Below are 55621 nucleotides of genomic sequence, written 5' to 3'. Positions count from 1 at the left end.
CGAATAGATGTTGCCTCGCGGAGGGTGAGAGCCATTTCCGGCTGAACCGGCTGCGCCGCCGTCACTGGCAGGTCACGACGCTAACAGGCAGGTTCTCACTCGCCGTGCCGAGCCGCTCGCGCGATGCGGTGGTGATGGTACCGCCCGGCGGTATGCATGCCGATTGCCCCATTCCCCCGCCGCCTTCCGTTTGCGGCGCGCCGTTGTCGAACGACTGCCACGTGATGATGACCGATGCACCGCAGTTGTTGATCAGGTCGGTGTAGTCGAGACCCAGTTTGGCATTTTTCCCGCGATATTCGCGGTCGATGCAGTCTGTCGAAAGCTCGCTCGGCTCGAAGCCGGGTGAGGCGGCCGACACCGCACGATCGTCGGCGGCGTGGGCCGTGCCATGCACCAGAAGGATCAGGAACAGGACGGTAAGCTGGCTGTTAGCCAGATTGCGGGAAGCGCTCACTTCTTCACCTCGCTTTCGGGTGCCGATCACCGTCAGTTAGCTTCCCGCAGAGGCAGGCGTCAAGCGTCAGGCGCCTGCGTACGTGGGCAAACAAACAGTGTCGCCCACGAGCCGCAAGTTTTTTACTAAGGAATTCGAAATGACCGGGACGATGCCCGGGATCCTCACAAGGCTTGCACCTGCACTACGGGTCCGGGTGCACCGCCCACGCTCGGCGCGATCACGAGATATCGTCGGCGGTCGGACACGCCGGGCGTGCCAGGCGCGACGACTTGTCGAATCTGGCCCAGCGTGTTGACGATTGCGGAGCCGGCCGGGTTGGCCTTGAAGCTTGCGAGGACGTCGATTTTGCCACTGCCGTCGGCGTGGTCCGAAAGTCCGAGGAAATACGGCTGGCCCGCCTGCAATCCCGTCACCGCCGCCTGCAGCACCTGCAGCACTCCCTGGTCGAACAACGCTACCGAAGTCGGCGCAGCGCCATGGTCGGCTGCGGCGCCACCCACCGGGATCAGCATGACATGCGTGGCCTCCCCCGCCGCGCCGAGCGGCTCCGTGTTGGCCGTGCCGTCGCCATCCGGCACGGCGTCGGGTACATACGCCACGGCTTGCGGCGCCTGGCCGACCGCAACCGTAGCGATGACCGTGTTGGTCAGCGTGTCGATTGCCGTCATCGCATCGCCGTTTTCGAGGCCCACGTAGACACGCGTGCCGTCGCCGGACGGCCAGATGCCGTGCGGCAGGCTGCCGACCGCAATCGTCGCTACCTGCGAAAAGTCGTCGGTGCGGAACACCTTGATCTGGTTCAGGCCGCCCACCGTCACGTACGCAAACATCCCGTGGGCGTTCTGCACGATGTTCACGTGATTGGTGATCGGCCCCGTGTCCAGCGTTTTCAGCAGCGCAAACGGCGGCCGGGCGTCGAATACCTGCGTCTTGCCCGCATCCTTCAACGTGAACCAGACCTGCCGGCCATCCGGCGTCGCCGCGATGTTCGGGCAGAACGGGCTCGCCTGCGTGACGCGGGCCACGATCTTGTGATCGGCGACCGAAACGACGTCGGTTTCCGGGTTGAACGACGAACAGATATACCCGTACTTTCCATCGGGCGAGAAGATCTGCATGCCTGGCCCGGCCGGCACGACAATGCGCGTCTTCTCTTCGAAGGTCTTGGCGTCGAGCACATCGACATAGTTCTCGCCGCGCACGGTCACCCACACCTCGTTGTCGTCGGGCGTGAAAAATGCCTCGTGCGGGGAGCGGCCCACATAGGTCACGTGCTTGACCGCATTGGTTTGCGTATCGATGAAGGTCACCGAGTTCGAGCCGATGGAGACGATGGCCAATGTGCGGTGATCGGGCGAAAAGCCCATCCCGTGCACGAGCAACTGACCGTGATAGAGCGGGCTGAAATTGGCCGGGGTCGGCTCCCCGAGGCGGATGACACCGACCAGACGATTGGCCGCCGGATCGATGATCGACACGGTATTCGAAAACTGATCAGACGAATACACCCGGTCCCGATGGCTCACCGCAATATCGGCCACCGCTAGCGAGCCGGGGACCTGCCCCGCCTCGGCGAGTGTCGTGGCGGCGAGCGCAGCGGCAGTCAGGGCCGCACCAAGCATGGCGTTGTATTTCATGACATTGTCTCCTGCGTCTTGATGCGAGCGGGTCAGTGGGACATCGGCGCCGGCGGCATGTTCGGGTCATGCACCGCGAGACGCATGGCAACGATCTCCTGCTGTTGCTCGACCACGATCTCCTGGGCGATCCTGCGTAGCTGTTCGTTGTGTCCGTGCCGCAATTCCGCCATGGCCATGTCGATGGCACCCTGGTGATGGGGAATCATTGTTGCGACGAAATCTCGATCGGTATCGCCTGTCGGCCTGGCCGCCATCCCGGCCATCATCTTCGTCATGGCCGCATCGTTCTCTGAGAGAAACGAGGCTTCGCCATCGCTGCGAGACGATCCCGCGTCACTCGCCGACGCGGCGCATAGAGCGGCCAGGGAAAGCGTGGCCGCAACGCTTGCCGTTGCCCGCAAAACGAGTCGAATTGCAGCGTTCATGACGTCCCCTCCGTTTTGGTCGAATCTCATTCGACATGAAGGCAAACAACGGACTCGCCGATTTACTCCATGCCGGGCGAAATCGATTTGCAGAGCGACGAGCCGCGAAACGTTGGCAAACGCTTCGCATCTCCCCTGTCTCGCGCGGGTCGTGTGGAATAACTTCGTCGATGACGTGTTCGTCCCGTGACATTCGCGTATGCGGGCGTACCATCATTGCACAACGCACGAAGGTCGCACGCGCGGGCCCGACCCATTCATTTTTTGCCGGGCGCCGCATAGCAGGTTAGCCGCGTCGCAGCAGTAAGGAGCGTTACATGGCCACGAGCATTGGGCTTCACGATCAAGGACGGCAACTGTTGCCGTTTCGCGAGTCGGTATTGGCGATGCTCGGCGTCGCTTCGGTTTCGATGCTGATCGCGCTCGACCAGACCATCGTCGGCACCGCATTGCCGCGCATCGTCGCGGAGCTCAAAGGCTTCGAACTCTATGCATGGGTCGCGACGGCCTACATGCTGGCGTCGGTCATCACGATTCCGATCTTCGGGCGTCTGGGCGATCTGTTCGGCCGCAAGCCCTTCATGCTGGCAGCCATCCTTCTCTTTACCCTCGCCTCGGTGCTCTGCGGGATCGCGACCAACATGCTGTTTCTCGTGCTCGCGCGCGGCCTGCAAGGCATCGGCGGCGGCATCATGATGGGGACGGTATTCGCGACCGTCGCCGACCTGTTTCCCGATCCGCGGCTACGCCTGCGCTGGCTGGTATTCGTCTCCTCGGCGTTTGGCCTGGCGAACGTGGTGGGGCCTACGCTCGGGGGCATGCTGACCCAGCACGGCAGCTGGCGCCTCGTGTTCTTCGTCAACGTGCCGGTGGGCGTGGCGGCGCTCTTCTTCGTGAATGCTTTCCTGCCGCATCTGCACCATGCCCGCGAAGGCGCGCGGCTGCGTCTCGACTGGCTCGGCGCTTGCGTCGTCGCCGTCACGTTCGGCGCGCTGCAGCTCGGCATCGAGCTTCTGCCGAGGCAAGGCTGGACGACTTCGACGATCGTGCTGGCCGCGATCGTGGTGGTCTGTTCGCTGACGCTTTTCTTCTGGGAAAAGCGCATGGGCTATCCGATCATCCCCGTTGACATGCTGCTCGACCGCAAACTCGGCCCGCTCTTTGCAATGTCGGTGCTCGGCGGATTTGCATTGTTCTCGCTCGTTTTCTACGTGCCGCTGCTGTTCCAGGGCGGCTATGCGATGTCGCCGCGCGCTTCGGGCATGCTGATCACGCCGCTGCTGCTCGGCACAACTGTCGGCAGTTTCGTGAACAATCGCGTGGTCACGCGCATCCGGCGCGCCAATGCGATCCTTTACGTTGGCTTCGCGTTGGCGGCATTCGCGAGCCTCGCGGTGGTGGTGCTGCGAGGCAACGAACCGCATCTCGTGTGGATGGCGTGCATGGGCGCGAGCGGCCTGGGGCTAGGCCTCGTGGGCACGAGCCTCACGGTCTGCTCGCAGCAGATCGTCTCGCGCGACCATCTCGGCGCCGCCACGGCGATGCTGCAATCGCTGCGCACATTCGGCGGCATGCTGGGCACGGCGATGACGGGCGCGTTGCTCGGCCACGTCTACACCATGGGCGTGAATCGCTCACTCGACTCGTATCAGGCGACGCAATGGTTCAGGTCGTTTGCGAGTCCCGAATTGCTCGTCGACCGCGCCGACCAGGCCGCGCTGATCAGCCGCCTCGTGAGCGCCGGGCATGCCGGCGACGCGATGATGAACTCGGCGCGCAGCGCGCTCGTGGATTCGATCCACATGGGCCTCATCGTCGCTGCCGTGGCCGCGCTGGCCGGCCTGTGTCTTGCGTGGTTCGTGCCGCCCGTGCGGGTCGGTTATCTCGAAGCGCAGCCGTAAATGGACGCCGCGAAATACTTCTACGCACTTCATTTCCATTCCCGTTTAACATCTGCGTAATAAATTGGTAATTAGGGAGTAATCGAGGGTAAGCATAATTCGCCGCCGTCAGTAGAAATAACCACACAGCATCAATCACGACGACGGAGCCCTCAGCATGCCCGCATCACGCCACCGAATTGCACTGCCGGTCTACCTGGCAGTGCTTACCAGCGTTGCCGCGCTGACCGCCTGTGGAGGCGGCAATAGCGATCCCGCCACCACCGCTGCGATTCCCGCGCCGCCAGCCGACCCCGGCTTCGTGGACAACGCACCGATTCCCGACGTACCGGCTTTTGTCGACAACATCGCGACCAACCAGCGCGGCGACGCGCGTTACGCCACGCTCGCGACGAATGCGGGCGTGCGCGTGGTGGCGCGCTTTCTCGATCTCTGGCAGCCGCTCACGCAGTTGGTGGACGCGGGCGTCTCCGCGCCCGCCAACGGCACATTCCCCGCGGTCGTGCAGTCGACGTGGACGGGCGTCCCCACCGACGGCACGCCCAACGGCACGATCCTCAACAGCACCGTGCTGAACGCGAACATCCAGTATGTCGTGACCGCGACGACCCAGCGCAGCCAGGCGCAGGCCGACGCGGCCTATTACGACGATCGCCGCGGCAAGGGCTACAGCGTGACCGACGGCATGGGGCCGCTCACCGCCGCCTGGCGCTCGGCTGCGCAGCAGACGACGAGCATCACGTCGATTCCCGCGGACGCGACCACGACGCTCTACAACGACTCGGGCAACAACACGGGCGTGGGCAGCACGAGCAACGCAACCTTCGGCAAGGTGGTCGACCTGCTCAACACGATGGGCAACAATGCTTCCACCGAGCCCGCCAAGCGCTTCTACAAATACGCGCGGCCGTTCCGCTGGAGCACGAGCGTCGTGGTCGACCCCACGCTAGTGCCGGCCATCAGCACGACGCCGTCCACAGACGGCGGCTTCATCAGCGGCCACGAAGCCGAAGCCATGCGCGACGCGATGACCATGGCGTACCTCGTGCCCGAGCGTTACCAGGAAATGGCGAGCCGCGGCCTCGAGCTCGGCGAAAACCGCATTCTCGCGGGCATGCATTCGCCGCTCGACGTGATCGGCGGCCGCATGTTCGCGCTGGCCGCCACTGCCGCGAATCTCTACGATCCCGCGAACGCCACGCTCAAGAGCGCGGCCTATGCGCAGGCGCACAGCGCGCTCGAACAGGCCACCGGCACGAGCGCCACGACCTTCCCCGCCTTCGCGCATTCGTCCACGACCGCGACCGACCGCTTTGCCGACTATGCGACCAACAAGTCGGAGTTCGCGCGCCGCATGACGTTCGGTTTCAGCCAGATCGAATCCACCGAAGCGCCGCCCGTCGTGCCCAAGGGCGCCGAGGTACTGCTCGAAACGCGCTTCCCGTACCTGAGCGCCGACCAGCGCCGCGTCGTGCTGAAGACGACCGAAGTCGTCTCGGGCTATCCGGTCATGGACGACGCCGAGGGCTGGGGCCGTCTGAACATGTTTAGTGCTGCAGATGGTTATGGTGTGTTCAACGGCAATGTGATCGTGGCGATGGACGCGACCCAGGGCGGCTTCAACGCCGCCGACACCTGGCGCAACGACATCGCCGGCTCGGGCAAGCTCACGCTGCAGGGCAGCGGCACGCTCACGCTTGCGGGCAATAACAGCTACACGGGCGGCTCACAGGTGAGCGGCGGCATGCTCGCTGCAGCGTCGACCACGGCCTTCGGCAACGGCGACGTGTACGTCGGGTCCGGCGGCGGCGTGACCGTGGCGACGAGCGCACCGTTGACGGTGGCGGGCAAGTACACGCAGCTCGACGGCACGACGCTCGAACTCGATATCGACGGCAACGGCGGCGGACGCCTGCGTGTGGGCGGCCAGCTCACGGTGGCGGGCGGCACGCTGCATGTGAAGTTCGTGAACGGCTATACGCCGAAAGCGGGCGACACGATCGACGTGATCGACGGCAGCGGCGCATCGGTAAAATTCGCGACGGTCACGGTCGATGGCTTCAAGGCCACGCCGGTTTATTCTTCGACCGGCGTTTCGGTGAAGCTCTCGGCTTCGTGACGTAGCCACGCAGTATAAAGGCCCCGAATCGCAACGGTTCGGGGCCTTTTTTACGCATCAGAAGCGATGCCGGATGCCCGCGGCCACGAGCACCTGGTTGCGGCCGCCCGACGGGTCGCAGGTGTTGATCATCGCAAGCGCACCGGACGACGCGCGCTGATAGATCGCCTCGGTATAAACGTCCGTGCGTTTGGACAGTTGATAGCCGGCCTGCAGCGCGCCTTGATGCCAATGCGCGGAGGTCGCGCCCGTGTAGGCATACATGCCCGCGAGCGAGAACGCGGGCGTCACCTGCCATAGCGCATTCACTTCGTAATTGCTGAATGCGATCGAAGGCAAGGGCGCGCCGCCGTCGGCCTCGCTGACACGGGTATGAATGGAACGCGACCAGGCCGCGCCAAGCGTGACGTCGCCGAGCGCGTAGCTCATGCCCGCGCCGATGGTGTCTTCGCGCTGCACCGCGACCTCGGTCGGCACGAGGCCCGCACCCGGCAGCACCGATGTATCGTACGCGCCCACCGAAGAGGCGCCGCGTCCGTTGATGTGCATCCACGCCACGCCTGCGCTGAATGCGCCGCCTTCGTAATGGACGCCGAAGCCGTAAGCGCGATTTTGCGCGAAGCGCCCCGCCTCGTTCGAAAACGCGTACATCGCGCCGGCGCTGAAACCACCGTACGTTGCGCTCGCGTACTTCACGGCGTTCGAGGCGAGCCACGAATTGTTGGCGTTGTCGTTGTCGAACGGATGCGCGAATGCCGTGCCGCCCGCGCCGCCCGTTAGCGTGAACGGGGCGAAGTAGTCGTGCATCGTGTCGTACTGGCGGCCTAGCGTGATCGTGCCGAGTCGTTCGGATTGCAGACCAACGTAGAACGGATGGTCGTTGAAGGCTTCGCCAGAGGTGGCCGAGAAGCCGCGCTCGAGGCGAAAGATCGCGGCGTTGCCGCCGCCGAGGTCCTCAGTGCCCTGCAAGCCCCAGAAGCTGCCGTCGACAAGACCCGAGCCTGCACGATATTGGGTGCGGCCGCCAACGTCGCTGACATAGTCGACGCTCGCGTCCATCTCACCGTACAACGTGACCTGCTGCGCCGAGGCGCCAGCGCCGGTGAATGCCAATGCCGTCCCACCCAGGACGGCAAGAATGTTCTTGTTCATGAGTCGTCTTGTTTGTGTAGGTGGGATTGCGTGGACGAGCGCCGTCCGCCCCCGCTCGATGCGGCGAGGACGTAGCGAGGTCTGACTTCTGGCTCGATTGACAGCCGGTCACAGTGGCGCGACCGCGCCGGATTCTCACCGGCTTCCCTGCTGCGTTTCGCTTGTGCAGCGCCTACGCGCGAAAAACAGCCGCAAGGATAGCGTAAGTTGCGGGAGCAGCCAAACCGGGTGTTTTTGCCACACGACGCTCGTCAAAGGTTGACGCACCGAATGCGCGGCCCTTACCCTTGCGCCCTGATGGTTCCCGGCGACGGGATCAAAAGGGAACGCAGTGCAAGACTGCGGCTGCCCCCGCAACTGTAAGCGGCGAGTCCATGCCAGAGAAGGCCACTGGGAAACCGGGAAGGCCGGCAATGGATGTCGACCCGCGAGCCAGGAGACCTGCCATCAGCCGAGTCCAGCAGCCGCAGCGGGCGGGGATCCCCAATGCGCAAGCACCGCCCGCGTGGCGATCGCCCGTTGCACGGACAGCCCGCATTTCAGGAGCTGTTTCCAGCCACCGCATCATGAAGTTTCGCCAATTTGTATTGACTTCCGCCGCGCTCGCCTGGGCGTGGCAAACCGCGCATGCCGCCAACGCCGCCAATGCATCGTCCGCCCAGGCGCCGCAGCAAGCCGGCGGCGACACCACGCTGCCCAATATCCTCGTCGTGGGCGACGCGCAGCATCTGCCACAATCGTTCGATCAGCGCTACGCAACCACCCAGGTGCTTACGCGCCAGGACCTCGAACGCGTGTCCCCCGTCGACCCCAGCATCGCGCAGGCGCTCGCCACGCTGCCGGGTGTCACCGTCTCGCAGACCGGCGGGCCGGGGTCGTACACGGGGGTGAGCATCCGCGGGTCGTCGGCCGACCAGGTGGCCGTGTTCATCGACGGCATACGCATAGGCTCCGTCACCACGGGCACGGCAGAATGGGCCGATCTGGCGACTGCCTCGTTCGACCGCGTCGAGGTGATCTCGGGCCCCGCGGCCGCCTCGTTCGGCGCGGATGCCATGGGCGGCGTCGTGCAGCTCTTCACGCGCCATGCGTCGAACCAGCCGAACCAGACCACCGTCTCGTTCGGCGGCGGCTCGAACAAGACCTTCGACACGCAGGTGCGCACCTCGGGCACAATCCCATCGACAGGACCGCTTTCCGCACTGAGCGGCCTCACCTACTCGCTGGGCCTGCACGACTACAACACGGCGGGCATCGACGCGACGCAGCCCGGGGCCTACGGCCACGAAGACGGCCGCAACCCGTACCACGCGCAGAACCTCGACGCGCGCCTTGGCTACGCGCACGACAACTGGTCGATCTCGACCTTCGCGCTCTACCACCGCTCCGATCTCTCCTACGACAACGCGGGAGGCAACGACCGGCAGCGCGACACGCAGCTCACGACCGGTCTCGCGTTCCACCTCGACATCACGCCGACCACGCAGTTCGACCAGTCGGTGGGCTACGCGACGGACCGTCAGTTCCTCTATTCGAACGACCCGACGATCCCCTCCGACGAGATCGACTCGACGCGCTTTTCCACCTCCACGTCGATCACGCATCAGGAAAGAGGCCATACGCTCTTCGGCATGCCGCTCGACGGCGAGACCAAGCTCGCCTACGACTACACCCGCGAGCTGGCGTTCCTGCCCGTGGACGTGCCGGGCGGCCTGCCCGCGCGCAACGATTCGGCCGTATCGATGCATCAGTCGTCCACGCTCGGACCCGTCACGCTGTTTCTGGCGGGGCGGCACGAAATCGTGCAGGGGCAATCGGTGAATACGGGCAACGTCGCGCTCTCGTGGGCCATCACGCCGGTCTACACGGCGCGCGTTTCGTACGGCAATGCGTTCCGCCTGCCGACGTTCAACGACCTCTACTATCCGGGCTACTCGAATCCCAACCTGCTGCCCGAGCGCAGCGACTCGGTCGAAGCCGCGCTCGATGCCACCACGTCGATCGGCACGTTCACGGCGGCCGTGTACGACACGCGCGTGCACGATCTCATCACGTACAACTCGCAGACCTTCCTGCCCGTGAACGTGGGCCGCGCGCACATTCAGGGTCTCGACCTCTCGTACAAGGGCACGCTCGGCCAGTACACGCCGGTGAGCCTTACGGTGGGGATTCTGAATCCGCAGGACGTGACCGACCAGACCTGGCTCAATCGCCGCCCGCGCCAGACGGTGAGCCTGAGCGTGGATCACACGTGGGACGAGTTCCAGCTCCACGCGCTCAGCACCGGCGTTTCGCTGCTGTATAACGGCTCGACGTTCGACGACCAGCTCAACACGATCTACCTTCCCTCGTGGACGACGGTGAGCCTGCGCGCGTCGTACAAGGTCAATGCGCATCTCGCGCTATCGGCCACGCTGGCGAACGTGTTCAACCGGCAGTACGTGACCGCCTACGGGTACAACACGCTGGGGCGCACGGCGTTTGGCAAGGTGACCTATACGTTCTGAACGTTGCGTGCGAGCGGGTGCGTTCAAGCGTTTCGCGCGCCCGCTCGCCTAGCCCTCGCGCTTCGGACGCCGCACCGCGCGAATCTTCCCACTGTTCCCGCCGCCGCAGAAAAACTGCTCGCCGCCATCGGACTCCAGCCCCGAAACGGCGGTTCCGGGCGGCATGTCGAGCTGTTCCAGCACTTCGCCCGTGCCGGGATCGATACGCCGCAAATCGCTCTCGTCGCCTTCCCAGGTGCCGTGCCACAGTTCACCGTCCACCCACGTCACGCCCGTGACGAAGCGGCTCGATTCGAGCGTGCGCAGAATTGCGCCCGTCTGCGGATCGACCTGATGGATCTTGCGCTCGCGATACACCCCGACCCAGAGCGTGCCGTCCGCCCACGCGAGCCCCGAGTCGCCGCCGCCTCCGGGCGCGGGAATCGTCGCGAGCACGCGGCCCGTTTCAGGGTCGATCTTGTGAATGCGATCCTCGGCGATCTGAAACAGATGCCGGCCGTCGAAGGCCGTGCCCGCATGCGCCGCAATGTCGATCGAACGCTGCGTCTGGCCGCTCTGCGGATCGAGCGACGCGATGCGCTCGCCTACGGCGAACCACACCCGTTTGCCGTCGTACGTGACCCCGCCCACCTTCTCGATGCCGGGAAAAGGGCCGTACTCGCGGACGATTTCGGCAGTCGTTCGTTTCATGGTTTCCTCGTTGAATGAAGGGACACGCGTTAATCCTAATCGCCTGGCAGCGGGGCGGGGAGTAACAAGGTCGTCGCGAATCCGGGGACGGGCGGCGTGGTCCAGCGGCGCGCGCGGCCGTAGCCGAACGACTGCACCTTGTCCGCCGCCGCGAGCGAATCGAGCGCGCGCTGCACGGTGCGCTGGCTCGCGCCGAGCGCGAGCGCCAGCGCCGAACTCGACCACGATTGCCCATCGGCGAGAAAAGCCAGCACGGCGGCGTGCTTTTCTTCCACGGGCCGCGCCAGCACCACCACTTCGCTCGCGTGGCGCGGCGCCAGCGCGAAGCCCTGCTGGGTCGCGCCGATCTCGGCCACATCGCGCATCAGCGTGCGCAAGCGGCCGATTTCCACGCGCAAGCGGGCGCGGTGCGTTTCGTCGGCGTGCTTCGTGCGAAAGGCGCGGGCGATGAGCGCATCGCGCGGCACGTCGGCGGGCCACGCCTGCGCAAGCGCGCGGGCGAGCACGAACAGCACTGGCCGTCTTGCGAGTTCGATGACGGTTGGACCCTCGCGCGCGACGTAGCGGCACGCGTCCACGACGAGGGCCTTCGAGGCGAGCAGCGCCTCGACGTCTTCCAGCAGCAACACCCGCTCTTCACCGCGCGCGATGAGGCGCGCCGCCGGTGAGGTCAACAGCAGCGCTGCGCTCTCGATCTCGGCGCTCAGCGCCGCGATGCCCGCCTCACGCGCGGCGCGCGCGGCGGCGCAGAGCGCTTGCCGCGCCGCTTGCGTTTGAATGCGCCGCATGGCAATGCCGGCGGCGATCAGCTCATGCGCCGCGCGCAAAGCGGGCGGCAACGGCGCGGGATCGACTTCGGAAAGCATGCCCCCAGCCTCGTCGAGCCGGCCGATCAGCAGCAAACGGCGAATTTCCAGGTAGCGCGCGTGCGCGGCATTGAGGCGGTCGCCATGGGCTTCGAGCGTTTGCCGCGCCGCAGCGAGCGTATCGGTCGGCCAGCCGAGATCGCGCGAAGCGAGCGCGATTTCGGCCTCGGCGACGACGCAGCGCGCGCGAGCGACGGCCTCGCGCGCGCCGAAGCCGCGCGCCGCGCTGCGCAGCAGCGCTTTGGCGCGCGCGAAGTCGCCGAGCTGCGCCATGGCGATGCCGCGCAGCGCGAGCGCGGGCGCGTCGTCGCGCAACGCGACCCGGTTCAGCGCGCCGAGCGGATCACCGGCCGCGAGCGCGCGCGCGGCAGCCGTGATCAGCGAATCCATGGTCATGGGAATCCCGCCACACTTGTCACTCCCCCTCCTTCTCTGTCCGGACCTAATCTAACACGGCGATCAAATGAATCATCGATCGAACGACGCGGCAGTACCCACAGCACGCCGCCACCGTAGTCAACCCATAGGAGGACCAGGCAATGGCAACCCATACCACAGGAACACGCGAAGACTGGCGCGCGGCGCGCATCGAACTGCTCGCGGCCGAAAAGGAGCACACACGGCGCGGTGACGCATTGGCGCAGCAACGCCAGGCGCTGCCCTGGGTGCGCGTCGACAAGATGTATCGCTTCGAAACCGAAGAGGGCGGCGCCACGCTCGCCGATCTCTTCAAGGGGCGCTCGCAACTGCTCGTTTATCACTTCATGTTCGGGCCGGACTATGCGGCGGGCTGTCCGTCGTGTTCCTCGATTGCGGATGGTTTCGACGGCATCGCGGTACATCTCGCGAATCACGACGTGCGGCTCATGGCGGTGTCGCGCGCGCCGCTCGCGAAGCTGCTCGCCTACCGCAAGCGCATGGGATGGCATTTTCCGTGGGCCTCGTCGAACGGCAACGACTTCAACTTCGATTTCAACGTGGCGTTCACCACGGCGCAGCAGCGCGCGGGCGACATCGAATACAACTATGCGCGCAGCGGCCACGCCATGGACAAGAATCCACCGCCCGCGCCCGTCGCCGAGTTCGCGGCGAGTTGCGGCACCGACGCGGCGACCTATACGCGCGACCGTCCGGGCCTGAGCGCATTCGTGCTCGAGGACGGCGTGGTCTATCACACGTACTCGACCTATGCGCGCGGTCTCGATGGCGTGTGGGGCATGTACCAGTGGCTCGACCGCGCGCCGAAGGGACGTAACGAGGCCGGCATCTGGTGGCACCGGCATGACGAGTACGCACAGAGCTGAGGCGCATCATGGATAACGTCGGCATGACGGTACGGCTGCGCGGCGGTATACCGCGCGCGGTTTTCTTCGGCGTTGCGTCGCTGGTCTTCGCGGCGAGCGCGGCGGCAACGTTCGTCTGGTGCGCTTCGATGCAGGCGATGGGCGGCACGCCGATGCCCGGCGGCTGGACGATGTCCACGCTCTGGACGCCCATGTGCGGACGCACCTGGTTCGACGCCGCCGTATCGTTTGCCGGCATGTGGAATGTGATGATGGTCGCGATGATGTTGCCTGCGGTCACGCCCGCTTTGTGGCGATATTTCGAGGCGCTGGGCGACGCACGCGCGGCGCGTGCGGGTGGGATGACGGTGATGGCTGGGGCGGGTTACTTCTTTGTGTGGCTCGTGGTTGGAGTGTTCGTGTTCGCGGCGGGGGCGCAACTCACCGCGCTAGCCGTCGATGCGCCTGCATTGGCGCACACCGCGCCAGCCGTGGCCGGTGTCGTCGTCGTGATGGCGGGCGTGTTGCAGTTCTCTGCGTGGAAAGCGCGGTGGCTTGCGTGCTGCGGGAACTTGCCGTCGTGCGGGCATGCGCGGCTCGACGTGCAGGCCGCGCTGCGGCACGGTTTGAGGCTCGGCCGGCATTGCCTGTACTGCTGCGGAAATTTGATGGCGGCGCTGCTTGCGGCAGGCGTGATGGATCGGCCTGCGATGGCGCTGGTCGCGGCGGCGATCGCAGCGGAGCGGTGGATGCCGGGCGGCACAAGAGTCGCGCGCGGGATTGGCGCGGCTGCGATCGCGGCGGGCGTCGCGATGGTGGTGCGGGCGGTGGCCGCATAAAAAAATCGCCGTTCCGCATCCGCGAAACGGCGATAAAACGCTCCGACTCTAACGTCGAACTCACGCCTCCAGACTCGTGCCTGCACACGAGTCTGATCGACGCTCCGGATTGTTGTTAGCAGTCCGGAGTAGCAGCAAGAGGCCGGCCGAATTCCACCTCTGTGCTGCTGGGCGAAGCGCGGCGCGACCAGGGGGACTCCCGGCCTCGCCGCGCTCCGCGCCTCTTGTGGCGGCTTACATGCCGCCGAAAGACTTCTTGACCGTCAGCTTGTTGGTCACCGACGCCACGCCGGGAACGCCCTTCGCGATCTCCTCGACCCTGGCGATCTGCGCGGTGTCCGAAACGGTCCCGTTCAGCGTAATCGCGCCACCCCTGGCCCCGACGCTGATGTTGCCCGCGTTGATCGACTTGTCCTTCCCGATGGCCGCATACACCTTGCGGCGCATGGCACGATTCGCCTGCCTGTCCGTGGGAACTGCCGCGCCAGGAGCAGCCGTTGTCGACGCCGCCTGCGCCCCCGCAGCCGCGCTCGCGTCACCCTGCGCCCACGCACTCATGGAAGCCGCGGCGACGAGCGTCGCGATCGCCAATCCGGCTACCGTAGTTCTCTTCATGAATTGCTCCGTTCTTTCTTGAGTTTATGAGGATCAGAACGCGTGACGAATACCCACCATCGCCGCCGTCGTCGACTGGCCCGGCGCGACCGGCGCTCCGTAGATGATCGTCTGGTTCATGGTCCCCTTGTTGCTGACGTAGCCGACCTGGGCGTAGGCCCTGGTTGCCTTCGAGAGGTTGTATTCGGCGCCCACGGCGACTTCGCTCGAATGATTCGCCGAGTTGTTGCGGTCCTTCAAATAGTAGTAGCCCGAAGTGACCTTGAAGACCGGGCTGAACTGGTAACCCAGGCCGGCCGAGATCATTTCGAAGTTGTAGGTCGCTTTGGTGAACAGGCTGGACGAATTGGACGAACTGAACGAGCCGGATATCGAGAATCCGCTGATCGTGTACATCGCGCCGACATAATAGAAATTGTTGTTGTTGCGGCCCGTCGCCGGCGCGGCCGGCGTCGTCGGATAGGAGCCCGCGTACGGGTTGGTGTCGTGCCCGCTGTAGTAAACGCCAGCCAGGTTCAGGCCGTAGTTCGAGTACTTGAGCACGGCCGACTCGCGCGTGCCGCCCTGGAACTGCCCCGGCACGCCACCCGGCGCGTATTCCAGCGCGAGCGATGCGCCATAGAACTTTGGCGAGTTATAGACGATCGCGTTGCTGTCATAGAGCGCGCCGATCGGCGCATTCGTGCTTGTGCCCGGCCAGCCGGCGGCCTGATTGAGGCCCAGCCACGCGGTGAGAATACTGCCGAAGTACTGCGCGCCGCGTACGTCCGTGTCTGCCATCGCGTAGATCATCGGGATGATCTGCCGGCCTGCGTCGATCGAACCGAACCAACCCGATCCGCCGATGGTCGTGATCTGGTTGAACAGCGCCGTCACGCCCGGCGTGTCGGACAGGCCCGGCTTGCCGTTATTCGACGTGAACGACCCTTGCAGCTTGAAGTTGATCTTGTAGCCGCCGCCGATGTCCTCGGTCCCCTTCAAACCCCAGATACTCGAAAAGATGCCGCCGTCCTTGAGTTGCCAGACGCTCCCCAGATTCTTCGCAGTCCCCGAAAAGTTTGCGGCCGAAGTGCTCTGGTACAGCACACCGGTGTCGACCACGCCATAAAGCGTGACCGACGATTGCGCATGCGCCGCGCTGGCGAACAGGACCAGCGCTGCCACGCTGCCGAACTTCAATTTCATTGCCTCTCTCCGTGTGTGTGGCTGCCGGGTGGTCCCGGCGCCTTTTGTTGTTGCCTGGTGGGGATTACATGACGTCCTTGCGGCGATCCACGATCTGCATGAGGCGGCTGCTCCATCATCAGACCTTGCATGGTTTGCTATCCTAAGTGACTTCGGTACGTCTGCGGTTCTTGAGTGCGATGCCGTGGCTATGCCTGGCTCGGAGCCGGCGTTTCCATGACACTCACCAGCAGCTTTCCTTGCGCAGTCCGCACAGGAAATGTCGTGACCTTCAGCCCGCCCGCGCCCGGCATACAGCCGCTGCGCACGTCGAAGCGCAGTCCATGCGCGGGGCAGCGCACCATGCATCCTTCGAGTGGGCCGCTCGCGAGCGAGGCGCCGTTGTGGGGGCACGAATTGTCGATCGCGTGCAGCTGGCCTTCGATGTTGAACAAAACGATGCTGCGGCCGTCGACGAAAACCAGCTTGCGCTCGCCCGGCGCAAGTTCGTCGGCCGTGCCGACCGGTACTTCACGTGTCATCCCCGTTCCCCTCGACTTTCTTCAACTCGCCTCAGTGCGCGACCGCCAGCGCCATCGTGCCGGCCATCGCGACCGGCGAGTACACGCCCGAGAGCGAATACCCCGTGTTGAACACGAAATACGGCACGCCGTTCACCTGTGGATCGGCGTACGGCGCGCGCTGACCGGTCGGGTCCGCGAGGCGCTTCGATGCGGCAATGTGAGCCTCCAGGCGCTCACGCTCGAGGCCGCATTCGAGCCCCAGACGCTCGAGCACCGCGTAATCGCCGATGTTCTGGCCTTCCATGAAGTACGCCTCGAGCACGCGGTCGATCAGCACCGCGCTCTGTTCGCGCATGCCGCGACTCGCGGCAAACGTGACGAGGTCGTGCGCGGCCGCGGTGTTCGGCAGCACTTCGATGCGATCGAATGCGAATTCGACACCCGCGTCGCGCCCCGCGCGCTGCACCTGCGCGCGCCTCGCGGCCACCGCTTCGTCGCTGCCCAGGCGGTCGCGATAGAACATCTGATACGGCATGCCTTCGAGCGGCGTCCACGGCAGCAATTGGTGTGAGCGCCACTGCACACGCACACGCACGTCGGGCCGCGAATTCGCGAAACGCGCGAGCGCTTCGTCCAGATTGCGCTTGCCGATCAGGCACCACGGGCAGATGAAGTCGAAGAAGGCTTCGATCGTCAGCAGGGGCGGCTCGCCCGCGTCGCGACTCGCCTGCGCCGCCCACTTTTGATCAGACAAGTTCATGAATCAACATCTCCGCCATGGGCCATTCGCCGAAACCCGCTGCGGGATTCAGATGACCGACTTCGCCCAGGTCGACGAGGCTGCTGCCCCAGTCCTTCGCCATGGCCTCCACGCGCTCGAAGCGCGCGAGCGGATCGTTGCGGCTCGCGCCCACGATGCTCGGAAACGGCAGCGGCTTGCGCGGAATCGGGTTCCAGCCGTGCTCGGCCAGTGCTTCGAATGGCGGGTAACCCGGCGGCAGCGGCGTTTCGAGGTCGGCCGGCGCGGCCAGCAGCGCGCCGTGAATCTTGCGGCTGTGCTGCTGCGCCCAATGCACCGTGATCATCACGCCCGCGCTATGCGCCACGAGAATGACGGGACCGTCGATCTTCGCGAGCGCCGCGTCGAGCGCCGCCACACGCGCTGCACGGCTGAGCTTGTCGTGCTCGAGCGGCGGCACCGAGACCGCGTTGCGCAGCTTGTGCTGCAGCAGCGTTTGCCAGTGCTCCGCCACGTGGTCGCGCAACCCCGGGACCATCAGCATGGTCGGTGTGGTCTTCAGCGTCATTCGTCCAGGTCTCCTGCGCGCTTCAGTACGGCTTATCGCCAATAATGCCGGCGCGTTCCATCTTGCGGTGGCACGGCGGGTAGTCCATCACCGCATAGTGCTGGGTGCCGCGGTTGTCCCAGATCGCGATGCTGTTCGGCTTCCAGCGCCAGCGTACCTGGTACTCCGGAATATAGGCCTGGCTCACGAGATAGCGCAGCAGGTCGCCCGCGCCCGGATTGGCGTCCTGCCCGAAACGCACGCGCTCGGGCGTGTGATAGTTCGTGAAGTGCGTCGTGAATGCGCTCACGAACAGCACCTTCTCGCCGGTCTCCGGATGCGTGCGCACCACCGGGTGCTCCGCATCGGGAAACTGAGCCTTCAAGGCATGGCGCTTCTCGATCGGCATGGCCGCGCCGAAGCTCGCCTCGATACTATGGCGGGCATACAGCCCGGCGATCTGCGCCTTCACGTGTTCCGGCAGCTTATCGTAGGCGAGCGCCATGTTCGCCCACATCGTGTCGCCGCCCACGGGCGGGCACTCCACGCAGCGCAGCACCGCGCCGAACTGCGGCGCCTCGCGCCACGTGGCGTCCGCGTGCCACGCGTTTTCGTAGCGGTCGTTCGGCTGCTCCGGATTCTTGTAGATGCGCACGAGGCCGGGATGCTCAGGGTCGCTGCCCGCCACCGGATGATCCTCCAGCTCGCCGAAGCGGCGCGCAAATGCCACGTGTTCGGTGCGCGTGATGTTCTGGTCGCGCAGGAAGAGCACGCGGTGCTTGAGCAGCGCCGCGCGAATCTCGGCAAAGAGCGCGTCGTCGTGAACGGCATCGGCGAGATTCACGCCGGTCAGTTCCGCGCCGATGGCATAGGTCAATTGTTCGACTTGCATGCTGCGCTCCTCAGATGACGAAGACCGACGACCCCGTCGTCTTGCGTGCTTCGAGGTCGCGATGCGCCTGCACCGCGTCTTCCAGCGCGTAACGCTGGTTCAGTTCGATCTTGATGCGGCCCGCAGCGACGTGCCCGAACAGCTCGCCGGCCAGCTCGTTCTTCTCCGCGGGGTCCGCAATATAGTCCGCCAGCGCCGGGCGCGTGAGATAGAGCGAGCCCTTCATCGCGAGGATCTGCGGGTTGAACGGCGGAATCGGACCGGAAGCCGTGCCGACGCAAACCATCAGGCCGCGGCGCTTGAGCGAGTCGAGCGACGCCTCGAAGGTATCCTTGCCCACGCTGTCGAACACCACGTTCACGCCCGCGCCGTTCGTCAGTTCGCGCACGCGCTTCGCGACATCTTCGCGGCCGTAGTACACGATGTGGTCGCAGCCATGCGCGCGCGCCACTTCGCCCTTCGCCTCGTTCGACACCGTGCCGATCACCGTGAGGCCCAGCAGCTTCGCCCACTGCGAGACGATCAGACCGACACCGCCCGCCGCGGCATGCAGCAGGATCGTGTCGCCGGCCTTGAAGTCGTGAATGCGGCGCATCAGGTACGACGAGGTGAGGCCTCGCATGGTCATGCCGGCCGCCGTTTCGCATGCGATCGCGTCGGGCAGCTTGATGAGCGGGGCCGCCGGAATCAGGCGTTCGGTGCTGTACGCGCCGAGCGTGTTGATGAAGCCGGTGTAGGTCACGCGCTCGCCCACCGCCACGTTGCTCACTTCGGGGCCCACGGCCTCGACCACGCCCGCGGCTTCCACGCCCATGCCGGCAGGCAGCGGGACGGGGTACAGGCCGGAGCGGAAGTAGGTATCCGCGAAATTCAGGCCGACTGCCTCATGGCGCAGGCGGACCTGTCCGGGGCCGGGATCGCCCACTTCGACGCTCTCGTAGCGCAAGACTTCGGGACCGCCGGTTTCGTGGAAGCGCACTGCTTTCGCCATGTTCAATCTCCTATCCTTTACTCGAACGCATTGACTCGAACTCAGTCAAGCCGACTCGAACTACTTGTTCAATTTCATCGTTGTGCGTGACCACCGGCTTCTTCGCGCAGGGCATTCACACGATCCAGATCGACGGTGTAGTTGCGCTTGCCGATCAGGAAAACCACTGCCGCCACGAGCGGCGCAAACGGTACGAGTTGCAGCGCGCCAAGCAGGCCGATATGGTCGGCGGCAATGCCCGTGAGCACCGCGGCGGGCGCGAGGCCGAGCAGGTTGTTCGCCAGCGTGAGTGTGGCGAACGCCGAGGCATGGATCGAGGGCGGCGTGAGGTTCGCCACCATCGCGCCCGAGGGGCCCGCTGCGCCTGCACAGAAGAACATGGCCGCGCCGATCAGAACCAGCTGCGCCGGGCCGGCCGGCATGCGCAAGCCGACCGCGAGCAGCGCGAAACAGATCAGGCAGTACGCAATCGCGATGCTCCATTTGCGCGCGCCGTTATCCTTGCTGAAGCGGTCCGCGAGATTGCCGCACACCACCATGCCAACGCCCGTCACGAGCACGAACACTGCGGCGGTCCCGGCCGCTTTGCCGGTGGCCATGCCGTAGTAGCGGTTCAGGAAGCTCGGCAGCCAGCTCCACACGGCCGCCGGCACGAGCAGATGCACGCCGCTGCCCACATACGCGCACACCACGGAGCGCGTGGAAAACAGGCCCTTGAGCAGCGCGCGCAGGCTCATGCGCATCCCGAGGCCATTCGCCTCGCGGCTCACGCTCGCCGGCTGCAGCGAGGCAATGCGCTTCTCCGTGACGACGATGCGATAGATCACGACCAGCACGATCCCCATGGCTGCCATCGCGCCAAACGCCACGCGCCAGCCATGCTGCGCAGCCACCGCACCGCCCAGCGCCATGCCCAGCACCGAGCCGAAGGCGCCACCCGCCATGAATGCGCCCGTAATCGTGGAACGCAGGCGCACCGGAAAAATACTGAGGACAACGGCAATCCCCACGCTGCCATAAGCCGCTTCGCCGATGCCGACGAAGGCGCGTGCAAGCAGCATTTCGCCGTAGTTCGTCGAGAGCGCGCAACCAAGCGTCGCGAGAGTCCACAACGCCGCCATCAGGACGATGCTCTTCACGCGGCCCCAGCGGTCGGCGAGCACCGACAGCGGAAACGTGAGCACGCCCACCATCAGTGCGACCACGCTGCTCAGCGAGCCGAGCTGCGTGTCTGAAAGACTCCATGCGGTCTTGAGCAGCGGAAAAACCGCATTCAGGACCTGCCGCGACATGTAGTCGGAAAGCAGCAGCCCGACCGTCAAGGCGAACACCACCCACGCATATGCGCGTACGTTCGTCCCGGTCTTCGTCAATTCGCCCGCGGTGGGCTCGGCATGCGTGAGCATGGGTTGTCTCCGTGGTAGCCCGCTCTTCGTCGGGTTCCGTTGTTCTCTCAGTTTCAGCAGGTACGACGCAAGCGCCAAACCCCCGCTTCAAGGCCCGGCACAAGCCTATGCCCGCGCCGGGCCCCACTGCCATTACGCCGCGCGCAGCGGCAGGTTCTTCACGCCGGCCACGCGGTTCGGCGCCATGCCGTTGGCCGCGAGCGTTTCGTCGACCGTCTCGTAGTGCACGCCGATGCGATAGATATCACGCGCTTCCTTGCCCGTGGCAATCTCACGGCCCAGTTCGCGCGCCACGCGCACGCATTGCTCGATCTGCTGCACGGACGTGAAGCGCTTGCCGTGCTGGTCGATGATCGTATCTTCAATGCCGCAACGCGGGTGCAGGCCCATGGACATCGCCATCATGTTGAACGGCAGCACGTTCTTGAGCAGCGACTCGGCGGTAACGGTGCAGCCATCGGGCGCACGGTGCACGAAGTTGAAGAAGTTGAACGGGTTCGGGCCGTCGAAGCCGCCGCCGATGCCGATCCACGTGAGATTCAGCGGCCCCTTGTACGCGCCCTTGCGCACGAGGCGATCGAGCGTTTCGAGCGCGTGGATGCCCGTGAGCTGGAAGTGCGGCTGAATGCCCGAAGCCTGCAGACGGCGCAGATGCTCCTCCACCCATGCCGGGCCGGCCGGCACCGTCATTTCGCTATACGCGGCCATGAACGCCGGGTTGGAGAGCGAGGTGCCCGCCAGGTATTCCGGGTAGAGCAGCTCCATGATGTTCATCTGCGTGGTGTTGATCGCCACCGTCACCTGGTCCGGCTTCGGCTCGAGGTCGGCCAGCATGTGACGCGTATCGTCCGAGAGCCACTTCGCCGCTTCGCCCTCGTCTTCCGGCGCGAACGAGATCGAGCCGCCCACCTGGATGATCATGTCCGGCACCGCGGCGCGCACGCCTGCGATCAGCTCGTTGAACTTCGAGAGGCGTTTTGATCCCTTGCCGTCGAGTTCGCGCACATGCAGGTGCAGCACCGTTGCGCCCGCGTTGTAGCAATCCACGGCCTTCTGGATCTGTTCTTCCATCGTCACCGGAATGTCTTCCGGGAAGTCTTCGGGCATCCATTCCGGACCATACGGCGCGGTGGTGATGACAACCTTGTCCTGGTTCTCGGGGTGCAGCGAATCGTCGAGGAATTGCATCGTGTTCTCCAATATGGGGACGGTATTTCAACGTTTGGCAACGTGGCCAGAAGCCTGAAATATCGCTCGGAACCTGGCTGATCCGTTGAGATGCACGATACGGCAATCCTGCGCTACACTTTTCTGATTGCGCGCCATCGTTTTAGCTTTTCGCGCCACCAGGCGTTAACACCGAGATAAGCGCAAGCCCATGTTTGACGGGCTGAAAAGGCGCGGCGAGGCCGCAGCAAAGAGGAGACACGACAATGGAAACCACGCTGAGCTCGGTCTCGCTGAGCGGTTATTTCGACGTGGCAAAGCGCGTGGGATTGAACCCGGTCGAGCTTGCCCACGAGGCGGGCGTGGACGCCGCGGCGCTCGCAACTCCCGACCAACGCGTCCCCGCAGCCGCTGCGTGCCGGTTGCTGGAGCGTTCGGCGGAAAAGGCCGCGTGCCCGACGTTCGCGCTGCAAATGGCCGAGACGCGCCACAAGTTCGGCACTGGCGTGGTCAACATTCTGCTCGCGCACAAGCGCACGCTGCGCGAGGTGCTGCTCGCCACGGCGGAATACCGGCATCTGCTCAACGAAGCGCTCGCGATCTTTGTCGAAGACACGGGCGCAACCGTCACGATCCGCGAGGAACTGGTCGTCGATCCGGGCACCCCCACATACCAGGCCATCGAACTCGCAGTGGGCGTGCTCGCGCGTCACTCCAGCGCGCTGCTGGGCGAGCACTGGAAACCGCGCGCGGTGCACTTCGTTCACCAGGCGCCGCCCAGCCTCACGTTTCACCGGCGTTTTTTCGGCTGTCCGCTGGAATTCGGCAGCGACTTCAACGGCATCGTATGCGCGGCCGCCGACCTCGACTACCCGAACCCCGCCGCCGACCCGGAACTGGTGCGCTACGCGGAAAGCCTCGCCGAATCGCTCAACGCAACGGGCGTCGATTCCACGGCACTCGAGGTGCGCAAGGCGATCTACCTGCTGCTGCCGCTCGAGCAGGCCAGCGTCGAAGGGGTGGCCGCGCATCTGCGGCTGAGCGTGCGCACGATGCAACGTCAGCTCGGCGTCGCCAATACGAGCTTCACGCGGCTCGTGGAGGAAGTGCGGGGCGAACTTGCCGTGCGCTACATGAGCAACCCGCGCTATCCCATCGGACGTGTGTCCGCCCTGCTCGGCTACGCCCAGCAGGGCTCGTTCACGAACTGGTTCAGCGCGCGCTTCGGCATGACGCCGCGCGACTGGCGCAATAGCCATTTGATCTGAAGTGACGGGACGACGGCGCGCGTGCCCTGCCGTGTGGTCCTTTAGTCCCTTAATCCCCTGGTCCCTCAGCCCGTATGCGGAAGCGGGTGCAAGTCAGGCGCGTCGGCATCGAACGTGGTCATGAGGCGCACCAGATCGGCAAGCGAGTTCGCCTTCATCTTCTCCATGACGCGCGCCCGGTGAATCTTGATCGTTTTCTCCGCCGCGCCCAGTTCGTCGGCCACGAGCTTGTTCGGCCGGCCCGTCACCACGAGCGCCATGACCTCGCGCTCGCGCGGCGTGAGTTTTTCCACCCGGCGCTGGATCTCCGCGCGCTGCTCGCGTTGTTCGTATAGCTGGCCTGCGCGTTCGAGCGCGCGCGACGTGGCTTCGAATAGCACCTGCGCGTCGATCGGCTTCGTCAGGAAATCCGATGCGCCCGCCTTCATCGCGCGCACCGCCGTATCCATGTCGCCATGGCCCGAAACGAAGACGATCGGCACCCTGCCCTCGAGCCGCTGCTGCAATTCAATGCCGCTCAGGTCGGGCAACTGGAGATCGAGCAGCAGGCAGGCAGGCGCGCTCGTCAGGTCCGCGCCGTTGAGGAAGGCGCTGGCGCTGCCGTACGCCTGTGCCGTGTAGCCGCCGGATCGCAACAAGCGGCATAGTGCGTTGCGAACGTGCTCGTCGTCGTCCACAACGAACACGATGGAAACTGGCGAGTTCATGGTGAAAAACGCGTGGTCGTCTGCACGCACGCGCCCTCCGCGGGAAGTTCGATATGGAACGTCAGGCCGCGATCGGCGTTGCGCTCGGCCCATAGCTGGCCGCCGTGCGCCATGACGATGGTGCGGCTGATGGAGAGGCCAAGACCCAGCCCGTGGGGCTTGGACGTCATGAACGGCTTGAACAGCGTGACGAGCCGATCGGCATCGACACCCGGCCCATGATCGCGGATCGCGAGGCGCACCTTGCCGCGATCCTCGCTTGCCGTCACGAAGATGCACACCCTGCGATCTTCCGCGTGGCAGTCGTGCACCGCATCGAGCGCATTGAGGAGCAAATTGACGAGCACCTGCTGCAGTTGAACCGCATCGCCGTGCACTTGCGGCAGCCCGTCTTCGATGCGCGCGCCCACTGCCGCGCCACAGGTTTCCGTCTCGCGGCGCAGCAGGCGCACCACGTCGCGCACGAGGCTGCCGACATCGACGGGGCACAGCTCGGGCGGCTCGCAGCGCGCGGACTGGCGCATCTTGCGGATGATCGCGTGCGCACGCGTGCTGTCGGACACGACCTCGCCAAGCAGCTCCCGCAAGTCGCTCATGGCCGGCGGGCTCTGGGCGAGAAACCGTTGCGCGGCCTGTGCGTTGCTGAGAATGGCCGTGAGCGGCTGATCGACTTCGTGCGCGAGCGCGGCGGCCATGTCGCCCACCTCGGACGCCCGTTCCCGACGCAACCGGCGCGGTTCGCTGCCGGACTCCGCGAGCGTCGTGTCGCGCCTTTCCGGTTCGATGACGACCACCATGCGCGCCGCGGGTCCGGCGGCGAGCGATGCCGAAGCGCTCACATGCACGTCGATATCGGCGCCGTTCTTCGCGCGCGCGATGGCCACGCGCGTCACGCTATGCGGCAACCCTTGCGCGGACTTCAGTGCGCCGAACGATACGGGGCGTGCGTCTCTTCGCCAGGCGAGGAGCACGTTTTCGATGCGCATGCCGATCAATTCGCCCAGGGCATAGCCGAGCACGTGGGTGGCCATGCCATTGGCCCATGCGACGCTGCCCGCTTCGTCGATCAAGAGCGCCGCCGCGGGCACGACTTCGAGAACGCTGTGCAGACTTTGCGCAATGGCCTGTGTGGCCTGCGCCGACGCGTGGCCGGTGTTGCGCGCGGCCAGTGCGTTGCCGTTCGGCAGAGTGCGCGGCTTGATTCTGTCGAGCCACGCCAGCAGGCCGGCCGCTGCGTGTTCGGCTCTCGGTCTGTTCAGTTTTAGTTTTTCGTTCCCCATGTCTGCCCTGATCACGGTGTCCTCCGGCTACGCTGCCCTGCTCCGGCAGCCTGCGAATCGTTTCAAACGCTTCAGCGCCCAGGCGGGGCGGATTTGACGAGCACCGGCATTCCGGCCGTTTTGCGGTGCAAACTGCGCCCCAATGATGACTGCAGCTTACTTTTGATTATCGAAGAACGCTCCGGCATGGGCGGAGAATGAGTCAGTCATTGAAGAAAAGAACGGATGGGATCATGATTGCGGAACCGCTTCGCTGTACGCTTTCACCGCGCGTTAATTATATGAAAGAAATTGCCGATGATTCGTTCCGCGCGCAATTGTTTTCGATAACTTTTTCCGCATATAACGCTAATCAGGCGCTAAGGCCTTGAATGCGCTTGCACCGGACTATATACACTGACTATTTACCGGGAATATTTGCGAACGTTTTCTTTGATTTGGTAATTGGCTCGCGAAATCATCTCTATTCAATACGAATGGCGATCGTGCAGTTTGTCGCGTGGCATTATCTATTCTGTTTTTATGAAATAGTCGCCACCATTATTTCGATCTGGAAACGCGCGAAATGGCCTGCAGAATCCATCACACGTCCGGCGCGTGACAGCTCGGTAGACGCCGTTGTCGATCAAGGCGCCGAAGCTGGCGCGGCTGCACTCGCCGCATGATGTTGCGTCGTATTTTGCTGACCATGTTGCCGGGACTGGTTCGAGCGGGCCTTGTGCTCCGCTTTGCGCTGCACGTCCCGCATCTGCCTGGTACCCATCGTTCCCGCTTGCGCAAATACTTCAGACATGAAGGCGGGCGCACAAAGCAGGAGCACCGTCGCATACGGCACAGCAAGACGCATTTTCATTTGGGATCTCCGGGTGTCGGCGCTGCCAGCCTCGACGAGTGAATAGCATCATTGCGCCGCCATTGCGGTGTCAATAGGACTCTGGTCCGATTGCCAGCACAGCGTGGCTTGCCGGACTATACCCGTGGGGCTCTCCGCCTCGCCACACTCGAACAAGAATGCGCGCACGCGCTCGCCCCTTCACGTTGTCGCTATCCGTCCCGCACTCCGGTTGAGCAAACAATTGGAAGGATCGGCCATGACCTCATGGATCAAACAACGCACGTACACCCTCTGCCTGCTCGTGCTCGCGTTGCTCCTGGCAGGCGCTCAGGCGGTGCGCGCGCAAGACGCGCCGCAGCCCGCCCCCTACAAGCCCGAGGAGCTGGAGGCGCTGGTCGCGCCCATCGCGCTCTATCCCGATTCGGTGCTGGCGCAAGTCCTGATGGCATCGACTTACCCGCTCGAAATCGTGCATGCGGCCCGCTGGGTCAAGGAGCACCCGAAGCTGAAGGGCGACGAAGCCGTGAAGGCCGTGCAGGACCAGCCATGGGACACGAGCGTGAAGTCGCTCGTCGCGTTCCCGCAGGCCCTCGAGCCGATGAACGACAAGCTCGACTGGACCCAGAAACTCGGTGACGCGTTCCTCGCCCAGGAAAAGGATGTGCTCGCCGCCGTGCAGCGCCTGCGTGCACGCGCACAGGACTCGGGCAACCTCAAGAGCAACGAGCAGCAAAAGGTCGTGGTCGAGCAGCCGCCCGCGCAAGGCGGCCAGACCATCGTGAAGATCGAGCCTGCCAAGCCCGAGGTGATCTATGTACCCGCGTACAACCCCACGATCGTGTACGGCGCGTGGAGCTACCCGGCTTACCCGCCGTACGCCTGGCCACCCTATCCTGCTTACTATCCCGGCGGCGCACTGATGACCGGCTTCGCGTGGGGCGTCGGGCTCGCCGCCGCGGGCGCGATCTTCGGCAACTGCAACTGGGGCGGCGGCGACGTCAACATCAACGTGGACAAGGCGCGCAACGTCAATCGCAACTTCGACAGCACCAAGGTCCAGGGAGGCAAGTGGCAGCACGATGCCAGCCACCGCCAGGGCGTCGCATACCGTGACAACGCCACGCGCGAGAAATTCGGCAACAACGTGGCAGGCGCCGACGGCCGCCGCGACTATCGCGGCCGCAATGGCCAGAATGGCCAGAACGGCGCCAGCGTGGCGGACCGCGCCGGCAACCGCACGGGCGGCGGTGCAGGCGGCCAGGGCCTGGGCAATGGCAACCGCGGGAATCAGGGCAATCCCGGCAATCGCGGCGGCGCGGGCAACAACGCGAGCGTCGGCAATCGCGCGAACCTCGCCGACAACGGAGCGGGTGGCAATCGCGGAGACCTTGGCAATAACGGTGCCGGCGGCAATCGCGGCGGCATGGCTAACAATGCCGGCGGGAGCAATCGCGTGAGCACCGGGGCAGGCGGCGGGTTTGGCGGCGGCGGTGGAGGGAGCTACGGCGGCGGCGGCCGCGATGGCGCCTTCCAGGGTGTGGGCGGCGGCGGCGCCACCCAGCGCGACGCGAGTCGCGGCCGCTCCAGCATGCAGTCTTCAGGGTTCAATCGTCCGAGCGGCGGCGGCGGTATGCGCGGCGGTGGCGGCGGTCGTGGCGGCGGCAGACGCTAGGGAGAACGGCCATGAACAGACATGAGTTTCTCCGTCCGGCTGCATCGGCAGTACTCGCGGCGGCGATCGCCATCGCACTGCTGGTATTCGCGCCGCGGCCTTGCGCGGCCGCCGGGCAAAACACCTTCGCTACGCCCGACGCGGCGATGGCCGCGTTCGGCGACGCCGTGGCCGGCAACGACGAGGCGGAACTGCGCACGCTCTTCGGCGCAGATTTCCGCCAGCTCATCCCGCCGGTCGGCGCTCAGATCCGCGACAAGTTCCTGAGTGAATGGCAGACTTCGCACACCATTCAGGATACCGATGCAAATCACGCGATGATCGCCGTTGGCGACGACGGCTGGACCTTTCCGGTCCCGCTCGTCAAGACCGCCCAGGGCTGGCACTTCGACACGCACGCCGGTGTCGAGGAAATGCGCGTGCGCCGCATTGGCCGCAACGAGCTTGCCGTGATGCAGACGATGCTCGCGGTCTACGACGCGCAACGCGAATATGCGCAGACCTATCACGACGGCAGCGACATGCTGGTCTACGCCAGCAAGCTCGCGAGTTCGCCGGGCAAGCATGACGGCCTGTACTGGCCGACCGATCCCGACGCCGCGCCGAGCCCGCTAGGCGTCGCATTCCTCAAGGCCGGCGCGCGCAACGCCGAAAACGCCGGTTACTACGGCTACCACTACAAGCTGCTGACCTCGCAGGGTCCGCACGCGCCCGGCGGCGCATATAACTACATGGTCGACAACAAGCTGTTCGGCGGCTTTGGCGTCGTTGCGTGGCCGGTGCGGTACGGCGACACGGGTATCAAGACCTTCATGGTCAGCCACGACGGCCAGGTCTACGAGCGCGATCTCGGCCCGGATGGCGCGGCAAAAGCCGAAGCGATGACATCCTTCGATCCGGGCCCGGGCTGGTCGAAGGCTGCGCCGTGACACTCGGCACTGGCGCTGCGCCACTGCGTTTCACGGTGCGCGCGCGGGCTCGGGGGCCGACGCTCGCGCCGGCGCGTCTTCACCGAGCATGTAGAGCAGCAGCGCGTCGCGATCGGGTGCGCTCATCGCCGCCGTCGAGCGCATGAGCACCGCGCTCGCCCAGCAGACGTCGGCCATCGTGGCGCCAGGGCCGCCATTCGTGACGCGCTCGAGCCGCGCCACGGACTGCGGATCGCCAGCGAGGGCCGCGTTGACCGCATCGTCGAGATGCCGCAACGCCCGCTCGTATGCCACGGGCGTGGGCAGCCTGACTGGCGCGGCGAGCAGGGATCGGATCACCACGCGATAAAGCAACGAGAAGTATTCGGCCGTGTCGGCATCGCTCATGCTGCCGATCGAAATGCCCTGAGCAAGGTCCTGCACGCTCGCCATGCCCTGGCAATTGCCGCGCGCCGCGCGTCCCATGTATTTCGCGAGCAGCGTGAGGTACGCCAGGCGGTCTTGTGGCGTCAGGCGCGCGATGCCGCCGCGGATCAGGCGCTCGCGCGCCGCGTCGTCGCGCAGCCGGGCTTCGAGGCCCGCCATGCCGCCGGGCACGGCGACCGCCACGGCCGGGTCCGCACGCAGCCGGTAGAACCACGTTTCGACGATGCGCGCCTTGATCGTCTCCTGCTCGACGCCGCCCTCGCGCAATGCCACCGCGCTCTGCGCGGACCTCGGCTCGGCGGGCGCAACAACGTAATCGAGCACTGCGAAGAGTCCCGCCGGCGTGTCCTCGCTGCGAGGCACGCTGCCCGACGCATCGTGGCCCGCCAGCGCCAGCGCCGCGCTCAGTGCGAGCCACGCACAATGCAACGTCTTCATGAGATCCCGCGTGGCGTGCTCACTCCGTCGCACTGCCAACTGTTGGATGGTCCGCGCGAATCGCGGCGGCAATGTCGGCGCTGATGGTGGCGAGTGCGCGATCGTGCGCGTCGACGAGCGCACCGTAGTCCTGGCTCGTCACCTGCTCGTGCGCTACGGTGTGCCCGAGCGTCAGCGCCTGGTGACCCGGCGGGCGCACGACCCATTGCGCGTCGATCGTCACCGAGTCTCCCAGTACGCTGTCGATGCGCGTGATATCGACGCGAACGCGCCAGACCGGCGGGGTGGCCGCGCCATCGAACGTCGAGACGTGCGCCGTCCCGAGCCGCTTTGCAAGGTCCGCGGCAACGACGCGCCCAACGTCCAGTTTGAGCGGCGTGGCCCAGCGCGCGAACTCGTTCATCTGGATCGTGTTGTCCGGATTGCGCGTGACGATTTGCGGCCGGTCCACCATGTCGGGCACAGTCACGGGACCGACGACGACATCGAGTGCAGCGGCGCTCGTCGGCACGGCGGGCGATGCGCTGGCCGTCGCGGCGCTCGCATCATCGGCGCGCAACGCATAGAAGGTCGGCGACGGCGAGGAGCACCCGGCGAGACACGCCATCGCAACGGCGAGAACGGCAGGCAGAGTCAGGTTGCGGCGGTTCACTGCTTGCCTCCAGGTTTGCCCTGCACCACGGCCTCGGGATGGCGCTCGAGATAATCCGTAAGCATGCGCACGGACGCGGCGGTGCGGGCCAGTTCACGCATGGCGTCGCTCGTGTTCTGCTGGAGCTGCGAGTCGGGCTGCAAGGCATCGGTGGCCGAGTTGAGCGTGGATCTTGCCGCCGAAAGCGTATCGTGCGCCTGCGGCACCACGTCGGTGCCGAGCTTCGCCACCACGTCGTTCGCACTTTGCAGCGTGCGCTGCGCACTCGCGCCGATGGCCTCGAACGGAATACCGTTGAGTTTCGCGAGCAGCCGCGTGAGCGAATCCTGCAACGACTGCAGCGTGCGCGGCACCGTCGGCATCTCGGGCGGCGTTCTCGACCAGTCGATCTTAGCCTTCGCAGCGTCCGGGAAGACGTCGAAGGCGACGTAGAGCTGTCCTGTGAGAGGATTACCCGAGCGCAGCTGGAACCGGAAGCCGCTGGCAACCAGGAACTCGGCAAGCTGGCGCGGTTGCGAAGTGAGGCGTCCGGCCGGCCTGCCATTCTCGAAGCGCGACGTAAAGCGCTCCGGATACAGATTGATTTCAACAGGAATACTGAACTGTTTCTTGACTGGGTCGAAGCGCGTGTAGATGCGTGTGACCTCGCCGATCACGACGCCGCGGAAATCGATGGGCGCGCCCACGGTCAGTCCGCGCACCGAGTCGTAGAAGGTCACGACGTAGGTGTCGACAATGCGGTCATGCTCCTTCATCGAGTCGGCGTGCGTGGCGTAAAGCTCGAACTTCGAGTCTGCGTCGGCCTCGGGCGGTTCACCGCCGGCGTCGGCGTCGGGCGTTTCGAACGCCACGCCGCCGATGAGCAGCGACACCACCGACTGCGTGTTGATCTGCACGCCGTCCGGGCTGAGCGAGACGTCGAGTCCACTCGCATGCCAGAAGCGCGTGTCGCTGCGCACGAACCTGTCGTAGGGCGCGTTCACGAACACGCGCAGCGTCACGCCCTTGCCGTTCGGGTCCATTTCATAGGAAGCAATCTGTCCGACCTGAAGACGGCGGAAGAACACCGGCGAGCCGACATCGAGCGAGCCCATGTTCACGCTGTGCAGCACGAATTCGCGCCCCGGGATGTCGCTCGGGATCGCAGGCGGGACTTCGAGTCCCACGAAGTCGTGGCGCGCTTTGCTGGAGTTGCCTTCGTCCATGCCGACAAAAGAGCCCGAGAGCAGCGTGCTCAGGCCCGAAACCGTACCGCCGGAAATGCGCGGGCGCACGACCCAGAAGCGCGTGTTGTCGACGAGCATGCTCGCCGCGTCCTTCACGAGTTCGCCCGTCGCGATCACACGCTTGTGATCGGGCGAGAGCGTGACCGCCTTCACCACGCCGATATCGACGTCCTTGTACTTGATCTTCGTCTTGCCGGCCTCGAGGCCGTCGCCGGTCTTGAAGCTGATCGTGATCGTCGGCCCTTCCTCGATGATCGCCTTGGCAGCGAGCCAGCCGCCAATGAGCACCGCCACGATCGGCACGAGCCAGACAATCTGCATGCGCCAGCGCGAGCCGCGCGCCGGCTTCGCCTCGGGCAGGTCCGGCAAGGAATCGTCGTTACCGGGTGCTGCCATTTTCGTGCTCCATCGCGTCCCAGATGAGACGGGGGTCGAACATGTTCGCGGCGAACATGGTGAGGATCACGACGGCACCGAAAGCGATCGCGGCGGGCCCCGCCTTGATCGTGGCGAGCGCGTTGAACTGCACCAGCGCGACGAGCATCGTGATCACGTAGATGTCGAGCATCGACCAGCGGCCGACCAGCTCGATCAGCCGGTAGATGCGCGTGCGTTGCTCGGGCAGCCATGTCCAGCGGCGCTGCGTGGTCCACGTCAGATACGAAAGCCCCAGGATCTTCAGCATGGGCACGGCGATGCTGGCAATGAACACGAGCAGCGCGAGCGGCCACGAACCCGACACCCACAGATACACCACACCGCTCATGATCGTGTCCTTCTGCGAGCCGAACAGCGAACTCGTGTCCATGACGGGCAGCACATTCGCCGGTACGTACAGCACCATCGCCGCAACCAGCAGCGCCCACGTGCGCGACAGGCTCGCGACCTTGCGCATGTGCAGCGCGCTGCCGCAGCGCGGGCACGTCGCCGCATGCGCGGCCGCCGGCATGCGCGCGAGCATTCCGCACGCATGGCAGCGCGCGATGCCGCACGCGGCGCCCGTGAGCGGGCCTGCGGCGCGCTCGCCTCGCGCTCTGGGCGCCTCGCCCGACGCGTAGCGCGTCGTCACGCTGGGCGTGTCGAGCACCCTGACCGCGTTGGCCGGTTGCGTTGCCCGCGCCACGCGCGACCAGAACTGGCGCGCGTCGAACGCCGCGCTCGCGCCCGCGAGCACCAGCATCAACGCGCCGAACGACCACAACGCGACACCCGTCACGACCGTTGCGATATGGGACAGCTTCACGAGCGCGACCAGCAGGCCGAGTATCAGCACCTCGGTCATGCCCCACGGCCGTGCGATGTACATCGCGCGGAACAGGAGCGGCGCCTGCCACGGCGCGCGGTCGATCGCGAGCGGCACGAGGAGGGCGAGCAGACACACGACCTGCAGGCCAGGCATGAGGATCGTCGTGGCGAACACCAGCGCCGCGATGGGCCACATGCCGTCGAGATAGAGAATCTCGACCGAATGCCACAGCGTCGTGCGTACGAGATTGCCGTTCACCGAGAGTCCGACGATCGGATACAGGTTGGAAATGACGAACAGCACGAGTGCGCCCAACGCGAACGCGAGCGCACGGCCGAGGCTTTCCGGCAGATTCCTTTCCAGTTCGGCGTTGCAGCGCAGGCAGCGCAGGGTGCCCCCCGGCGGGCAAGGCGCGCCGCGCTGCATGAGATCGCAGTCGTGGCAAACGAGAAGCTCAGCGCGCTTCATTGCGGGGCCTCCCTGAATCCGGTCGTGGCGTGGTCGATTCATCGTCGCTGTACCGATTCGGCATGCGGGGCGTCAGCCCGGCGGCGGCACGCCCAGCACCGCATGGACCGCGCCGATGAGCGCGGAGTCGTCGAACGGCTTGCGCAGGTACGCAACCGCGCCGGCTGCCTGTGCCTGCTCGCGCACGCGCGCATCGTCGTGCGCCGTAATCACGATGCACTGGATGCCGGTGCCACCCAGCCGACGCTGTACCTCGATACCGTTGATGCCGGGCATCTGGATATCGAGGACCACGCACACGGGCGCGTGAGGCGCCGCGGCCGCCAGGGCGCCGAGAAATGCCTCGCCGCTCGTGTACACGTCGGAGTCGATGCCGACCGACTTCAACAGGCGCTGGATCGCTCGCCCGACCGACTCCTCGTCGTCGACGACGGCCACGGATCGTGTCACGGTGTTCATTTGACTTAGCGTTCGGTTACCGGTGAGGACAGCCAGAGCGGCGCCGCCGTGCGCGCCGACCGGCATCCTGAGCGCAAGCGGCTTCTCCATGCGCGACTACTTGTGTGGTGCAGGCTTGACGGATACGGCGAACGCTTCCGTATACACTGCCTCGACCTGATCGCCGACCTGCACGTTTGCAAGCTGCTGGGGATCCTCGACCCGCAGATCCATCGTTCCCCCTTCGGGGCCCATCAGGGTGACCGTTTTCGTCTTGGTGTCGACCGCTACGACATTCGCCGTGACTTTCACCTCACGGCCCACCATGCCGCCGGGCTTCTCGCCGGCAGCCGCACGCTCGACCTGCGGCGTTTCCTGCACCGAGGTCTCGCCGTCGCCTCCCTTCTTCAGGCTCAGCGTGAGTGATTCCTTATAGGTCATCGTCACGACATCGCCGACCTTTAGTTGATCGAAGTTTCTGACCTCCGGTCCCAGTTCGGCTTCTACCAGCTTGCCGTCGTGACGCTTGAGCGTGACGGTGCGGGTATCGGCGTCGATCTTCGTGATGGTCGCCGTCACCTTGTGCATGCCGGTGACGGTTGCCTTGCCCGGCTCGTGCGTCACGTTGGCCGTCGTCTGGCCCTGAGCCGCGGCAAGCTGCGCCGCGGCAACGATGACGGCTGAAACAATCCATTTGAGGTACGACATCGCGACCTCCTGTTACAGATCGAGCTTCGTCACCTTCGTGCCAGCGACCGACGCATCGGCCATGATGCCCGTATTGGTCATCACGATCGCCTGGACCGGCGCCGTTGCGGTTCGCGTGTCGATCTGCCCATTCGCACCGACCTTGACGAGCGCAACGGCAACATCGCCGCCAACCGACCAGCCCTTCGAGTTGCGGAACTTGTCGAGCGAGTCCTGCGTCATGAAGAGAAAGATCACGGCAGTGGACTGCACCCCTGCCTGCAAGCCGAACGAAGCGGCCGCCGTGCTGTAGTACCCGACCGTCGATCCGCCCACGCGCAACGCACCCTGGCCGTACGACCCGCCAATGATGAACGCTGCCTTGCCGACCGATGGAAAGACCAGCACGCCTTGCGACTTCGAAACGAGTTCCTGCGAGCCCGGGACAGTCGAGAACAGCCGGGACATCGTGCCGTCCACGGCGGCATCGATCTCCTGGCGTTTCGCCGCATCGGTCGCGCCGCTCGTCCCACTGCTCGTGGTCGTGCTGCAACCCGCTGCAGCGAGCCCGGCCGCGGCCGCCGCCGTAAGCACAAAAATCCGTCGCTTCATTGTTGTCCTCCATTGAGTTTAGACAGCCCGGACACGGCACTCACGCATGCGGATCGAACGTCACGCGGGAATGAGACGTTGCTCGCACATCGTTGCTCATCGTTCAGTTACATAGTCGCAGACGCGGCGCACAGGACAAATCGGACCTTGGTCTTACGCCGCCTCAGGCCGCTTCATGCACGGCGCACTACTGCACCGTGTAGCCGCGCCCTTGCATGCACGCGGCAAACGCGCGGTTGAACGTGTCGATCGCGCCCTGCTGCTGTTGCTGCGCGTTGGCCTGCTGGGCACGCCGTTCCTGGCGCGCGCGTGAGCCGCCCACCATCGTGCCGGCCGCCGCGCCCACTGCCGCGCCCCTGCCCGCATCGCCGGTGATCGCGCCGATCACCGCGCCGCCCGCCGCGCCGCGCGCCGCGCCCTGGACACGCTGGCCGCCGCCCACCGCCGGCCCCGAAGGCGGCGGTGGCGTCGACGCGACCTGTTTCGGGTCAATGCCCGTGTTACTCCTGGCCCACGAGTAGCATGCCGATTCGTCCGAGTGCTGTTGCTGCGCGCTCTGCCCCTTCGCGGGATACGCAATAGGCGTTGCCTGCGCGGCACTCATCAAAAGCAGCACGGCGGCGCACAGGGCGCCGGCCCGACAATTTATATAGGTATCCATATCAACTCCTTGAGCGCGTGCGAGATCGCGCCGATTACGCCTGCTGCTATCGGCGGGAGATTGGACAATGACAGTCGTGCCTCCGGCACGACGCCCGAATGCGGGACGAACACCGCGCCGTGCAACCGGCGCAGTGGTCTGTTCAATGATGTGGGAGCGGCACGGCGAAGACAATCAGACCATGGTCCTACCGTCCCCCATAGGGACAGGCAGGCGCCATGAAGCGCCCGCCGTCGCACGGCCGGAACGGCCATGCGGTGCGGCGGGCGTAGAAGAAAGGCTGCAGTGACTCAGAACTTGTGGCGGATGCCGAGGCTCACCATGATTTGCGAACTCGAGTTGCCGTTCAGCCCATAGTCCGCCACGGAAGCGACCGCGGTGGTCAGGATGGAACCCGTTGCGGTCGGTACGCGCTGCGTGCCGTTGGCGTGCTGCCACGCGCCGACGAGGTACACGTCGGTACGCTTGGAGAGGTTGTAGTCGCCGCCCAGCGAGACCTGGTTATAGGTCGCCGAGGTGTCGCCCGCGCTGTGCGTCCACGTATAGCCAACACCGATGAGCGACGCAGGCGTAACCGCGTAGTTCACGAAACCGGCAGCGACGTTGTAGCGCTGGTTGGATGGGAAAAGCGATTGCGAGTCCGCCTTGTACTGCGCGTTGCTATACCGGCCGCCGAACGTAAACGGTCCGGCCACGTATTGCAGGGCAACGGAACCAATGCCGACCCACTTGGCGGTTTCATAGGCGAGGTTCTGAAAACCGCCGTCGAAGGTGCCGTCCGAGGTGCTGGTCCAGCCGGTGCGAGGAATCGTGGAGTTGGCGTTAGTCATGCGGACGTAGCCCGCCGCGATGCTGAATGAGCCAGTCACATAGCTTGCCGCGGCCGACCAGGTCTGCTGCGAACCTGTCGCGCCCGCGACGCCGCCGAACGCATACATGCCTTCGATCTGGAAGCCCGCGAATTGCGGCGAGAGATACTTGATCGCATTGTTCGTACGAGAGCTGTTGTCGTTGTTGTCCACGTCGCCCGGCGTGGTGAAGGTGCTGCCCCAGTAATTGTCTGCGGTAAGCGGCTGAACCATGTCGACGACCGGGTCGTACTGGCGACCCAGTGTCAGCGTTCCATACTGCTGGTGCGTCAATCCTACGAAGGCTTGACGGCCAAATAGCAAGGTATTGCCGTTGTAGTTGCCCATCTTGCCGCTATTGATGTCGAATCCGCTTTCCAGCTGGAAGATCGCTTTCAGGCCGCCGCCCAGATCTTCCGTTCCCTTCAAGCCCCAGCGGGACCCTTGCAGATTGCCACCTTGCATCCGATACAGATTGTTGCCCTGAGCGTCGGCGTTGTGGACGAACTGAAAGGCTTCGTCGATCACGCCGTACAGGGTAACGCTGCTTTGCGCGTGAGCGACCGGAGCCAACATGGTGAGCGGAACAGGAAGCAACATAAGCGCAAGCTTTTTCATGTTTGCAACTCCTTCACGCACCGGGTAATCGGTATTCCTATATTAGTCGCTTGCTCCGGAACGACCTCAGCGTGAAATTGGTGCCGTTGTCGGCACAAGACATCCAATGCAACATGAATGAAGGCCATGGCTGTGTAACCGCAGCTTAACTAAAGCATTAAAACCGCCATGTTTGCAAATGCCCCGAAGCCCTTCGCTCATCGGGCCGATGTTCGTTTCGCACAAACAATCAGGAGTCCCCATCATTCGAGAAATTCCCTGATCGCGGCGGCAATCTCGTCGGCGTGCGTTTCCAGCGCGAAGTGGCCGGTGTCGAAAAAGCGCACCACGGCTAGCGGCAAGTCGCGCTTGTACGCCTGCGCGCCGGGCGGCAGGAAGAACGGATCGTTCTTACCCCACACGGCGAGAAACGGCGGCCGATGCGTGCGGAAATACGCCTGAAATTCAGGGTAGAGCGCAACGTTGTTCCGGTAGTCGCGGAACAAGTCGAGCTGGATCTCGTGCGCGCCGGGGCGGTTCATATAGTAGTCATCGAGCGAATAGCCGTCCGGCGACACCGCCGACGCATCGGGCACGCCGTGCGTGTATTGCCAGATCGTCGCTTCGCGCGAGAGCAGCGCACGCAGTGCCTCTCGGTTGGCCGGCGACGCGTCCTGCCAGTAAGCGCGAATCGGATTCCAGCCGTCACTCAGGCCTTCCTCGTAGGCGTTGCCGTTTTGCGAAATGATCGCCGTGATGCGCTCGGGATGCGCAAGCGCGAGGCGAAAGCCCGTGGGCGCGCCGTAGTCGAATACGTACACCGCGAACCGGTCGAAGCCGATGCGCTCGGTGAAGCGCGCCATCACCTTCGCAATATTCTCGAACGTGTATGCGAATTCCTCTCGGTCCGGCAAGTCCGATTGACCGAAGCCCGGCAGATCCGGCGCGACGATATGAAAGCGGTCGGCCAGCTTCGGAATGAGGTCGCGGAACATGTGGCCGGCGCTCGGAAAGCCGTGCAACAGCAGGAGCTTCGGCGCGCCGACGCGCCCGGCTTCCCGGTAGAACACGTTGTAGCCGTCGACATCGGCGCGGCGGTAGGCAATGGCAGTCATGGGTTCCTCCAGAGATGAACGGAAAAGCTCGCTTTACCGTGAGACATGCTTCGCTCCTTATGTAACCGTGTTGGTCGTGTTGTAGAGGTTACTAATCCGTGATGTAACTTGTCAAGAACGATTTTGACGGTTACACTGAATGCACCCTGATTACCCTTTTGCAGCAAGAAAATGGACTACCGCCCCATACCGGCGATATTCGTGGCCGACGCGCCTGGGCTCGACTTCCTGAACTCGGTTGCCACACCGGTGGACGTTCCCATCGACTGGATCGCCGACGGCGAAGGTTTGCTGTCCTGGCTCGCACAGGCGGGCATGGTCCCCGCGCCGGCGCTTGCTACGCTGCGCGCGCAGTTCACCGCGGCCGGGTTCGACACCGTCGCGGGCGAGGCGCGCGCGCTACGTGAATGGTTCAGGTCCTTCGTGCGAGACAGAAAAGGCCGGCCGCTCGCCGCCGCCGATCTGGGCGAACTCGCGCCGCTCAACGATCTGCTCGCGCGTGACGACCGCTATGGCGAAGTCGTTGCGGTCGGCAGTGACGGCGCGGCGACGTTCGAATACCGCGTGAGTCGCCGCTGGAAAACGCCGGAATCGCTCTTGATGCCCATTGCCGAGGCGCTGGCGAAACTCGTCGGCGAGCAGGACTTCACGCACGTGAAAGCCTGCGAAGGCCCGAAATGCACCCTCCTGTTCGCCGACCACACGCGCGGGCACGCGCGCCGCTGGTGCAGCATGGCGATCTGCGGGAATCGCGCCAAAGTGGCCGCGCACCGCAAACGGCTCAAGGAGCGTGAAAGCGCGTAGAACGTATTCGCGCGCCGGGCGCGAGCCTTGCGGGATCTGGCGGACCTACCGGAATGGGAGAGGAACGATGACCGCCAGCAACCCGAAGCGCCATGAACAGGGCGCCAGCAAAGCGAACGAAAACCAGCAGAAACCCACCGAGCACAGCGACGACCAGCGCAGCGCCATGCCCGAGCGCGATGACAAGTCGCGCAAGCAGTCGCCCGCCGACCGCCCGGGCAAGCAGTCCGGCGAAGGGGAGCCTTCGGTGGGTTGATCTAGTGTCTGTAACACGAAAGAGGCTTGCATGGCATCGTGCAAGCCTCTTTCACAATGGCGCCGCATTTACTTCGCATCCCTGAACGAATCGCTTCAATCGCGATCCGGTGCGCCGAGCGGAAAGAGCGGACGATATGGCCGCGCCTCGTTCACGGCCCGCGCGAACGAAGGCCGCGCGAGCAGGCGCTCGCGATAGGCGCGCAGGACGGGATAGGTCGGGGCGATGCGATGCGTCCAGTCAGCATAGAAAAGCGATGAAGACCCGGCGCAGTCCGCCATCGTATAGTCCTCGCCCGCTGCCCACGTCTTGCCCGCGAGGCGGCCTTCGAGCCATGCATAAGCGAGCTCGAGTTTTTCCTCGGCAAAGGCGCGCCCTTCGTCGCGCCGCGCCGGATCGCCGGTCAACGCGCCATCCACGGCGCGCTGCACGGGCGTCATGACATGCAGGTCGAAGAAGCGGTCCAGAAAGCGCACGTCGAGCGCGGCCACGGGATCGGCGGGCAGCAGGCGCACCGGCCCGGGATGCGCGAGCTGCAGGTATTCGATGATGATGCTGGTTTCCGCAACGTTGCGCTCGCCGTCCACGAGCACCGGAAACTTGCGCAGCGGCCAGCGTTGCAGCCACTGCGCCGTATGCTCGGGAGAATCCGGACCGACGCCGCGGAACTCGAAGGGTGTGTCGTTCTCATACAGCGCGATGAACACTTTCTGCGTGTACGAGGAAAACGGATGTCCATATAGCGCGAGCGGCATCGTCGAGTCTCCTGGTTCGAGCCGGGGAAAGTCGTTGAACCATGCACCGGTTGCGTGCGGATTGCAAGCGTTGCCGGGAACTGCAGCGGCGCATGTTCGGGGAACTGTACATGGCCGCGGCCACATGCATGACGTATCGTGCACGGGCGCGGCTCCCTCTTCTTTCCTTTCGATATGCTCAACATCCTCGGCAAAGCATCGTCCATCAACGTTCGCAAGGTGCTCTGGACCTGTGTCGAATTAAACCTGCCCTTCGAGCGCGAGGATTGGGGCTCGGGCTTTCGCTCGAAGCATACGCCGGAGTTCCTCGCATTGAATCCCAACGCGCTCGTGCCGGTCATCAGGGACGGCGATTTCGTGCTGTGGGAGTCGAACACCATCATCCGCTATCTGGCGTCCCGCTATGGCGGCGCGCATCTCTATCCTGCCGATGCGTGCGAGCGGGCTCGCGTCGATCAATGGATGGACTGGCAGGCGACCGACCTGAACCGTTCGTGGAGCTATGCATTTCTCGCCTTGGTCAGAGCGTCGCCGGCTCACCAGGCGCCCGGCGAAATTGCCCTTTCCATCGAGAACTGGACCCGGCATATGCGCATTCTCGACGCGCGGCTGCAGGCGACCGGCGCGTTCGTCGCCGGCGCGCAATTCTCGCTTGCCGATATTCCCATTGGGTTGTCGGTGAACCGCTGGTTCGGCACACCGTTCGAGCATCCGCATTTGCCGGCTGTTGCTGCATATTTCGAACGGCTTGCCGAACGGCCCGGGTTTGCAGTGCATTGCGCGAACGGGACGCCGTGAGGAACGGCGCGGGCCGCGGGTCAAATTGACAGGAAATTCGGGCAGCGAAGTCAGTCGATGTCGACAGCGCCTGCCACGTTTGCGTTCGTAGCATTCGCGCGCGAACGCCAGGCCGTGCACAATACCGCCATGCAAGCCCAAGACCTCGAACGCCTCGTCACCTTCGCCATGCCCTTCGGCAAATACAAGGGCCGGCTCATCGCCGACCTGCCGGGGCATTACCTCAACTGGTTCGCCCGTGAAGGGTTCCCGCCGGGCGAGATCGGCCGGCTGCTCGCGCTGATGCAGGAACTGGACCATAACGGCCTGAAGGGCTTGCTCGAGCCGCTGCGCAAACGCGGCTAGCGCCAATCGGGCACCCGGCGCAGAATGCCCGGGCGAACCTCTTGCGAGGCTGCCCGACATGGCCAATTTTCAGCCCGATGGATGGCACACCGTTACGCCCCGAATTGTCGTACGCGACGCGGAGAACCTGGTCGCCTTCATCAAGACGGTGTTTCAGGCACAAGGCGTATTTCGCCATGGGTTGCCTGCCGAGATCAGGATCGGCGATTCCGTCGTGATGGTTAGCGGCGCAGACGGTCTTCGCGAGCCGATGCCGGCATTTCTGTACGTCTACGTTCAGGACACCGATTCGACCTACCAGCGAGCGATCGCGGCGAATGCGGTCTCGCTCGAGATTCCTGCCGATCTGCCATATGGCGACAGGCGCGCGATGGTCAGAGATCCGTGGGGAAACACCTGGCAGATTGCCACCCATCAGCGCGACCTTTCCGCTGGCGAGGTCCGTTCAAGGATGGACAGCGAAGGTTAGGCCGATATTCGGGCATTACGCGAATGGGGATTGCAGGACAATCGCATCGTCGCGTTCAGGGCCGGTGGTGACCATCGCCGCGGGCACGCCGACTTCGTTCTGGATCGCTTCGATCAGCGCCGCTGCCTGTGGCGGCAGGTCGCCATAGGAGCGCACGCCCCGGGTCGAACCGGCCCAGCCGTCGAAGCGCCTGAGAACCGGCTGCAGACGCTGCTGCTCGGCGTTCGTGGATGGCATGTAGTCGATGCGCGCCCCATCGAGCATGTAGCCCACACAGAGCTGCACCGACTCGAAGCCATCGAGCACATCGAGCTTGGTCAGCGCGAGCTGGTTGATGCCTGCGACCTTGCAGCTCTGACGCAGTTGCACGGTGTCCAGCCAGCCGCAGCGTCGCGGGCGGCCGGTGTTGACCCCGTACTCGCCGCCGCGCTGCCGGAGCACGTCGCCGAGCGCGCCGTCCAGTTCCGACGTGAACGGGCCTTCGCCGACGCGCGTCGCATAGACCTTGCTGACGCCAAGCACCCGCCCCAGTTGCGAAGGCGCGATGCCGGTCCCGCTGGCCGCGCCCGCGGCGATGGTGCTCGACGACGTCACATAGGGGTAGCTGCCCCAATCCACGTCGAGCATGATCGCCTGCGAGCCTTCGAACACGACGCGCTTGCCCGACGAATGGGCGTGGTCGAGCTGTTCCCAGACGCGGCCCACGAACGGCAGGATGCGCGGCGCCATGGCAAGCAGGCCGCTCAGCATCGGCTCGCGCGGGAATGGCGCCTGGCCCGAGCCGCGAAGCCACGCGTTGTGGTGCTCGAGCAGAACGTCGAGCTTCTCGGCCAGCAGGTCCGGTTCGGCCAGGTCGCACACGCGCAGGCCGCGGCGCCCAACCTTATCCTCGTACGCCGGCCCAATGCCGCGCAAGGTGGTGCCGAGCGGCTTCGCACGCATCCGTTCCTGGGCAGCGTCGAGCGCGCGATGCACCGGCAGCACCAGCGCGGCCGTCTCGGCGATCTGCAACACCTCCGGCGTGACGCGGATACCCAGCGCCGCCATGCGGTCGACCTCCGCGAGCAGCGCCTCGGGATCGAGCGCGACGCCATTGCCGATCAGGCCTAGCTTCCCGCGCACGACGCCGCTGGGCAGCAGCGCCAGCTTGTAGGTCCGGCCGTCCACCACGAGCGTGTGACCGGCGTTGTGGCCACCGTTGTAACGGACGACGATATCCGCCTTCTCCGCGAGCCAGTCGACGATCCGGCCTTTACCTTCATCGCCCCACTGCGCGCCGACCACGACGACATTCGACATGCGAGATTTTCCCTGGTGAGTTAATCGAACAGATCCAGAACCGGAGCTGCTGCAAAGGAGGCTCAATATAAGGCGACACTGGTGCCACGAAAAGCGATGTAAACTCACGGTACTTGTCAGAGAAAGTCACATAGGAACCCGGTCGATGTCGCGTCGTCTGCCGCCGTTGAACGCCCTGCGCGTATTCGAAGCCGCCGCTCGCGCGGAGAGTTTTTCCATGGCGGCCGAGGAGCTTTGCGTCACGCACGGGGCCGTCAGCCGACAAGTTCGGCAACTGGAGGACTGGCTTGGACTCGAGCTGTTCGAACGCCGCGGCCGCAGGGTCGTCTTGACTGCGTCGGGGCGCGCCTACCTGGCCGAGGTATCGGCGGCGCTGGATCGCATCGCAGTGGCGACCAGCGAGCAACTTCGGGCCACGCGCGCACAGATCGTGAGGGTCAACGCGCCGACGACGTTCGCGTTGCGCTGGCTATTGCCGCAGCTTTCGAGCTTCCAGCTGACCCATCCGGCAGTAGAGGTCCGGCTGACGACTTCGGACGAGCCAATCGAAAAGCTCGGCGACGAATGCGACGTGGCGATTCGCGGCAGCGAGCAAAAATCGGCGGGTTATGCGGTCAAGGAGTTTTTATCGGAAGTCCGGCTACCGGTATGCTCGCCCAAGGTGCTGGAGTCTCATCCGATACACCGTGTTTCGGACCTGGCGCACCACACCCTGCTTCACACGGCGACCTATCCCGGCCTTTGGGCGGAATGGCTTGCCGCGAGCGGCCACCCCGGGCTTGCCACGCGCCATTCCCAGCAACTCGATCACTTTTATTTGACCCTGCAAGCCGCCATCGACGGCCTGGGGATCGCAATGGGACCTACCGCGCTCGTCGCGCTCGACGTCAAAGAGGGCCGTCTCGTCTTCCCGTTCGACGGCCCCGCCCTGCCGGCATGGCGCTATTGCAGCTATGTCCGCGAAGCACGCCTCGAGGATCCTGCGATCAACACCTTTCTGGCCTGGTTGCGCGAGCTCGGCCAGCGCTTTTCACATCGCGCTTAGCGCTGGATTGGCGCAGCGCCTGTTCCGCGGTCGCCGGTTGACAGTGCGGACTCGATGCTTTAAAAAGTAAAGCATGAAAATTCCACGGCCAGGACAACCTGTACGCGGCTCGACCACCGGACGGCCAATCATGGTCGTGCTGGACCTGCTCGGGCGGCGTACCGCACTGCGGATACTGTGGGAACTTCGCGGCGAGGCGCTGACGTTTCGCGCACTCCAGGAAGCGTGCGACACCAATGCCCGCCTGCTCAATACGCGGCTCGCGGAATTGCGGGCGTCCGGTCTCGTCGCGCATGGCGATGGCGGTTACCGCATGACAGCCGAAGGCAGGAAGCTCCTGGCCGCATTGCAGCCGCTGCTGGCCTGGGCGCATCAGTGGGCCGAGCGCGATCCGCAAGGGTTCGACGCCGCCGATCCCGATCACGCCGACCGCGAGGCGTAATTCGCGGTTTTTCATACAAGGGATGTTGCACACCGTGAACCATCTCCGCTGGAAGATCGTGGCAATGCTCGTTGCGCCACTGACGTTCGTGATGACGCTCGACCGCACGGCCATGGCTGTCGCGGCCCCGACGATCCAGAATGAACTGGGCCTGTCGATCGTCGAGATGTCGATGATTTTCACGATCTACTTCTGGGCGTATGCAATCGGGCAGATACCGGCCGGCCGTGCTGCCGAGCGCTTCGGGTCGCGCAAGGTGCTGTTCGGCACGAGCACGCTCTGGTCGCTCATGATGCTCGCCACGCCGCTGGGCACCTCGTTCGCCTGGCTCTTCGGATGCCGCCTCGTGCTGGGCGGGGCGCAGTCTGCGGACTGGTCGAGCAGTGTCGTCGCGCTCAAGCGCTGGGTTCCGGCCAGCGAGCGTGCGAAAGGCAATGCCCTGCTGCTCGCCGGGCTCTATCTTGGCCCGATCGTTTCGGCGCCGCTCACGGCGTGGACCATCGCCCGGTTCGGCTGGCACGCCGTTTTCTTCGGATTCGGCGCACTGGGCCTGCTGCTCGGCGCGATCTGGTGGTTCGGCTACCGCGACACGCCGGCGGCACACCCACTCATCACAAAGGCGGAAGTCGAGTACATCGCCGCCGGCCAGCCACCCGAGCGCGTGGCAGCCAGGGGTGCGCTCAGGCGCTGCCTGAAGCAGCCGCGCTTCTGGATCTTCGGTGTCCAGTACTTCCTGCTGGTGCTGATCCAGAGCTTCTACACGACGTGGCTGCCGACCTATCTCATGCGTGCGCGCGGGCTATCGCTCAAGGCGATGGGTCTGTACGCATCGTTGCCCTGGGTTGCCGTGTTCGTGGCGGTATTCGTCGCGGGGGCATTCAGCGACTGGCTGCTTCGAAAAACCGGCTCGATCTATCGGGCGCGCACGCCCGTTGCAATGACCGGATTCGTCGTGAGCGCGCTCGCATTGACGGCGGCCTCGCGCGCGGAATCGATGGCGATGGTCATCGGCTTGCTGTGCCTCTCTTTTGCCGCGGTGGGATTCGTGCAGGTGGTCGTGTGGTCGGCCACGCAGGATCTCGGGCGCGCGTTCGCCGGTGTCATGTCGGGCTGGACGAACGTGTGGGGCGCCCTCTCGAACGTCGCGGGCCCCATGACGCTGGCGTTGATCGTCAAGGTCACGCATAGCTGGGCAAGCGGCATGATCGTGATCGGCGCGGCGGCCGCCTGCGGTGCGCTGCTATGGCTGTTCGTGCACCCCGAGCGCCCCTTACTCGGCGACGACGCGGCCGGACCGCTGCCGCCTGCAGAAACGGGCGCGGCACCGGAGTCCGTCGATACCGGTGAGGTGTCCGAGGATGGTGGCTTTGCCGATGGCTCGCATGCGGTCAACGAAAGTCTCCATCGGCAGCGTTGAGTGTCTACCCTACGTCATGCCTCCCGGCCGAACGCCGGCGGATGACACGTCAGGCGAGCGGTGCTTCCTTGTCTTTCCGGCTGACCGAGACCGAAATGGCGCTGCCGACGATGAGTGCAATTCCCACCAGTGACAGCGGCTGAAGCATCTCGCCCCAGATGACGTAACCGAATAGCGCCGCCCAGACGATGCTCGTGTAGTTATACGGTGCGAGCTTCCCGACGTCCGCCTGGCGAAAAGCGACCGTCATCAAGATCTGACCTGCGGTCGCGAACGCGCCAAGAAGTGCCATGATCAAGAGCGCCTTCACAGATGGGGTGCGCCAGTTGAACACGACAGTAAGACCGGTAACGACCGTCCCTACGAGGGTGAAAAACAGAACCGTCGTCACCGAGTCGTCGGTAGATCGTATGCGTTTGATCTGGACGATGGACAGCGCGCCGAAGAAAGCACTGAGGAGAAGGAACACTGGACCGAGCCAGCTCGACTGACCGCCACCCGGGCGCACCACGAGCAGCACACCGCAGAATCCGACGAGCGCCGCGGCGACTCCACTTCCCGTCAATCGCTCTCGCAAAACCAAAGGCGCGAGCAGGATGACGATTAGCGTTTCCGAATACGCGAGTGCAACCGCTTCTCCCAATGGGACGTAAGGCAAGCCGGCAAAGAAAAGTCCTGAGGCGCCGAGGAGCGTCAGCGCACGTGCAGTCTGCCCTTTGATGTCGATGTTGGCCAGGCGCTCGGTTATCGAAAGACGCCCACGGCAGCACATCGCGACTGCCGGCACCAGACCGAAGAGCATCCGGAAGAAGGTGACTTCATTTGCTGGATATTGCAGCGCGACTGTCTTCGCCAGTGCATCCACTACAGCGAAGCAAAACATCGAAGCCAGTATGGTGGCCACGCTGTTCAGCGCAAGCGATGTCGTTCGTGTGGCGCTGGATGATGGCATGGCGATGCGCAGATGTGGTGAGTATTGGCATCATCGCATATGGCCTGCGTCGAAATGGCGAAAGTGGCCGACCGCGACTTGAACGGACAGGCAGGTGGCAATGGCCGAACAGTTGCATTTAAGGCTGCGCCAGCTCGAACGGCATCGCAACGTATATTGCGGCGCGATGCCAGTTTGTATGCGGCTGGCGCGTCCTGGTTGCCAGCACGCGCGAACGGCAACTATCAAGGTGCAATGGACGCTCGCCGCCCGCCTCATCCGGTACGTGCGGTCCGCCAGACTATGCTGGGATCTATCGAAGATTCGCTTGAAAAAACGTGAGCGCCATTTCGTCAAACTGCTTGTGAAAGACTATCCGGTTGAAGCCGTTCGCATCGACGCAGAGGTCCGGCTCATTGCTCTTCATTGCCGCAGGACACGGAGCAAGAAAAGCAAAATGCGCCGCGCTGGAAACAATGTGATATTCGGGCCTGTGAGGAAGGGTCCTGGCGAGTGCGTCGGCGTTGCGCGGCAGCACGCCGGCGCCACCGAACTGGGAAGCCCAAAGCTGAATAGGCGCTTGCACATTCTTCAGGCTCGCCGCGGTTGGGAATGCATTGAACGGGTCCGCCAGCACAAAGGCTTTGATCCGTGCGTCATGAGTCAGGTGTTCGGTGGACACCACTCCACTTCGAACCTGTTTGCAAATCGGGGCGCCCGGGTCCGGGCACGTAATATCGGCGTGCGGGAAATCCGGGTTGCCGCCGGCCAACACCAGGCCCGTGTAGCCGCCGCGCGAAAAGCCAAAAAAGCCTATCCGTTGCGGGTCGATTCTGGCTGCGTCGGGGGCGGTGCTCAACATGTAATCGATAAGACGCTTGATGTCGGTCGGTCGCTCGACGAACACAGACATATCGTCGGCCAGGGTCATATCAGAGAATGTATCGCCTGGATGATTGATTGCCGCCACGACAAAGCCCGCCTCGGCCAGCGTCTCGGCAAGGTCTCTGTGGCCAAGGTACGATCCGGCATAGCCGTGCGAAATGACTACGAGGGGAAGCTTTTCGCCAACGGTCGGACAGTCGCGCCGCCCCTTCAGGACATATGGACCGATCGGCACCTCCTGGGCAGGCTCAGCACACGGTGTCCACACGATCGCTTTTAACGCCGGACCGGCGGCATCAGCCGGAATCTGCGCGAACTTTATTCCCGCGGCGTGTGCAATTGCCGTAGACAGGCACAACAGAACGGCCAATATGGACGTTTTCATGTGGTTTTGCGAGGCGAGTTGTCTGCTTCCAATATCCTGATCGGCGGTATCACTGCGAAACGGCTCGAAGGTCGAATTCGGTCGGATCCTGATTTTATCCCCGTGCGCCAACGGCGGGATTTCGGATGATGCGGTCGCTCAGGTGTCCGATTTCCCAAGCAGACCAAACGCTCAATCGCTGGACGCGCGATTCGTCAGCTCGCAACTTCGCGCGCCCTCTAGTCACGCACGATGGCGTGCGGATCGATGGTGTAAGGATGCACGGGAGTGTTGGGACCAATCTCGGCAGCGACGCGCGACAGCCAGGCAGCGAGTGCACGGTAGGCTGGCAGGTCGATACCGATATCGCCTGCCAGGTGGGTATATGCGTAGATCGATATGTCGGCAATGGACAGGCCGTCACCGACCAGGAAGGTCGCATCCGTCAGGGACCGATCGAGGGCTCGCAGCGCCTTCGTGGCGGTCTCCTGTTTGTCTGGGACCATCGCAGCATTACGCTTTAACCGCCCCGTCAATGTCCAGAAACGCAAGGAGCCGATGACCGGTTCGATGTAGTACTGCTCGAAGCTGAGCCATTGAGCAACCTTGGCGCGCCCGAATCGCTCAGAAGGCAGGAAGGCGGTCCCCTCAGACAGGGGCGGCAATTGTTGCGGGCGAAATGCGGACCGACTCAAACCGACACGCAGACGATACTTCGTCTGCATGGCTAACCATGCGCGACGACATAATGTACTATTTGCACGGCAGTGGAACGTCGCGTTCGCAATACATGCTTCTCCGCGTTCGACGTTCTCGCGTTGTGAATATGAACCCCGTGTCGAGAGACAGGAGAACTGCGAATGGAGTCGATCCCGCCAATCGCGCCGGCCCAAACCGCGCTTCTCGTCATGCACTATCAGACCGACATTCTCGGGCTCTTCCCATCGGTCGCGCCGGCCTTGCTTGCCAATACGCGCAAGCTCTGCGACGCGGCGCGAACCAAAGGCGTCAGCGTTTATTTCGCCAACCTCCGCTTCAGCCCGGGCTATCCGGAAGTCAGCCCATTGAACAAGAATGGGCAGGGAATCAAGCAACTCGGTCTCTTTGTCGACGACCATATCCCGCCGGAGTTAGGGCGGCAGGCTTGCGAACCCGTCATCGTTGCACACCGGGCCAGCGTGTTCTTCGGCACCGACTTGCAGGCACGACTTCTCGCACAAGGAGTCGATTCGCTGATTATGGTCGGCATTGCATCGACGGGCGTTGTGCTGTCGTCGGTCGCGTATGCAAGCGACGCGGACTTCCGCCTGTACACGGTCAAGGATTGCTGCTATGACCCGGATCCGGTGGTACATGAACACCTGTTCTCCACCGCATTCGATTCGCGCACCACGGTACTCTCGCTCGCGGATGCCTTGCTGCTGCTCGCCTAGATATCCTCGCCTTCTCTCCCCCAAACCCCGCGAAGCAATCAAAAAGCCCTCTCGATTCGGAAGAGGGGCTTTCGCGTAACGTGTGATGCGTTGGTGCGACGTGCTGTGAGACCACTCAGGACAGTGCGACGACGCACTGTCTTACTGACCGAAGTAAACCGGCTTCAAACCGGGAATGGCCGCCGCGGGCGCGCCAGACGCTGACGATCCGCTGACCATCCCGCCGTAACTGCTCCCGCCGTTCTGCGCAGCCACGCGCGCTTCGGCAGCCTGGATATCGGCTGGATAGCTTGCATTGTCGCCGTCACCGACGTGATAGCCAGCCTGTTCGAGCTGGACGAGTTCGGCGCGAACTTGTTCAGTTGTCACGGGGCCGTTCGACTGTGCGAGCGAGAGCACCGGAGCAGCCGCGATGGTAAGGATAACGACAGTTTGAGCAAGGTATTTCATGATTCCTCCTGCAACGAACGAGATCTTGCTCAAGGCGAACCTCCTTGCCTTGAGCACGACTGGGTTGAACATATGCAAACTATCGGCGCTCGAGGGCTGCGACAGCGAGCGTCGCGCAGGCTCGCATCGCCATGCGCTTGCTGCTGCACGGCTTCGGCAAACGCCCGGCGACAGAGCGTCGGCGTTGGGTAGATAAGACTGTATGCGCCGACTCCATGTGCATGGACCAGGCACCTGTCCTAAAAGAGGCTAGGGGATTGCCTTATTCGGCGGGCTGGCTCAGCCCTATTGGCTCTCGATCCACTGAATGGCGAAGCGCGTCAGCTCCTTGCCGCTACGGATGTTCAGCTTTTCCTTGATATTGGCCTGGTGCGCTTCGATGGTCTTCACGCTCCGGTTCAGCTTCCCTGCGATATCGCGGGTGCTGAAGCCGAGTCCGATCAGGTGCAGAACTTCGAATTCCCGTTCCGAAAGGTTCGCAATTTGGCTCTCGGCCTTTTTGTGTGGGACGGTAAGCGCCCGCGCCAGCTTCTCGTGCATGGCGGCGCTCATGTAGATATTGCCCGCCAGCACTTCGCGGATAGCGCTCACGACATGCTCCGTGGCCTCGAGTTTCATGAGATACCCGTTTGCCCCGGACCGCAGTGCGCGTTCGGCAAACAGGCTTTCGTCGTGCATGCTAAGGACAAGGATTGCCAGATCCGGATAACGGTGCCGCAGCGTCTTGACCAGCTCGAGGCCGGAGTCCGTCTGCAGGCTGATGTCCACAATGGCCATGTCGGGCAGACACTTCATCGCCGCGAGCGCTTCGTCGGCGCTGCCCGCTGCACCGCAGACGTGCAGATCCTCCTGCAGATTGAGCAAGAGCGTCATCCCGTCCCGGATGATGGGGTGGTCATCCACGATCAGGATTTGAGTCGCACGGCCTGGGCTAGCGCATTTCCTCTGCACGGCCAGTACCCTCCGGTAGCGGATAGCTAATGGCGACGGTGGTGCCGCCCAAGCCGTTGCGGGTCACGGTGCAGGAGCCGCCCAGAAGGCTCGCCCGGTGGCGCAGGTTGTGCAGTCCAAGACCCGCGGCACGCTCCATTTCCTCAGGGCCGATGCCTACCCCATCGTCGCTGATCGAGAGCGTCTGCAGACCGCCCGCCCGCTCGAGGTCGATCCAGATGCGGTGGCCACGAAAATATTTCAGCGCGTTGTTGACGGCTTCCTGTGCGGCTCGGTACAGGTTGATCTGCAGCAGCGGGTCCAGCAAGTCCACATCCGGCGCGATCCGCAGCTTGCAATCTACGCCATCGAGCGCGCCAGCCGTCTCCGCCAGCGCTTGCAGTGCGTCCGCAAGTCCGCCGTATTCCATCGCGACCGGATCGAGGCCGTGGGCGATCCTGCGGGTCATCAGGGACGCCTGCTTCGCGAGGCCGACGACGGTAGCGGCGTCAGCGGCGGCCGGGTGGCCCTGGGTCTGCAGTTTCTGATTCAACGCCGCGCAGTACAGTCCCAGGCTGGTCAGGTGTTGCCCAAGTCCGTCGTGCAGTTCCTGGCCGATGAGTCTCTGCTGCTGATCGCCGATCCGGATCAGCTCGCCCTCCAGCAAACGGCGTCGCTGCATCTCATCTTTTAGCTCGTGGTTCGCCTTCGCGAGGTCTTCGGTACGCTCCTCCACGCGTCGCTCGAGTTCGATGTGGGCCGCCTGCAGCAGATCATGGGCGCCCTGTTCCTGAGCGCGTGCCGCCGCCAGCAACAGTCCCGTCACCGCCACGACGTTCGCGAAGGCGCACCACCTCACCAGGCTGTCCACAGGAGATTCGGCGGCAAAGGGCCCCGTACCGTGGGTAGTGCCCCAGATAGCCACGACCGAGACCACTAGCGTGACGATGCTCGCGCCAAGGCGATCGAAGCGCAGCGCCGCCCAGATAATGAATGGAAAGATCGCGAGCGCTGCCGGGTAGTAGCCGTGCCCCGCAAGTTGCGGGGCACCGAAGATGAGGTAGCTCACCCAAAAGGTCGCAGCAATCAGTCCGCACGCTTCCATGATCCGCTGTGCGGATCGCACAGGGTTTGAATACGTGAGGAGGCTGAACAGGGCCGGCGCCACGACGAGAACCCCCATCATGTCGCCGAGCCACCATTTCAGAAAGGCTGCGGCGTACCGGGCGGCAGGCACGAGTCCCCCTCCCAGCAGGGCGGTCGTGCCGATCAGCGCACTGACCCCCGTACTCGCCACCGCAGCGAGGGCGATGAAGGCCAATACATCGTTGATGCGCGCGAGGGTGATCCGGAATCGTGTCGCGCGGTTGAGCAATAGCGCTGCCGTCAACGGTCCAGCCATGGAGCCGATGCTTATCGCCGCGGCCACGGCAGCAGGCACGCCGCTCGACACGTTGGCGAGGAAGGACCCGACGGCAATACCCGGGGCCACTTCGATGCCGAGTGCGAGCAGCGCAACGAGTGCGATGCCGCTGGAAGGCCATACGAGTGAGATTGCGCCGCCCACTACCGCATAGGAAAGGCCTAGCTTTGCACCGGCGAAATACGCCAGGGCGACCATTCCGGTGTGCAGGAAAAGGCTGAATCTGGAAGTGTCCCGAACGGTGGCCATTTTCGCTTCCAATCCGGAAGCCGGAGTGCGGATACGCTACGTGCCCCCCGGGGGCGAACGCGGAGGGAGCCGCCCGTCAGTCCGTGAGTCACTCGGCGCTTGTTCCCGACCTGACTTTATGATTGTGGTGGCACCCACCGCGTTAATCAAACACTACACAGCACGCCTTATGCGTGAAGTGCTTCACGTTACGGCGTCATTTCGCTGACGATCGCCAACGCCGCAAACATCGAACCGTTTACGGCCTCATGTCGTAACGCCTTTCAACAACGTCAGGTTCTTCGCTCGTTGGTGCTGGTCGGATGCACACCGTGATCAAAGTCAAAGACCGTGGCGTCCGCCTCGCGCGCCAGCGAACCGCGTTTGAACTCAGCCGTCGCGGAAAATAAAGCTGTACGCGCTCAAAGCCGGCACGCCGCCCAGATGCGCGTACAGCACCTTCGACCCGGGCTCGAATTCGCCACGGCGCACTTTGTCGATCATGCCGTGCATCGACTTGCCCTCGTACACGGGGTCGGTCAGCACGCCCTCCAACCGCGCGCACAAACGAATCGCCTCCAGCGTGCCTTCGTTCGGCAGCCCGTACTCAGGGCCGCCGTAACGTGTGTCGAGAATCACGTCCTTGTCGCTGATATCGCGGTTGAGATCGACGAGCCCGGCGGTATGACGTGCGATGCGCGCGATTTGCGCGTGGGTCTTCTCCGGCGTAGCCGAAGCGTCGATGCCGATCACGCGGTCCGCCCGGCCGTCCGCCGCGAAGCCGACCACCATGCCCGCCTGCGTGCTGCCTGTCACCGAGCACACGACGATGTAGTCGAACTTGAAGCCCAATTGCGCCTCCTGCGCCCGCACTTCCTCGGCAAAGCCCACGAAACCGAGGCCGCCGAGCGGATGCTCCGAGCAGCCCGCCGGTATCGCATACGGTTTGCCACCCGCCGCGCGCACGCTCTCTAGCGCCTCCTCCCAGCTCGGTCGAATGCCGATGTCGAAACCGTCTGGCACGAGCCGCACGTCCGCGCCCATCATGCGTGACATCTGGATGTTGCCTACGCGGTCGTAGACGGCATCGGAATAGTTGACCCAGTTCTCCTGGACCAGCACGCACTTCATGCCGAGATGCGCAGCGACGGCTGCAACCTGACGCGTCTGGTTCGACTGGATGCCGCCAATCGAGACTAGCGTGTCGCAACCTTGAGCGAGCGCGTCGGGAATCAGGTACTCGAGCTTGCGCGTCTTGTTGCCGCCAAACGCGAGTCCGCTGTTGCAGTCCTCGCGCTTCGCGTAGAGCTCGACCTTGCCGCCGAGGTGCTGGCTCAGGCGCTTGAGCGGTTGGATGGGCGTGGGTCCGAAAGTGAGTGGATAACGGGGAAAACGCTGGAGGTTCATCGAATATCTCCGGGAGGTCGGCTCATACGGGGCGTGGTCAACGGTCGGTACGCGCCTGGAACGCGCAATCCGATGGAGAAATGTTAGGCGCGATGCCGCGAAATGAGCTTGCTAAAAAAATATCGACGGCCTACGTTTAAAGCATTCTTTTTGGCTTCGAAAAACTTTTAATGTGCAAAACGGTTAAACGACGCAATGAAATTAACCGGACACTCTCCCGCTACGCCGAATGAGCCGCCTGCATTGGATCGCATCGATCGCGCGATCCTCAGGCATTTGCAGCAGGACGCATCGATTTCAAATGTCAGCCTCGCTGCCAGGGTGAAGCTCAGTGCGCCCGCGTGCCTGCGGCGTGTGGAACGGCTCAAGGAGTTAGGGCTGATACGCGGAATCGTCGCGCTGCTCGACCCGAAGGCGCTCGGCGCAGGCATGCTGGTCGTGATCGGCTTCGTGCTCGACCGCTCGACGCCCGAGGCGTTCGCCGCATTCGAGAAAGCGGCCCAGAAGGTTTCAGGCTGTGTGGAATGCCACGTCGTGACCGGCGAATTCGATTACTTCATGCTGGTGCGCACGCGCGACAACGAAAGCTTCAACCAGCTGCATGCGGAGCAGTTGTTGTACTTGCCGGGCGTGCGGCAGGTTCGCAGCTTCATGGTGCTCAAGGAGATTCTGTCGACGCATGCGTTACCGCTGTGACGGTGCGCGCGAATGCAATCCATTGAAAATGGCTGCGCGAATTTCGATGCGATGCGGGGAAGTGAATCAGGATGATGAAGCAACGTGCTCGAAGGCGACGCGTTCTGTTGGTGGAGGTAAGCGGGATCGAACCGCTGACCTCTTGCATGCCATGCAAGCGCTCTCCCAGCTGAGCTATACCCCCATGCAGAACGGCTTCTGCGCCAGTGGGATGACGCAGAATCGAACAGGTCAGCTTGCGGACCTGCTCGAAGAGCGGCGATTATATACGCGGCGCACGCATCCTCGCAAGCACTCCCGCGCTCGCCTGGAACTATGCTGGAGTCCTTACGATTGCCCGCAAAATAAAAAGCCGGCTTATCAGCCGGCTCTCTTGCGCCATTCGCAGCAGAAGCGCGCGAATGCAATTCGTACCAGTATCATCACGCAGTTCTGTGCATGATACTCGATTCAATTTTGGTGCCGACGGCGAGACTCGAACTCGCACAGCTTTCGCCACTACCCCCTCAAGATAGCGTGTCTACCAATTTCACCACGTCGGCAATCCAATACAACTCGGGACGCGTAAAGATCCCGTCTCTTCTCGCCTCGTGGGCTCGAAGGGTCGCCATTGTATCGACTCGCCGCGCATTTTTGAAGGCCCCGCGCGAAGATTTTTTGAAGCCCCGCGCCAACGCTTAAAACTCCGGCGTTGAAGTCAATTCAGGCGTGCGCCCGAGTCCCACGCCCGGTGATTCGACCCCGCCGCACTCCAGCAGCGCCGATTGGCCGCATTCTCCAGCCTTTCTTTGGTCGCTCATGACTATCTCCGCAGTTAATATCGCCTCGAGCGCATCGCGCGTGCCGGCAAAAGTTCGCCCTGCGTGGCGCCCGCGCCGGCATTCTGCAGTGATCCGGGAACATGTCTGGCTCCAGCTTTGTGAACCCACTCATAGGCTCCACGATCGTCGCGAGCGACGAGCCCAACGACATGAATACCTCCTCCGATTTGATCATTGCCCTTCCTGAGGGACTGTACTGCCCGCCGGGGGCGTTTTACATCGATCCATGGCAGCCGGTCGAACGGGCGATCATTACTCATGCGCACGCTGACCATGCACGCGTTGGTCATCGCCACTACCTGACGGCACAAGCGGGACTCGGCGTACTGCAGACCCGCTTGCCAGGTATCGCAGTGCAGGGTTTGCCGTACGGCGAACAGATCGAAGTCAA

At 64.2% G+C, this 55621-nt stretch carries 57 protein-coding genes, 2 tRNA genes and 2 riboswitches (2 of these 61 cut by a window edge); of the genes, 20 read left to right on the top strand and 39 right to left on the bottom strand.

The genetic code is table 11. The features are described 5' to 3' along the window. Positions 1-45: the end of a CHAD domain-containing protein gene (locus BFD71_RS10280; protein ID WP_069263150.1), read on the top strand. 867 nt of this gene lie to the left of the window's left edge; only the last 45 of its 912 coding nucleotides appear in the window; the start codon falls outside the window, past its left edge; the stop codon is at positions 43-45. Between the two features lie 16 nt (positions 46-61). Here the strand turns inward: BFD71_RS10280 and BFD71_RS10275 are convergent, their stop codons facing one another. The 3 genes from BFD71_RS10275 to BFD71_RS10265 form a co-directional block, all read right to left on the bottom strand. Then, positions 62-457 (bottom strand): hypothetical protein, encoded by a 396-nt coding sequence (locus tag BFD71_RS10275; RefSeq protein ID WP_069263149.1) that lies wholly within the window; start codon positions 455-457, stop codon positions 62-64. 164 nt (positions 458-621) lie between these two features. Further along, positions 622-2097, bottom strand: coding sequence for a YncE family protein (locus BFD71_RS10270; RefSeq protein WP_069263148.1), 1476 nt, complete (start codon positions 2095-2097; stop codon positions 622-624). 32 nt (positions 2098-2129) lie between these two features. Continuing rightward, on the bottom strand, positions 2130-2525 hold the full coding sequence (locus BFD71_RS10265) for a DUF305 domain-containing protein (RefSeq protein ID WP_069263147.1): 396 nt from the start codon (positions 2523-2525) through the stop codon (positions 2130-2132). Positions 2526-2842: 317 nt separating this feature from the next. Between BFD71_RS10265 and BFD71_RS10260 the strand changes: the two genes are divergently transcribed. Continuing rightward, a complete protein-coding gene (locus tag BFD71_RS10260; protein ID WP_069263146.1) occupies positions 2843-4426 on the top strand; it encodes an MFS transporter in 1584 nt (527 codons plus the stop codon). A gap of 157 nt (positions 4427-4583) precedes the next feature. Beyond that, complete coding sequence (locus BFD71_RS10255; protein ID WP_069263145.1) at positions 4584-6545, top strand: acid phosphatase; 1962 nt, start codon at positions 4584-4586, stop codon at positions 6543-6545. A gap of 57 nt (positions 6546-6602) precedes the next feature. Here BFD71_RS10255 and BFD71_RS10250 read toward each other — a convergent pair whose 3' ends face one another. After that, complete coding sequence (locus tag BFD71_RS10250; RefSeq protein WP_069263144.1) at positions 6603-7697, bottom strand: porin; 1095 nt, start codon at positions 7695-7697, stop codon at positions 6603-6605. Positions 7698-7754: 57 nt separating this feature from the next. Next, positions 7755-7888: riboswitch (cobalamin riboswitch) on the bottom strand. 90 nt (positions 7889-7978) lie between these two features. Then, positions 7979-8160, top strand: a riboswitch (cobalamin riboswitch). Between the two features lie 103 nt (positions 8161-8263). Here BFD71_RS10250 and BFD71_RS10245 point away from each other — a divergent pair. Further along, the gene (locus BFD71_RS10245; protein ID WP_069263143.1) at positions 8264-10204 is read left to right on the top strand and encodes a TonB-dependent receptor domain-containing protein; all 1941 of its coding nucleotides are present in this window, start codon (positions 8264-8266) and stop codon (positions 10202-10204) included. Positions 10205-10252: 48 nt separating this feature from the next. Here the strand turns inward: BFD71_RS10245 and BFD71_RS10240 are convergent, their stop codons facing one another. Both BFD71_RS10240 and BFD71_RS10235 read right to left on the bottom strand, forming a co-directional pair. Beyond that, complete coding sequence (locus tag BFD71_RS10240) at positions 10253-10894, bottom strand: Vgb family protein (RefSeq protein ID WP_069263142.1); 642 nt, start codon at positions 10892-10894, stop codon at positions 10253-10255. A gap of 35 nt (positions 10895-10929) precedes the next feature. Then, complete coding sequence (locus tag BFD71_RS10235) at positions 10930-12150, bottom strand: DNA-binding protein (RefSeq protein ID WP_069263544.1); 1221 nt, start codon at positions 12148-12150, stop codon at positions 10930-10932. Positions 12151-12299: 149 nt separating this feature from the next. Between BFD71_RS10235 and BFD71_RS10230 the strand changes: the two genes are divergently transcribed. After that, complete coding sequence (locus BFD71_RS10230) at positions 12300-13064, top strand: DUF899 domain-containing protein (RefSeq protein WP_069263141.1); 765 nt, start codon at positions 12300-12302, stop codon at positions 13062-13064. Positions 13065-13072: 8 nt separating this feature from the next. Continuing rightward, on the top strand, positions 13073-13882 hold the full coding sequence (locus BFD71_RS10225) for a DUF2182 domain-containing protein (protein WP_069263140.1): 810 nt from the start codon (positions 13073-13075) through the stop codon (positions 13880-13882). A 234-nt stretch (positions 13883-14116) separates the two neighbouring features. Here the strand turns inward: BFD71_RS10225 and BFD71_RS10220 are convergent, their stop codons facing one another. From BFD71_RS10220 to BFD71_RS10180, 9 genes are all read right to left on the bottom strand, one after another. Beyond that, positions 14117-14497: a BON domain-containing protein gene (locus tag BFD71_RS10220; protein ID WP_069263139.1), complete on the bottom strand. Its 381-nt coding sequence runs from the start codon at positions 14495-14497 to the stop codon at positions 14117-14119. 33 nt (positions 14498-14530) lie between these two features. Continuing rightward, a complete protein-coding gene (locus BFD71_RS10215; protein WP_069263138.1) occupies positions 14531-15682 on the bottom strand; it encodes a porin in 1152 nt (383 codons plus the stop codon). Positions 15683-15870: 188 nt separating this feature from the next. After that, positions 15871-16203, bottom strand: a complete 333-nt coding sequence (locus BFD71_RS10210) for a Rieske (2Fe-2S) protein (RefSeq protein WP_069263137.1) — start codon at positions 16201-16203, stop codon at positions 15871-15873. A 31-nt stretch (positions 16204-16234) separates the two neighbouring features. Next, the gene (locus BFD71_RS10205) at positions 16235-16945 is read right to left on the bottom strand and encodes a DsbA family oxidoreductase (RefSeq protein WP_083245166.1); all 711 of its coding nucleotides are present in this window, start codon (positions 16943-16945) and stop codon (positions 16235-16237) included. After that, on the bottom strand, positions 16932-17492 hold the full coding sequence (locus BFD71_RS10200) for an RBBP9/YdeN family alpha/beta hydrolase (RefSeq protein ID WP_069263136.1): 561 nt from the start codon (positions 17490-17492) through the stop codon (positions 16932-16934). Before BFD71_RS10200 ends, BFD71_RS10205 begins: the two co-directional genes overlap by 14 nt. A gap of 22 nt (positions 17493-17514) precedes the next feature. Further along, positions 17515-18363: a TauD/TfdA dioxygenase family protein gene (locus BFD71_RS10195; protein ID WP_069263135.1), complete on the bottom strand. Its 849-nt coding sequence runs from the start codon at positions 18361-18363 to the stop codon at positions 17515-17517. 10 nt (positions 18364-18373) lie between these two features. After that, positions 18374-19354 (bottom strand): quinone oxidoreductase family protein, encoded by a 981-nt coding sequence (locus tag BFD71_RS10190; protein ID WP_069263134.1) that lies wholly within the window; start codon positions 19352-19354, stop codon positions 18374-18376. Positions 19355-19428: 74 nt separating this feature from the next. Continuing rightward, positions 19429-20760 carry an MFS transporter gene (locus BFD71_RS10185; protein WP_069263133.1) on the bottom strand — a complete coding sequence of 444 codons (1332 nt, stop codon included), beginning with the start codon at positions 20758-20760 and terminating at the stop codon, positions 19429-19431. A 132-nt stretch (positions 20761-20892) separates the two neighbouring features. Beyond that, the gene (locus BFD71_RS10180) at positions 20893-21948 is read right to left on the bottom strand and encodes a 3-keto-5-aminohexanoate cleavage protein (protein WP_069263132.1); all 1056 of its coding nucleotides are present in this window, start codon (positions 21946-21948) and stop codon (positions 20893-20895) included. Positions 21949-22193: 245 nt separating this feature from the next. Between BFD71_RS10180 and BFD71_RS10175 the strand changes: the two genes are divergently transcribed. Then, positions 22194-23195, top strand: coding sequence for an AraC family transcriptional regulator (locus tag BFD71_RS10175; protein WP_069263131.1), 1002 nt, complete (start codon positions 22194-22196; stop codon positions 23193-23195). A gap of 65 nt (positions 23196-23260) precedes the next feature. On the opposite strand, the gene BFD71_RS10170 is transcribed toward BFD71_RS10175, so the two are convergent. The 3 genes from BFD71_RS10170 to BFD71_RS40400 form a co-directional block, all read right to left on the bottom strand. Beyond that, entirely contained in the window at positions 23261-23902 is a 642-nt protein-coding gene (locus tag BFD71_RS10170; RefSeq protein WP_069263130.1) for a response regulator transcription factor, read from the bottom strand. After that, the gene (locus tag BFD71_RS10165) at positions 23899-25197 is read right to left on the bottom strand and encodes a sensor histidine kinase (protein WP_141710625.1); all 1299 of its coding nucleotides are present in this window, start codon (positions 25195-25197) and stop codon (positions 23899-23901) included. Before BFD71_RS10165 ends, BFD71_RS10170 begins: the two co-directional genes overlap by 4 nt. A 610-nt stretch (positions 25198-25807) precedes the next feature. After that, the gene (locus tag BFD71_RS40400) at positions 25808-26035 is read right to left on the bottom strand and encodes a hypothetical protein (protein ID WP_141710624.1); all 228 of its coding nucleotides are present in this window, start codon (positions 26033-26035) and stop codon (positions 25808-25810) included. A gap of 238 nt (positions 26036-26273) precedes the next feature. On the opposite strand from BFD71_RS40400, the gene BFD71_RS10155 reads away from it, so the two are divergent. Both BFD71_RS10155 and BFD71_RS10150 read left to right on the top strand, forming a co-directional pair. Further along, complete coding sequence (locus tag BFD71_RS10155; protein WP_069263128.1) at positions 26274-27689, top strand: DUF3300 domain-containing protein; 1416 nt, start codon at positions 26274-26276, stop codon at positions 27687-27689. An 11-nt stretch (positions 27690-27700) separates the two neighbouring features. Next, the gene (locus tag BFD71_RS10150; RefSeq protein ID WP_083245164.1) at positions 27701-28618 is read left to right on the top strand and encodes a DUF2950 domain-containing protein; all 918 of its coding nucleotides are present in this window, start codon (positions 27701-27703) and stop codon (positions 28616-28618) included. A gap of 30 nt (positions 28619-28648) precedes the next feature. On the opposite strand, the gene BFD71_RS10145 is transcribed toward BFD71_RS10150, so the two are convergent. The 10 genes from BFD71_RS10145 to BFD71_RS10100 form a co-directional block, all read right to left on the bottom strand. Next, positions 28649-29482, bottom strand: coding sequence for a hypothetical protein (locus BFD71_RS10145; RefSeq protein ID WP_069263127.1), 834 nt, complete (start codon positions 29480-29482; stop codon positions 28649-28651). 19 nt (positions 29483-29501) lie between these two features. After that, positions 29502-30134, bottom strand: a complete 633-nt coding sequence (locus BFD71_RS10140) for a PqiC family protein (protein WP_256094591.1) — start codon at positions 30132-30134, stop codon at positions 29502-29504. Beyond that, a complete protein-coding gene (locus tag BFD71_RS10135) occupies positions 30131-31756 on the bottom strand; it encodes a PqiB family protein (protein ID WP_069263126.1) in 1626 nt (541 codons plus the stop codon). Before BFD71_RS10135 ends, BFD71_RS10140 begins: the two co-directional genes overlap by 4 nt. Next, positions 31740-33074, bottom strand: coding sequence for a paraquat-inducible protein A (locus BFD71_RS10130; protein WP_069263125.1), 1335 nt, complete (start codon positions 33072-33074; stop codon positions 31740-31742). The genes BFD71_RS10135 and BFD71_RS10130 overlap by 17 nt, the downstream gene beginning before the upstream one ends. 72 nt (positions 33075-33146) lie before the next feature. Further along, positions 33147-33533, bottom strand: a complete 387-nt coding sequence (locus BFD71_RS10125; protein ID WP_069263124.1) for a response regulator transcription factor — start codon at positions 33531-33533, stop codon at positions 33147-33149. A 96-nt stretch (positions 33534-33629) separates the two neighbouring features. Then, positions 33630-34220: a DUF1344 domain-containing protein gene (locus BFD71_RS10120; RefSeq protein ID WP_069263123.1), complete on the bottom strand. Its 591-nt coding sequence runs from the start codon at positions 34218-34220 to the stop codon at positions 33630-33632. A 12-nt stretch (positions 34221-34232) separates the two neighbouring features. Next, positions 34233-34811, bottom strand: coding sequence for a BPSL1445 family SYLF domain-containing lipoprotein (locus BFD71_RS10115; RefSeq protein ID WP_069263122.1), 579 nt, complete (start codon positions 34809-34811; stop codon positions 34233-34235). Between the two features lie 187 nt (positions 34812-34998). Then, positions 34999-35415, bottom strand: coding sequence for a glycine zipper family protein (locus BFD71_RS10110; protein ID WP_256094611.1), 417 nt, complete (start codon positions 35413-35415; stop codon positions 34999-35001). 347 nt (positions 35416-35762) lie between these two features. Next, positions 35763-36938, bottom strand: coding sequence for a porin (locus tag BFD71_RS10105; protein ID WP_069263120.1), 1176 nt, complete (start codon positions 36936-36938; stop codon positions 35763-35765). A 242-nt stretch (positions 36939-37180) separates the two neighbouring features. Continuing rightward, positions 37181-38032 carry an alpha/beta fold hydrolase gene (locus BFD71_RS10100; RefSeq protein ID WP_069263119.1) on the bottom strand — a complete coding sequence of 284 codons (852 nt, stop codon included), beginning with the start codon at positions 38030-38032 and terminating at the stop codon, positions 37181-37183. A gap of 171 nt (positions 38033-38203) precedes the next feature. Between BFD71_RS10100 and BFD71_RS10095 the strand changes: the two genes are divergently transcribed. Together BFD71_RS10095 and BFD71_RS10090 are read left to right on the top strand one after the other, a co-directional pair. After that, positions 38204-38836, top strand: a complete 633-nt coding sequence (locus tag BFD71_RS10095) for a CGNR zinc finger domain-containing protein (RefSeq protein ID WP_069263118.1) — start codon at positions 38204-38206, stop codon at positions 38834-38836. Between the two features lie 67 nt (positions 38837-38903). Then, positions 38904-39092, top strand: coding sequence for a hypothetical protein (locus BFD71_RS10090; protein WP_069263117.1), 189 nt, complete (start codon positions 38904-38906; stop codon positions 39090-39092). 95 nt (positions 39093-39187) lie between these two features. Here BFD71_RS10090 and BFD71_RS10085 read toward each other — a convergent pair whose 3' ends face one another. Further along, positions 39188-39847 carry a glutathione S-transferase family protein gene (locus BFD71_RS10085; RefSeq protein ID WP_069263116.1) on the bottom strand — a complete coding sequence of 220 codons (660 nt, stop codon included), beginning with the start codon at positions 39845-39847 and terminating at the stop codon, positions 39188-39190. Between the two features lie 174 nt (positions 39848-40021). Here BFD71_RS10085 and BFD71_RS10080 point away from each other — a divergent pair, with 174 nt between their 5' ends. The 3 genes from BFD71_RS10080 (at position 40022) to BFD71_RS10070 (ending at position 41459) form a co-directional block, all read left to right on the top strand. Continuing rightward, complete coding sequence (locus BFD71_RS10080; RefSeq protein ID WP_069263532.1) at positions 40022-40645, top strand: glutathione S-transferase family protein; 624 nt, start codon at positions 40022-40024, stop codon at positions 40643-40645. 129 nt (positions 40646-40774) lie between these two features. Next, on the top strand, positions 40775-40990 hold the full coding sequence (locus tag BFD71_RS10075) for a DUF3820 family protein (protein ID WP_069263529.1): 216 nt from the start codon (positions 40775-40777) through the stop codon (positions 40988-40990). Between the two features lie 58 nt (positions 40991-41048). Next, entirely contained in the window at positions 41049-41459 is a 411-nt protein-coding gene (locus BFD71_RS10070) for a VOC family protein (RefSeq protein ID WP_069263115.1), read from the top strand. 15 nt (positions 41460-41474) lie between these two features. Here the strand turns inward: BFD71_RS10070 and BFD71_RS10065 are convergent, their stop codons facing one another. After that, on the bottom strand, positions 41475-42758 hold the full coding sequence (locus BFD71_RS10065; protein WP_069263114.1) for an adenylosuccinate synthase: 1284 nt from the start codon (positions 42756-42758) through the stop codon (positions 41475-41477). A 145-nt stretch (positions 42759-42903) separates the two neighbouring features. Here BFD71_RS10065 and gcvA point away from each other — a divergent pair, with 145 nt between their 5' ends. From gcvA to BFD71_RS10050, 3 genes are all read left to right on the top strand, one after another. Beyond that, complete coding sequence (gene gcvA, locus BFD71_RS10060) at positions 42904-43803, top strand: transcriptional regulator GcvA (protein WP_069263113.1); 900 nt, start codon at positions 42904-42906, stop codon at positions 43801-43803. A gap of 130 nt (positions 43804-43933) precedes the next feature. After that, positions 43934-44245, top strand: coding sequence for a winged helix-turn-helix transcriptional regulator (locus BFD71_RS10055; protein WP_256094589.1), 312 nt, complete (start codon positions 43934-43936; stop codon positions 44243-44245). Positions 44246-44279: 34 nt separating this feature from the next. After that, the gene (locus BFD71_RS10050) at positions 44280-45662 is read left to right on the top strand and encodes an MFS transporter (protein ID WP_176732855.1); all 1383 of its coding nucleotides are present in this window, start codon (positions 44280-44282) and stop codon (positions 45660-45662) included. A gap of 49 nt (positions 45663-45711) precedes the next feature. Here BFD71_RS10050 and BFD71_RS10045 read toward each other — a convergent pair whose 3' ends face one another. The 3 genes from BFD71_RS10045 to BFD71_RS10035 all read right to left on the bottom strand — a co-directional run bounded on the left by BFD71_RS10045 (position 45712) and on the right by BFD71_RS10035 (position 48567). After that, entirely contained in the window at positions 45712-46614 is a 903-nt protein-coding gene (locus BFD71_RS10045; protein WP_069263110.1) for a DMT family transporter, read from the bottom strand. 292 nt (positions 46615-46906) lie between these two features. Then, positions 46907-47863 (bottom strand): alpha/beta hydrolase family protein, encoded by a 957-nt coding sequence (locus BFD71_RS10040; protein WP_069263109.1) that lies wholly within the window; start codon positions 47861-47863, stop codon positions 46907-46909. A 218-nt stretch (positions 47864-48081) separates the two neighbouring features. Beyond that, the gene (locus tag BFD71_RS10035; protein WP_069263108.1) at positions 48082-48567 is read right to left on the bottom strand and encodes a glutathione S-transferase family protein; all 486 of its coding nucleotides are present in this window, start codon (positions 48565-48567) and stop codon (positions 48082-48084) included. A gap of 135 nt (positions 48568-48702) precedes the next feature. On the opposite strand from BFD71_RS10035, the gene BFD71_RS10030 reads away from it, so the two are divergent. Further along, positions 48703-49275 (top strand): isochorismatase family cysteine hydrolase, encoded by a 573-nt coding sequence (locus BFD71_RS10030; RefSeq protein ID WP_141710623.1) that lies wholly within the window; start codon positions 48703-48705, stop codon positions 49273-49275. A 141-nt stretch (positions 49276-49416) separates the two neighbouring features. Here the strand turns inward: BFD71_RS10030 and BFD71_RS10025 are convergent, their stop codons facing one another. The 4 genes from BFD71_RS10025 to BFD71_RS10010 form a co-directional block, all read right to left on the bottom strand. Then, positions 49417-49725: a DUF4148 domain-containing protein gene (locus tag BFD71_RS10025; RefSeq protein WP_069263525.1), complete on the bottom strand. Its 309-nt coding sequence runs from the start codon at positions 49723-49725 to the stop codon at positions 49417-49419. A gap of 285 nt (positions 49726-50010) precedes the next feature. Next, positions 50011-50628 carry a response regulator gene (locus tag BFD71_RS10020; RefSeq protein ID WP_256094587.1) on the bottom strand — a complete coding sequence of 206 codons (618 nt, stop codon included), beginning with the start codon at positions 50626-50628 and terminating at the stop codon, positions 50011-50013. A 28-nt stretch (positions 50629-50656) separates the two neighbouring features. After that, positions 50657-52327, bottom strand: coding sequence for an MASE1 domain-containing protein (locus tag BFD71_RS10015; RefSeq protein WP_069263106.1), 1671 nt, complete (start codon positions 52325-52327; stop codon positions 50657-50659). Between the two features lie 369 nt (positions 52328-52696). Then, positions 52697-53713: a 1-aminocyclopropane-1-carboxylate deaminase gene (locus BFD71_RS10010; protein WP_069263105.1), complete on the bottom strand. Its 1017-nt coding sequence runs from the start codon at positions 53711-53713 to the stop codon at positions 52697-52699. A gap of 195 nt (positions 53714-53908) precedes the next feature. On the opposite strand from BFD71_RS10010, the gene BFD71_RS10005 reads away from it, so the two are divergent. Further along, positions 53909-54409: an Lrp/AsnC family transcriptional regulator gene (locus tag BFD71_RS10005; protein ID WP_069263104.1), complete on the top strand. Its 501-nt coding sequence runs from the start codon at positions 53909-53911 to the stop codon at positions 54407-54409. A gap of 108 nt (positions 54410-54517) precedes the next feature. On the opposite strand, the gene BFD71_RS10000 is transcribed toward BFD71_RS10005, so the two are convergent. After that, positions 54518-54593: transfer RNA gene (locus tag BFD71_RS10000), tRNA-Ala, on the bottom strand. Positions 54594-54866: 273 nt separating this feature from the next. After that, positions 54867-54951 (bottom strand) — tRNA-Leu (locus BFD71_RS09995). Between the two features lie 428 nt (positions 54952-55379). Here BFD71_RS09995 and BFD71_RS09990 point away from each other — a divergent pair. Further along, positions 55380-55621, top strand: the 5' end (the start) of a protein-coding gene (locus tag BFD71_RS09990; protein ID WP_069263519.1) for a ligase-associated DNA damage response exonuclease. It continues 805 nt past the right edge of the window; only the first 242 of its 1047 coding nucleotides appear in the window; the start codon lies at positions 55380-55382; the stop codon falls past the right edge of the window.

The organism is Paraburkholderia nodosa (assembly GCF_001718195.1).
Lineage (GTDB): Bacteria > Pseudomonadota > Gammaproteobacteria > Burkholderiales > Burkholderiaceae > Paraburkholderia > Paraburkholderia nodosa_A.
The sequence above is the reverse complement of the archived record's forward strand: the minus strand, read 5'-3'. Positions and strand labels throughout refer to the sequence as shown.

Excerpts from the sequence above, each read along its gene's own strand:
- BFD71_RS10035 (WP_069263108.1), bottom strand. The coding sequence starts at position 48,567 with ATGCAGACGAAGTATCGTCTGCGTGTCGGTTTGAGTCGGTCCGCATTT.
- BFD71_RS10150 (WP_083245164.1), top strand. The coding sequence starts at position 27,701 with ATGAACAGACATGAGTTTCTCCGTCCGGCTGCATCGGCAGTACTCGCG.
- BFD71_RS10255 (WP_069263145.1), top strand. The coding sequence starts at position 4,584 with ATGCCCGCATCACGCCACCGAATTGCACTGCCGGTCTACCTGGCAGTG.
- BFD71_RS10225 (WP_069263140.1), top strand. The coding sequence starts at position 13,073 with ATGGATAACGTCGGCATGACGGTACGGCTGCGCGGCGGTATACCGCGC.
- BFD71_RS10110 (WP_256094611.1), bottom strand. The coding sequence starts at position 35,415 with ATGAGTGCCGCGCAGGCAACGCCTATTGCGTATCCCGCGAAGGGGCAG.
- BFD71_RS10045 (WP_069263110.1), bottom strand. The coding sequence starts at position 46,614 with ATGCCATCATCCAGCGCCACACGAACGACATCGCTTGCGCTGAACAGC.
- BFD71_RS10235 (WP_069263544.1), bottom strand. The coding sequence starts at position 12,150 with ATGGATTCGCTGATCACGGCTGCCGCGCGCGCGCTCGCGGCCGGTGAT.
- BFD71_RS10040 (WP_069263109.1), bottom strand. The coding sequence starts at position 47,863 with ATGAAAACGTCCATATTGGCCGTTCTGTTGTGCCTGTCTACGGCAATT.
- BFD71_RS10250 (WP_069263144.1), bottom strand. The coding sequence starts at position 7,697 with ATGAACAAGAACATTCTTGCCGTCCTGGGTGGGACGGCATTGGCATTC.
- BFD71_RS10085 (WP_069263116.1), bottom strand. The coding sequence starts at position 39,847 with ATGCCGCTCGCGCTATATGGACATCCGTTTTCCTCGTACACGCAGAAA.
- BFD71_RS10270 (WP_069263148.1), bottom strand. The coding sequence starts at position 2,097 with ATGAAATACAACGCCATGCTTGGTGCGGCCCTGACTGCCGCTGCGCTC.
- BFD71_RS10200 (WP_069263136.1), bottom strand. The coding sequence starts at position 17,492 with ATGACGCTGAAGACCACACCGACCATGCTGATGGTCCCGGGGTTGCGC.
- BFD71_RS10220 (WP_069263139.1), bottom strand. The coding sequence starts at position 14,497 with ATGAAGAGAACTACGGTAGCCGGATTGGCGATCGCGACGCTCGTCGCC.
- gcvA (WP_069263113.1), top strand. The coding sequence starts at position 42,904 with ATGTCGCGTCGTCTGCCGCCGTTGAACGCCCTGCGCGTATTCGAAGCC.
- BFD71_RS10080 (WP_069263532.1), top strand. The coding sequence starts at position 40,022 with ATGCTCAACATCCTCGGCAAAGCATCGTCCATCAACGTTCGCAAGGTG.
- BFD71_RS10125 (WP_069263124.1), bottom strand. The coding sequence starts at position 33,533 with ATGAACACCGTGACACGATCCGTGGCCGTCGTCGACGACGAGGAGTCG.
- BFD71_RS10155 (WP_069263128.1), top strand. The coding sequence starts at position 26,274 with ATGACCTCATGGATCAAACAACGCACGTACACCCTCTGCCTGCTCGTG.
- BFD71_RS10100 (WP_069263119.1), bottom strand. The coding sequence starts at position 38,032 with ATGACTGCCATTGCCTACCGCCGCGCCGATGTCGACGGCTACAACGTG.
- BFD71_RS10005 (WP_069263104.1), top strand. The coding sequence starts at position 53,909 with ATGAAATTAACCGGACACTCTCCCGCTACGCCGAATGAGCCGCCTGCA.
- BFD71_RS10055 (WP_256094589.1), top strand. The coding sequence starts at position 43,934 with ATGGTCGTGCTGGACCTGCTCGGGCGGCGTACCGCACTGCGGATACTG.
- BFD71_RS10095 (WP_069263118.1), top strand. The coding sequence starts at position 38,204 with ATGGACTACCGCCCCATACCGGCGATATTCGTGGCCGACGCGCCTGGG.
- BFD71_RS10070 (WP_069263115.1), top strand. The coding sequence starts at position 41,049 with ATGGCCAATTTTCAGCCCGATGGATGGCACACCGTTACGCCCCGAATT.
- BFD71_RS10215 (WP_069263138.1), bottom strand. The coding sequence starts at position 15,682 with ATGAAATTGAAGTTCGGCAGCGTGGCAGCGCTGGTCCTGTTCGCCAGC.
- BFD71_RS10210 (WP_069263137.1), bottom strand. The coding sequence starts at position 16,203 with ATGACACGTGAAGTACCGGTCGGCACGGCCGACGAACTTGCGCCGGGC.
- BFD71_RS10115 (WP_069263122.1), bottom strand. The coding sequence starts at position 34,811 with ATGAAGCGACGGATTTTTGTGCTTACGGCGGCGGCCGCGGCCGGGCTC.
- BFD71_RS10120 (WP_069263123.1), bottom strand. The coding sequence starts at position 34,220 with ATGTCGTACCTCAAATGGATTGTTTCAGCCGTCATCGTTGCCGCGGCG.
- BFD71_RS10025 (WP_069263525.1), bottom strand. The coding sequence starts at position 49,725 with ATGAAATACCTTGCTCAAACTGTCGTTATCCTTACCATCGCGGCTGCT.
- BFD71_RS10175 (WP_069263131.1), top strand. The coding sequence starts at position 22,194 with ATGGAAACCACGCTGAGCTCGGTCTCGCTGAGCGGTTATTTCGACGTG.
- BFD71_RS10010 (WP_069263105.1), bottom strand. The coding sequence starts at position 53,713 with ATGAACCTCCAGCGTTTTCCCCGTTATCCACTCACTTTCGGACCCACG.
- BFD71_RS10135 (WP_069263126.1), bottom strand. The coding sequence starts at position 31,756 with ATGGCAGCACCCGGTAACGACGATTCCTTGCCGGACCTGCCCGAGGCG.
- BFD71_RS10260 (WP_069263146.1), top strand. The coding sequence starts at position 2,843 with ATGGCCACGAGCATTGGGCTTCACGATCAAGGACGGCAACTGTTGCCG.
- BFD71_RS10090 (WP_069263117.1), top strand. The coding sequence starts at position 38,904 with ATGACCGCCAGCAACCCGAAGCGCCATGAACAGGGCGCCAGCAAAGCG.
- BFD71_RS40400 (WP_141710624.1), bottom strand. The coding sequence starts at position 26,035 with ATGAAAATGCGTCTTGCTGTGCCGTATGCGACGGTGCTCCTGCTTTGT.
- BFD71_RS10240 (WP_069263142.1), bottom strand. The coding sequence starts at position 10,894 with ATGAAACGAACGACTGCCGAAATCGTCCGCGAGTACGGCCCTTTTCCC.
- BFD71_RS10145 (WP_069263127.1), bottom strand. The coding sequence starts at position 29,482 with ATGAAGACGTTGCATTGTGCGTGGCTCGCACTGAGCGCGGCGCTGGCG.
- BFD71_RS10130 (WP_069263125.1), bottom strand. The coding sequence starts at position 33,074 with ATGAAGCGCGCTGAGCTTCTCGTTTGCCACGACTGCGATCTCATGCAG.
- BFD71_RS10265 (WP_069263147.1), bottom strand. The coding sequence starts at position 2,525 with ATGAACGCTGCAATTCGACTCGTTTTGCGGGCAACGGCAAGCGTTGCG.
- BFD71_RS10245 (WP_069263143.1), top strand. The coding sequence starts at position 8,264 with ATGAAGTTTCGCCAATTTGTATTGACTTCCGCCGCGCTCGCCTGGGCG.
- BFD71_RS10180 (WP_069263132.1), bottom strand. The coding sequence starts at position 21,948 with ATGCAATTCCTCGACGATTCGCTGCACCCCGAGAACCAGGACAAGGTT.
- BFD71_RS10195 (WP_069263135.1), bottom strand. The coding sequence starts at position 18,363 with ATGCAAGTCGAACAATTGACCTATGCCATCGGCGCGGAACTGACCGGC.
- BFD71_RS10190 (WP_069263134.1), bottom strand. The coding sequence starts at position 19,354 with ATGGCGAAAGCAGTGCGCTTCCACGAAACCGGCGGTCCCGAAGTCTTG.
- BFD71_RS10170 (WP_069263130.1), bottom strand. The coding sequence starts at position 23,902 with ATGAACTCGCCAGTTTCCATCGTGTTCGTTGTGGACGACGACGAGCAC.
- BFD71_RS10015 (WP_069263106.1), bottom strand. The coding sequence starts at position 52,327 with ATGGCCACCGTTCGGGACACTTCCAGATTCAGCCTTTTCCTGCACACC.
- BFD71_RS10105 (WP_069263120.1), bottom strand. The coding sequence starts at position 36,938 with ATGAAAAAGCTTGCGCTTATGTTGCTTCCTGTTCCGCTCACCATGTTG.
- BFD71_RS10065 (WP_069263114.1), bottom strand. The coding sequence starts at position 42,758 with ATGTCGAATGTCGTCGTGGTCGGCGCGCAGTGGGGCGATGAAGGTAAA.
- BFD71_RS10030 (WP_141710623.1), top strand. The coding sequence starts at position 48,703 with ATGGAGTCGATCCCGCCAATCGCGCCGGCCCAAACCGCGCTTCTCGTC.
- BFD71_RS10075 (WP_069263529.1), top strand. The coding sequence starts at position 40,775 with ATGCAAGCCCAAGACCTCGAACGCCTCGTCACCTTCGCCATGCCCTTC.
- BFD71_RS10205 (WP_083245166.1), bottom strand. The coding sequence starts at position 16,945 with ATGAACTTGTCTGATCAAAAGTGGGCGGCGCAGGCGAGTCGCGACGCG.
- BFD71_RS10230 (WP_069263141.1), top strand. The coding sequence starts at position 12,300 with ATGGCAACCCATACCACAGGAACACGCGAAGACTGGCGCGCGGCGCGC.
- BFD71_RS10185 (WP_069263133.1), bottom strand. The coding sequence starts at position 20,760 with ATGCTCACGCATGCCGAGCCCACCGCGGGCGAATTGACGAAGACCGGG.